Origin of the sequence: Kitasatospora sp. NPDC058218 (assembly GCF_042882445.1) — a bacterium.
Classification (GTDB): Bacteria; Actinomycetota; Actinomycetes; order Streptomycetales; family Streptomycetaceae; genus Kitasatospora.
Genome location: NZ_JBHVWC010000080.1, coordinates 1 through 43,154 on the forward strand (window position 1 = coordinate 1; position 43,154 = coordinate 43,154).

33 protein-coding genes and 1 pseudogene are annotated in these 43,154 nt (G+C 73.1%); 19 read left to right on the top strand and 15 right to left on the bottom strand.

Translation table 11 applies throughout. The features are described from left to right. Positions 1 to 171: 171 nt before the first annotated feature. Together pepN and ACFVYI_RS36720 are read right to left on the bottom strand one after the other, a co-directional pair. Positions 172 to 2,763, bottom strand: a complete 2,592-nt coding sequence (gene pepN, locus ACFVYI_RS36715) for an aminopeptidase N (RefSeq protein ID WP_387893681.1) — start codon at positions 2,761 to 2,763, stop codon at positions 172 to 174. Positions 2,764 to 2,918: 155 nt separating this feature from the next. Next, positions 2,919 to 4,757, bottom strand: coding sequence for a PQQ-binding-like beta-propeller repeat protein (locus ACFVYI_RS36720; protein ID WP_387893683.1), 1,839 nt, complete (start codon positions 4,755 to 4,757; stop codon positions 2,919 to 2,921). A 311-nt stretch (positions 4,758 to 5,068) separates the two neighbouring features. Between ACFVYI_RS36720 and ACFVYI_RS36725 the strand changes: the two genes are divergently transcribed. From ACFVYI_RS36725 to ACFVYI_RS36735, 3 genes are all read left to right on the top strand, one after another. Further along, complete coding sequence (locus ACFVYI_RS36725; protein WP_387893685.1) at positions 5,069 to 6,271, top strand: ROK family protein; 1,203 nt, start codon at positions 5,069 to 5,071, stop codon at positions 6,269 to 6,271. Positions 6,272 to 6,552: 281 nt separating this feature from the next. Next, positions 6,553 to 8,457 (top strand): 1-deoxy-D-xylulose-5-phosphate synthase, encoded by a 1,905-nt coding sequence (gene dxs / locus ACFVYI_RS36730; RefSeq protein ID WP_387893687.1) that lies wholly within the window; start codon positions 6,553 to 6,555, stop codon positions 8,455 to 8,457. Between the two features lie 155 nt (positions 8,458 to 8,612). Then, positions 8,613 to 10,127, top strand: a complete 1,515-nt coding sequence (locus ACFVYI_RS36735; RefSeq protein ID WP_387893689.1) for an ArnT family glycosyltransferase — start codon at positions 8,613 to 8,615, stop codon at positions 10,125 to 10,127. Between the two features lie 125 nt (positions 10,128 to 10,252). On the opposite strand, the gene ACFVYI_RS36740 is transcribed toward ACFVYI_RS36735, so the two are convergent. From ACFVYI_RS36740 to ACFVYI_RS36760, 5 genes are all read right to left on the bottom strand, one after another. Continuing rightward, the gene (locus tag ACFVYI_RS36740) at positions 10,253 to 12,382 is read right to left on the bottom strand and encodes a 3-hydroxyacyl-CoA dehydrogenase NAD-binding domain-containing protein (protein ID WP_387893691.1); all 2,130 of its coding nucleotides are present in this window, start codon (positions 12,380 to 12,382) and stop codon (positions 10,253 to 10,255) included. A gap of 2 nt (positions 12,383 to 12,384) precedes the next feature. Continuing rightward, positions 12,385 to 13,629: a thiolase family protein gene (locus tag ACFVYI_RS36745; RefSeq protein ID WP_387893693.1), complete on the bottom strand. Its 1,245-nt coding sequence runs from the start codon at positions 13,627 to 13,629 to the stop codon at positions 12,385 to 12,387. A 314-nt stretch (positions 13,630 to 13,943) separates the two neighbouring features. Further along, complete coding sequence (locus ACFVYI_RS36750; protein WP_387893695.1) at positions 13,944 to 15,191, bottom strand: HRDC domain-containing protein; 1,248 nt, start codon at positions 15,189 to 15,191, stop codon at positions 13,944 to 13,946. Between the two features lie 187 nt (positions 15,192 to 15,378). Continuing rightward, positions 15,379 to 16,104 carry a LuxR C-terminal-related transcriptional regulator gene (locus ACFVYI_RS36755; protein WP_387893697.1) on the bottom strand — a complete coding sequence of 242 codons (726 nt, stop codon included), beginning with the start codon at positions 16,102 to 16,104 and terminating at the stop codon, positions 15,379 to 15,381. A gap of 320 nt (positions 16,105 to 16,424) precedes the next feature. Further along, complete coding sequence (locus tag ACFVYI_RS36760) at positions 16,425 to 17,087, bottom strand: DUF3000 domain-containing protein (protein WP_387893699.1); 663 nt, start codon at positions 17,085 to 17,087, stop codon at positions 16,425 to 16,427. Between the two features lie 145 nt (positions 17,088 to 17,232). On the opposite strand from ACFVYI_RS36760, the gene hemE reads away from it, so the two are divergent. Then, the gene (gene hemE, locus ACFVYI_RS36765; RefSeq protein ID WP_387893701.1) at positions 17,233 to 18,348 is read left to right on the top strand and encodes a uroporphyrinogen decarboxylase; all 1,116 of its coding nucleotides are present in this window, start codon (positions 17,233 to 17,235) and stop codon (positions 18,346 to 18,348) included. Positions 18,349 to 18,411: 63 nt separating this feature from the next. Here hemE and ACFVYI_RS36770 read toward each other — a convergent pair whose 3' ends face one another. Continuing rightward, positions 18,412 to 19,461: a DUF4349 domain-containing protein gene (locus tag ACFVYI_RS36770; protein ID WP_387893703.1), complete on the bottom strand. Its 1,050-nt coding sequence runs from the start codon at positions 19,459 to 19,461 to the stop codon at positions 18,412 to 18,414. Positions 19,462 to 19,755: 294 nt separating this feature from the next. On the opposite strand from ACFVYI_RS36770, the gene ACFVYI_RS36775 reads away from it, so the two are divergent. From ACFVYI_RS36775 to hemQ, 3 genes are read left to right on the top strand one after another with little or no spacing between them, the layout of a single operon-like run. Then, entirely contained in the window at positions 19,756 to 20,343 is a 588-nt protein-coding gene (locus ACFVYI_RS36775) for a Uma2 family endonuclease (RefSeq protein WP_387893705.1), read from the top strand. Between the two features lie 34 nt (positions 20,344 to 20,377). Beyond that, complete coding sequence (gene hemG, locus ACFVYI_RS36780; RefSeq protein ID WP_387893707.1) at positions 20,378 to 21,811, top strand: protoporphyrinogen oxidase; 1,434 nt, start codon at positions 20,378 to 20,380, stop codon at positions 21,809 to 21,811. Continuing rightward, positions 21,808 to 22,533 (top strand): hydrogen peroxide-dependent heme synthase, encoded by a 726-nt coding sequence (hemQ, locus tag ACFVYI_RS36785; RefSeq protein WP_387893709.1) that lies wholly within the window; start codon positions 21,808 to 21,810, stop codon positions 22,531 to 22,533. Before hemG ends, hemQ begins: the two co-directional genes overlap by 4 nt. 177 nt (positions 22,534 to 22,710) lie before the next feature. Here hemQ and ACFVYI_RS36790 read toward each other — a convergent pair whose 3' ends face one another. The 3 genes and pseudogenes from ACFVYI_RS36790 to ACFVYI_RS36800 form a co-directional block, all read right to left on the bottom strand. Further along, positions 22,711 to 23,493, bottom strand: a complete 783-nt coding sequence (locus tag ACFVYI_RS36790; RefSeq protein ID WP_387893711.1) for a TIGR04222 domain-containing membrane protein — start codon at positions 23,491 to 23,493, stop codon at positions 22,711 to 22,713. A gap of 87 nt (positions 23,494 to 23,580) precedes the next feature. After that, entirely contained in the window at positions 23,581 to 24,630 is a 1,050-nt protein-coding gene (locus tag ACFVYI_RS36795; protein ID WP_387893713.1) for a TIGR04222 domain-containing membrane protein, read from the bottom strand. A 37-nt stretch (positions 24,631 to 24,667) separates the two neighbouring features. Beyond that, positions 24,668 to 25,989 (bottom strand): annotated as a pseudogene (locus tag ACFVYI_RS36800) (DUF692 domain-containing protein). A gap of 422 nt (positions 25,990 to 26,411) precedes the next feature. Here ACFVYI_RS36800 and ACFVYI_RS36805 point away from each other — a divergent pair. The 8 genes from ACFVYI_RS36805 (at position 26,412) to ACFVYI_RS36840 (ending at position 34,283) form a co-directional block, all read left to right on the top strand. Then, on the top strand, positions 26,412 to 27,335 hold the full coding sequence (locus ACFVYI_RS36805; protein WP_387893715.1) for a GNAT family N-acetyltransferase: 924 nt from the start codon (positions 26,412 to 26,414) through the stop codon (positions 27,333 to 27,335). A gap of 165 nt (positions 27,336 to 27,500) precedes the next feature. Continuing rightward, on the top strand, positions 27,501 to 28,247 hold the full coding sequence (locus tag ACFVYI_RS36810; protein ID WP_387893717.1) for a hypothetical protein: 747 nt from the start codon (positions 27,501 to 27,503) through the stop codon (positions 28,245 to 28,247). A gap of 188 nt (positions 28,248 to 28,435) precedes the next feature. Further along, positions 28,436 to 29,461 carry an MBL fold metallo-hydrolase gene (locus ACFVYI_RS36815; protein ID WP_387893719.1) on the top strand — a complete coding sequence of 342 codons (1,026 nt, stop codon included), beginning with the start codon at positions 28,436 to 28,438 and terminating at the stop codon, positions 29,459 to 29,461. Positions 29,462 to 29,665: 204 nt separating this feature from the next. Beyond that, a complete protein-coding gene (locus ACFVYI_RS36820; RefSeq protein WP_387893721.1) occupies positions 29,666 to 31,621 on the top strand; it encodes an ATP-binding protein in 1,956 nt (651 codons plus the stop codon). Further along, a complete protein-coding gene (locus ACFVYI_RS36825; protein WP_387893723.1) occupies positions 31,618 to 32,046 on the top strand; it encodes a roadblock/LC7 domain-containing protein in 429 nt (142 codons plus the stop codon). The genes ACFVYI_RS36820 and ACFVYI_RS36825 overlap by 4 nt, the downstream gene beginning before the upstream one ends. Then, entirely contained in the window at positions 32,043 to 32,396 is a 354-nt protein-coding gene (locus tag ACFVYI_RS36830; protein WP_360633739.1) for a DUF742 domain-containing protein, read from the top strand. The genes ACFVYI_RS36825 and ACFVYI_RS36830 overlap by 4 nt, the downstream gene beginning before the upstream one ends. Beyond that, positions 32,374 to 33,012 carry an ATP/GTP-binding protein gene (locus ACFVYI_RS36835; protein WP_387893725.1) on the top strand — a complete coding sequence of 213 codons (639 nt, stop codon included), beginning with the start codon at positions 32,374 to 32,376 and terminating at the stop codon, positions 33,010 to 33,012. The genes ACFVYI_RS36830 and ACFVYI_RS36835 overlap by 23 nt, the downstream gene beginning before the upstream one ends. 98 nt (positions 33,013 to 33,110) lie before the next feature. Continuing rightward, complete coding sequence (locus tag ACFVYI_RS36840) at positions 33,111 to 34,283, top strand: cytochrome P450 (RefSeq protein ID WP_387893743.1); 1,173 nt, start codon at positions 33,111 to 33,113, stop codon at positions 34,281 to 34,283. 49 nt (positions 34,284 to 34,332) lie between these two features. On the opposite strand, the gene msrB is transcribed toward ACFVYI_RS36840, so the two are convergent. The 4 genes from msrB to ACFVYI_RS36860 form a co-directional block, all read right to left on the bottom strand. Then, the gene (gene msrB, locus ACFVYI_RS36845) at positions 34,333 to 34,743 is read right to left on the bottom strand and encodes a peptide-methionine (R)-S-oxide reductase MsrB (RefSeq protein WP_387893727.1); all 411 of its coding nucleotides are present in this window, start codon (positions 34,741 to 34,743) and stop codon (positions 34,333 to 34,335) included. Next, entirely contained in the window at positions 34,740 to 36,176 is a 1,437-nt protein-coding gene (murC, locus tag ACFVYI_RS36850; protein ID WP_387893729.1) for a UDP-N-acetylmuramate--L-alanine ligase, read from the bottom strand. Before murC ends, msrB begins: the two co-directional genes overlap by 4 nt. A gap of 125 nt (positions 36,177 to 36,301) precedes the next feature. Continuing rightward, complete coding sequence (locus tag ACFVYI_RS36855; RefSeq protein WP_387893731.1) at positions 36,302 to 36,763, bottom strand: indole-3-glycerol phosphate synthase; 462 nt, start codon at positions 36,761 to 36,763, stop codon at positions 36,302 to 36,304. A 144-nt stretch (positions 36,764 to 36,907) separates the two neighbouring features. Further along, the gene (locus ACFVYI_RS36860) at positions 36,908 to 37,693 is read right to left on the bottom strand and encodes a pyrimidine reductase family protein (RefSeq protein WP_387893733.1); all 786 of its coding nucleotides are present in this window, start codon (positions 37,691 to 37,693) and stop codon (positions 36,908 to 36,910) included. Between the two features lie 87 nt (positions 37,694 to 37,780). Between ACFVYI_RS36860 and zapE the strand changes: the two genes are divergently transcribed. The 4 genes from zapE to ACFVYI_RS36880 all read left to right on the top strand — a co-directional run bounded on the left by zapE (position 37,781) and on the right by ACFVYI_RS36880 (position 43,133). After that, on the top strand, positions 37,781 to 38,893 hold the full coding sequence (zapE, locus tag ACFVYI_RS36865) for a cell division protein ZapE (RefSeq protein WP_387893735.1): 1,113 nt from the start codon (positions 37,781 to 37,783) through the stop codon (positions 38,891 to 38,893). 41 nt (positions 38,894 to 38,934) lie between these two features. Beyond that, entirely contained in the window at positions 38,935 to 41,028 is a 2,094-nt protein-coding gene (uvrB, locus tag ACFVYI_RS36870) for an excinuclease ABC subunit UvrB (protein WP_387893737.1), read from the top strand. Between the two features lie 259 nt (positions 41,029 to 41,287). Then, the gene (locus ACFVYI_RS36875) at positions 41,288 to 41,869 is read left to right on the top strand and encodes a TerD family protein (RefSeq protein ID WP_387893739.1); all 582 of its coding nucleotides are present in this window, start codon (positions 41,288 to 41,290) and stop codon (positions 41,867 to 41,869) included. A gap of 283 nt (positions 41,870 to 42,152) precedes the next feature. Further along, complete coding sequence (locus ACFVYI_RS36880) at positions 42,153 to 43,133, top strand: TerC family protein (RefSeq protein WP_387893741.1); 981 nt, start codon at positions 42,153 to 42,155, stop codon at positions 43,131 to 43,133. Positions 43,134 to 43,154 lie beyond the last annotated feature (21 nt).

Below are 43,154 nucleotides of genomic sequence, written 5' to 3' on the forward strand. Positions count from 1 at the left end.
GGCGGGGCGGGGCGCCCGTCGGCCACCATGCACACTATTACGAACCCGGGGCCATCCCCCCCGCCCCACAACCCCGCCTGGGGGGGCGCCGGACGTTGCCCGGCCCCCCCTCAGGCGTTCCCGGAGGAACGACCGTCGGGGCCCGGGGGTCGCCCCGGGGGCCCCACCGGCTCAGTGCCCCAGCGCCCGGGCGCCCGCCGCCCGGTCGGCGGCCTGCGCCTTGATCGCGCGCTCGACCCCGGCCCGCTGCTCGACGACCCGCCGGCGCAGCGCCGGCGCCGGCTCGGCCGTGCTCAGCCAGGCGTCGGTGGCGTCCAGCGTGGCCTGCTCGACCTGCAGCGACGGGTACAGACCGACGATGATCAGCATCGCGATCTCGTGGCTGCGGGTCTCCCAGATGCCCTTGAGCGCCGCGAAGTACTTCGCGCCGTACGGCGCCAGCAGCTCGCGCTGGTCGGCCTGCTGGAAGCCGGCGATCACCGCGTCCTGGACGTAGTTGGTGAGCTTGTCCGACTCCATCACCGAGGCCCAGGCCTTGGCCTTGCCCTCGGCGGTCGGCAGGGCGGCGCGGCAGCTGGCCGCGTGCTCCTGGCCGGCCGCGGTGTTGTCGCGGACCAGCTCGGCCGCGATGGCGGCCTCGTCGGCGCGGCCGGTGGCGGCCAGGCGGCCGAGCAGCGTCCAGCGCAGCTCGGTGTCGACGGCCAGGCCCTTGATCTCGGCGGAGCCGTCCAGCAGGCCGGCCAGCAGGTCCAGCTGCCCCTCGCTGCGGGCGACGGCGGCCAGCGCGCGGGCCCAGGCCAGCTGGTGGTCGCTGCCGGGCTGGGCGGCGCGCAGCTGCTCCTCGGAGGCCTCGGCCCAGCGGGCGAGACCCTGCTCGCTCCAGGCCGGGTCGGTGTAGGCGTCGAGGGCGAGCTTGACCTGGCGGTGCACCGACTGGACGACGCCGATGTCGGACTCCCGGCCGAGGCCGGAGACGGCCAGCGCCAGGTAGTCGCGGGCGGCGAGCTCGCCGTCGCGGGTCATGTCCCAGGCGGAGGCCCAGCACAGCGCGCGCGGCAGCGAGTCGGTGAAGCCGCCCAGGTGCTCGGTGACGACGGCCAGCGAGTCCTCGTCCAGGCGGACCTTGGCGTAGGAGAGGTCGTCGTCGTTGAGCAGGATGACGGCCGGGCGGCGCCGGCCGACCAGCTCGGGGACCTCGGTGCGCGGGCCGTCGACGTCCAGCTCGATCCGGTCGGTGCGCACCAGGGCGCCGTCGGTCAGCTCGTAGAGGCCGATGGCGATCCGGTGCGGGCGCAGGACGGCCTCGCCCTTGGCGCCGGCCGGCAGCGCGGGGGCCTCCTGCAGCACGGCGAAGGACTCGATCCCGCCGTCGCCGTCGAGGGTGAGCTCCGGGCGCAGCACGTTGATGCCGGCGGTCTCCAGCCAGGCCTTGGACCAGGCCTTGAGGTCGCGACCGCTGGCCTCCTCCAGTGCGCCGAGCAGGTCGGCCAGGCGGGTGTTGCCCCAGGCGTGCCGCTTGAAGTAGGCCTGCACGCCCTGGAAGAAGGCGTCCTGGCCGACGTACGCCACCAGCTGCTTGAGCACCGAGGCGCCCTTGGCGTAGGTGATGCCGTCGAAGTTGACCTGGACGTCCTCCAGGTCGTTGATGTCGGCCATGATCGGGTGGGTGGACGGCAGCTGGTCCTGCCGGTACGCCCAGGTCTTCATCTGGTTGGCGAAGGTGGTCCAGGAGTGCGGCCACTTCGACCCGGGCGCCTCGGCCTGGCAGACGGCCTCGGCGAAGGTGGCGAACGACTCGTTCAGCCAGAGGTCGTTCCACCACTCCATGGTGACGAGGTCGCCGAACCACATGTGGGCGAGCTCGTGCAGGATGGTCGCGGCCCGGGCCTCGTACGCGGCGTCGGTCACCTTGGAGCGGAACACGTACTGGTCGCGCAGGGTGACGGCACCCGCGTTCTCCATCGCGCCGGCGTTGAACTCCGGGACGAACAGCTGGTCGTACTTGGCGAACGGGTAGGGGTAGTCGAACTTCTCCTGGAAGTAGTCGAAGCCCTGCTTGGTGACGTCGAAGATCGCCTCGGCGTCCAGGAACTCGCGCAGCGACGGGCGGCAGTACACGCCCAGCGGCACCTTCTGGTCGCCGTTCTCGTAGCTGTCGAAGACGCCGACGTACGGGCCGGCGACGAGCGCCGTGATGTACGAGGAGATCCGGCCGGTGGGCTCGAACGTCCAGACCTGGCTGTCGCCGTCGCCGACCGGGGTCGGGGTGGGCGAGTTGGAGACCACGACCCAGCCCGTGGGGGCGGTCACCGTGAAGGCGAAGGTGGCCTTGAGGTCGGGCTGCTCGAAGGTGGCGAAGACGCGGCGGGCGTCCGGCACCTCGAACTGGGTGTACAGGTAGGTCTCGCCGTCGACCGGGTCGACGAACCGGTGCAGGCCCTCGCCGGTGTTGGTGTAGGCGCAGTCGGCGACGATCCGCAGCTCGTTCTCGGCGGCCAGGTTCGGCAGCGCGATCCGGCTGTCGGCGAAGTTGGCGTTGTCGAGCCGCTCGCCGTTGAGGGTGATCTCCTCGACGCTCGGCGCCACGAGGTCGATGAAGGTGGCCGCGCCGGGGGTGTTGGCGCTGAACCGGACCACGGTGGTGGACCGGAAGGTGCCTCCCTCCCGGGCCGAGCTCAGGTCGAGCTCGATGTCGTACGCGTCCACGTGCAGGAGGTCGGCCCGGGTACGGGCCTCCTCGCGGGTCAGGTTGGTGCCGGGCACTCGCAGGACTCCTTCGTCAGGCTGATGCTTCGCATCCTCCCATGCCCAACGTGCGGAGCCCGGGGAAATGTTCGAGGGCGGGGCGGAACAGGCCAACCGGCTTGTTCCGCCCCGCCCTCGACGGGGTCGGACGTCAGGGCGCTACGCCCGGGGCGTCACTTCTTCCCGTACTTGACGACGGGGGCCTCCGAGCTCGCGCTGCGGGAGAAGCCGTACAGCGAGCCGTCCGACTGCAGCACGTACTCGGTGGTGCTGGAGCCGAGGAAGTCGGCGCCCTTCTGGCTGGTGATGCTGCCGAGTTCGGTGCCGGCGCCGTCGGTCGGGGACAGCGTGACCACCTTGGCGTCCTTGCCGTACCCCATGTCCAGCACGGCCCGGACCTTGCCGTCCTTGTCGGTGCCGGAGACCAGCCGGATGCCGTCGTTGGTGCCGCCGGTGGACGACCAGAGCCGCTTGCCGGTCGTCAGGTCGTAGGCGTTGACCGCCGGCTTGGACGGGGTGGTCTGGACGTACAGCGTGGTGCCGCTGACGACGTTCTGGGTGAACGCGTCGGACTGGCCGGACAGGCGCAGGCTGTCCGCCCCGGGCTCCTTGACCGACATCGGGGTCATCGGCTTGTTGCTCTTGTCGAACGGCAGGATGTAGTCGCCGTTCGGACCGCTGGTCACCAGCAGCACCAGCGGCTGGTCCGACACGACCTTGTCGACGCGCTCGATGCTGCCGGTCAGCGGGATCGGCGCGGCGCTGGTGGCCTTGCCGGAGTCCGTGTCGACCAGCACCAGCTGCGACTTGGGGTTGGCGTTGGAGCCGTAGCAGCGGTCGCTCACGGCGATCTGGGCGCCGGCGGCCTTGCCGTAGACGTTGCAGTCCTTGTCACGGGGCTGGAACTGCCAGACCGGCGAGCCGTCGGCGATGTTCACCGCGCCGACCATGTTGCCGCCGATGCCGACGACCTTCTCGGTCACGGTGAGGGTGGGCGAGGACATCCGCTCGGTGCTCACCTTGGAGGTCCAGAGCAGCTTGCCGGTGCTGAGGTCGACCGCGCCGACGGTGGAGCAGTCGCTGTCACCGGTGTTGAGCGCGACGGCGGCGATGTGCTTCGAGTTCGCCCCGTAGGAGACGGCGCAGAACTCCTTGGCGCCGGACGGCGGCGTGATCGTCCACAGCTCCTTGCCGTCGGCCGAGTTGAGGGCGCGGATGCCGTAGCTGTCGGCGCGGACGACGGCCTTCTCGGCGCCCCAGATGCCGAGCAGCTGCGAGCCGCTGGCCGCGTTGGCGGGCTTGGCGGCGGTCCAGGCGAGGTTGTAGGCACCCGCCTTGCCGCCGTTGTTGCCGCCGGTGGTGCCGCCCGAGGCCGCCGAGGCACTGGGGTCGGTGGTCGAGCCCCCGGTGGTGCCGCCGGCGCTGGTGGCGCCGCCGTCGGCGGTCGGGTTGTCGGGGTCCTTGCTCTCGGTGAACAGCACGACGAGGCCGGCGATGATGGCGACCGCCAGCACACCGCCGATGATGCCGCCCCAGACCATCACCGGGTTGCGCTGCTTGGGCGGGGCCGGAACCGGCGCGCCGGGGAAGGCGTACCCGGGGGCCTGCTGCTGCGGGTAGCCGTAGCCGGCTCCGCCGTCGGCCTGCGGCGGCGCGGTGTAGCCGTACTGCTGACCGGCGTTGGGGGCCGCGAACGGGGGCTGGGTGGGGTCGTACGGTCCGACCGGCGCCGCGCCGGGCGGGGGCGGCGGGGCACCCTGGGCGGGGAAGGCGGCGGCGGTCGGCGCGTAGGCGTACTCGCTGCCCGGGGCGGGCGGCTGCCCGGGTGCGGCGCCCGGCGCGGCCGGTCCGGCCTGGCCGGGGACGGGAGCCCCGTCCAGCTGTGTCATCTGGTTCGCCACGGCGGCCGGGTCGACGCCGCCGGGCGTGCGCCCGAGCGAGACGCCCCGATTGTCCTGCGGACCGGTGCCGGGCGTGTCGCCCGCCCCCGGCGTAGGGTGATCCCCTGCCATCTGATGCCCCGTCATGTCTGGAAGCGCCCCCCGGCCGGGTCACGTCCGTGGCCGGTGGGACGGGTGAGAATGGGCACCATCGTACGGGTGGCCCGTTTTCGGCCGGTCGCAGGAGCCCTGGAGCCAGCGCGTCGCGCCTCTGAGCTGGGGCCCGTCCGCGCCTCCCGGCTCCCGTCCGCGCACCGCACCGCCCGGCCTCCCCACCCCCGCCTCGCACGTAGCCGCGCCACCCGCCGACGACAGGCCCTAGGCTTCAGGAGTTGAAGGGATCGCCCGGCGGAGGGGTTCCCTCGCCCTTGGAAGGGTGGATCATGGCGACGGACACACCGGGCTCGCAGTCCTCACTGCACCGGGCCAACCTGGAGCGGGTGCTGCGGGCGGTACGGATGGCCGGCTCGCTGACCCAGGCCGAGATCGCCCGCGGCACCGGCCTCTCGGCGGCGACCGTGTCCAACATCGTCCGGGAGCTCAAGGAGAGCGGCACCGTCACGGTCGCCGACACCTCCTCCGGCGGTCGCCGCGCCCGCAGCGTCTCGCTCAGCGGCGACGCCGGCATCGTGGTGGGGATCGATTTCGGCCACACCCACCTCCGGGTCGCCGTCGGGAACCTCGCGCACCGGGTGCTCGCCGAGGAGAGCGCGCCGATCGACGTCGACGTCTCCGCCGCCCAGGGCTTCGACCGTGCCGAGGCGCTGGTCGACCGGCTGCTCCAGCAGGCCGGTTTCCGCCCGGACAAGGTGATCGGCGTCGGTCTCGGCGTCCCCGGCCCGATCGACGTGGAGACCGGCGCGCTGGGCTCGACCGCGATCCTGCCCGGCTGGACGGGCATCGCCCCCGGCCGGGAGCTGGCCGAGCGGCTCGGCATGCCGGTGCACGTCGACAACGACGCCAACCTGGGCGCGCTCGGCGAACTGGTCTGGGGCGCCGGACGCGGCCTGAGCGACCTCGCCTACATCAAGGTGGCCAGCGGCGTCGGCGCGGGCCTGGTGGTGAACGGGCAGATCTACCGGGGCCCGGGCGGTACCGCCGGTGAGATCGGGCACATCACGCTGGACGAGGCCGGCCCGGTCTGCCGCTGCGGCAACCGCGGCTGCCTGGAGACCTTCGTCGGCTCCCGCTACCTGCTCGGCCTGCTGAGCACCACGCTCGGCCCGGACCTCACGCTGCCGGGGGTGGTCGAGCTGGCGCACCAGGGCGACCTCGGCTGCCGCCGGGTGATCGCCGACGCCGGCCGGCAGATCGGCACCGGCGTCGCGACCCTCTGCAACCTGCTCAACCCGCGCCGGGTGATCCTCGGCGGCGACCTCGCCGACGCCGGTGAGCTGGTGCTCGGCCCGATCCGCGACTCGGTGGCCCGCTACGCCATCCCCAGCGCGGCCCGCCAGCTGTCCGTCGTCCCCGGCACCCTGGGCGGCCGCGCCGAGGTGCTGGGCGCGCTCGCCCTGGTGATGAGCGAGATGGGGGACTCCGGTCCGGTCGGGCGATCCGTACAGGCGTCCGTCGCCCGACCGTGAGTGTCGGTGGCCCGGCCGCGCCCCGACCGTCCGTGCCCGGTATCGACCGGGTGTGCCGTACTTCGACCGTCCGTGCCCGCCGTCGGACCCTCTGTGCCCGCCGCCGGTGATGAGAGGCGGTGACGGGCCGATGGCACCGGGCACCCCGCTCGGTGTCCGGTAGGCGGACATTAGACTCGACCGGTCGGCACCGACCGAGACCGATCGGAGCGCGTCGGCACACCGGGCAGCGAGGCCCGTCGGACCGCCCGCGGTCCGCGACTTTGAACGAGGAGGAACGGGTGGCCCTGCTGACCCGAATTCGGGGACCGCGCGATCTCGACCGGCTCACGCCCGGACAGCTGGCCGCGCTGGCCCAGGAGATCCGGACCTTCCTGGTGACCGAGGTCTCCAAGACGGGTGGCCACCTCGGGCCCAACCTCGGCGTCGTGGAGCTGACCGTCGCGCTGCACCGGGTCTTCGACTCGCCGCGCGACCGCATCCTCTTCGACACCGGCCACCAGAGCTACGTGCACAAGCTGCTCACCGGCCGCCAGGACTTCTCCCGGCTGCGGATGAAGGACGGACTCTCCGGCTACCCCTCCCGCGCCGAGTCCGAGCACGACGTGATCGAGAACTCGCACGCCTCCACCGTGCTCTCGTACGCCGACGGCCTGGCCAAGGCCAACCAGCTGCTCGGGAAGCACGACCCGGTCGTCGCGGTGATCGGCGACGGTGCGCTCACCGGCGGCATGGCCTGGGAGGCGCTCAACAACATCGCCGACGCCAGGGACCGCCCGCTGGTCATCGTCGTCAACGACAACGAGCGCTCCTACTCCCCGACCATCGGCGGCATGGCGAACCACCTGGCGACGCTGCGCACCACCCAGGGCTACGAGCGGTTCCTCTCCTGGGGCAAGGACGCCCTGCAGCGCACCCCGGTGGTCGGCCAGCAGCTCTTCGAGACGCTGCACGGCGCCAAGAAGGGCCTGAAGGACTTCATCGCCCCGCAGGGCATGTTCGAGGACCTCGGCCTCAAGTACATCGGCCCGATCGACGGCCACGACCTCACCGCCCTGGAGTCCGCGCTCACCAAGGCGCGCGGCTTCGGCGGCCCGGTGATCGTGCACTGCCTCACCGAGAAGGGCCGCGGCTACCACGCCGCCGAGAACAACGACGAGGACCGCTTCCACGCGGTCGGCGTGATCCACCCGGAGACCGGCCTGCCGATCAAGAGCGCCGGCAAGGACTGGACGTCCGTCTTCGGCGAGGAGATGGTCGCGCTCGGCCACGAGCGCGAGGACATCGTCGGCATCACCGCCGCGATGCTCCACCCGGTGGGCCTGGCCCCCTTCGCCAAGGCCTTCCCGAACCGGATCTTCGACGTCGGCATCGCCGAGCAGCACGCGGTGACCAGCGCGGCCGGCATGGCCACCAACGGTCTGCACCCGGTGTTCGCGGTCTACGCGACCTTCCTCAACCGGGCCTTCGACCAGGTCCTGATGGACGTGGCGCTGCACAAGCTGGGCGTCACCTTCGTGCTGGACCGGGCCGGTGTCACCGGTACCGACGGCGCCTCGCACAACGGCATGTGGGACATGTCGATCCTGCAGGTCGTCCCCGGTCTGCGGCTCGCCGCCCCGCGCGACGCCGACCAGCTGCGCGCCCAGCTGCGCGAGGCGGTCGAGGTCGACGACGCCCCCACCGTGGTCCGCTACTCCAAGGGCACGGTCGGCCCGGCCGTCCCCGCGGTCGGCCGGATCGGCGGCATGGACGTGCTGCGCGCCCCGCAGGCCCCGGCCGACGAGCCCCGCGCCGACGTGCTGATCGTCTCGGTCGGCGCGATGGCCCCCACCAGCCTGGAGGTCGCCGACCTGCTGGCCGCCCAGGGCATCACCGCCACGGTGGTCGACCCGCGCTGGGTCAAGCCGGTGGACCGGGCCCTGCCGGGTCTGGCCGCCGAGCACCGCGCGGTCGTCACGATCGAGGACAACGGCCGGGTCGGCGGTGTGGGCGCCGCCGTGGCGCAGGCGCTGCGCGACGCCGAGGTGGACGTCCCGGTGCGCGACTTCGGCATCCCGCAGGAGTTCCTGGACCACGCCTCGCGGCCCGAGATCCTCGCCGAGATCGGCCTCACCGCCCCGGACATCGCCCGGAAGGTCACGGCACTGGTCTCCCGGCTGGACGTGGCGACCGTACGGGCCTGACCGTCCCGGCCGGGACGGCACCGTCCCCGTGGGCGGCCGCCCCGCGGCCGTTTGCCACAACTGGGCAACAGTTCGCCACAAGACAGGCTGATAATCGCACCAAAAAGGCGGGACCGGCGCTGCCCGCGCCGATCCCGCCCGGTAGGTTGTCATCCGTGCCGACCCCCACCCGCCCCCGCCTCGCCGGGCTCGCCGAGCGCCTGCCCGACCGCGTCCGCCAGGGTTACTGGACGAGGCTGGTGCCGGTGCTGGCCCTGGTCGCGCTCGCCACCCACATCCCCTCCTTCGTCCGGCCGGTCTGGAGCCCCGACGAGGGGTTCCTGGCCACCCAGGCCCGGATGCTGGCCGACGGCGGTGTGCTCTACGACACCGTGGTCGACCGCAAGCCGCCGCTGCTGCCCTGGCTCTACCAGGCCTGCTTCGCCGTCTTCGGGTCCGCCTCGCTCTGGCCGCTGCGGACCCTGGCGGTGGTCGCCCACCTGGTCACCGCGATCCTGCTGGCCTCGATCGCCCGCGGCCGCTGGGGCAACCGGGCGGGCGCCGGAGCGGGCCTGCTCTACCTGCTGGTCTCCATCGGGCTCTCCCCGGAGGACACCCAGGCGGCCACCTTCGAGGTCTTCATGCTGCCCGCCATGGTGGCCGCCTTCCGGTACGCCGAGCGGCGTCGCTGGCTGGCCGCCGGCATCGCGGTGGCGCTCTGCTCGCTGACCAAGCAGACCGGCGGCGCGGTGCTGCTGCCGGTGCTCTGGATGCTGTTCCAGGACGCCCGCCGGCGCGGGGTCCGCTGGCCGCCCGCCCTGTTCAAGATCGGGTTCGGTTTCACGCTGCCGATAGCGCTGGTCGCGGTGATCCTCACCAAGCCCAAGGGCTTCCTGTTCTGGGTGGTCACCGGCAGCGGTGACTACGCCTCGGTCGGCGGGGCCTGGCTGCAGATGGCCGGCCGAGCCCTCGGCAACTCGGCGATCCTGATCGGCGCCGGACTGGGCTTCCTGCTGCCGGTCGGCCGCCGGCTCTGGCTGAAGTACCGCCACCGCCCGCTGCCGGTCGCCGGGGAGGAGCACGGCTCCACCACCGACCTCTGGGTCTGGCTGGTCTCCTCGGTGGTCGCGGTCAGCGTCGGTTTCCACTTCTTCGGCCACTACTACCTGCAGCTGATGCCCCCGCTGGTGCTGCTGGGCACCGGCGCGGTGGCCACCTCGGCGATCCGCTGGAAGCCCGTCCTGGTGTACACCACGGCCGCCGCCACGGTGTTCTGGGGGCTCGCGCTGGCCTGGCCGGGGGAGCGGCTCAACCGGACCACCGAGGTGGCCACGGCCGTCGCCGCGCAGAGCAAGCCGCAGGACACCGTGCTGGTCTGGGGCATGCACCCGGAGCTGTACTGGCTGGCCGACCGCAAGCCGGCCACCCGCTACCTGACCGCGGGCTTCCTGACCAACTTCAGCGGGGGCAAGGACGGCAACGCCAACGTCGGCGAGCAGTTCAGCGTCAGCAACGCCTGGCAGACCTTCGACCAGGAGATCGCCAAGGGCCTGCCCGAGATCGTCGTGGACGACTCCGGCCTGGCGCCCTACCAGCCCGGCATGATCCCGAAGATCGAGAACCTGCTGGACACCCACTACGAGATGGTCGGCGTCTTCGCCGACACCGTGGTCTACCGCCTCAAGCGCTGACCGCGCCCGGCGCCCGGGCCGTCGCCCCGGCGCCCCCGGCACGCGGGAGCCCCGGCGCCCCCGGCAACGCAGGAGCCCCGGTGACCGTCGAGGTCACCGGGGCTCCTGCGTCCTACCGCTACGCCTTAGGCGGGCACGGAGGCCACGCCCGGGGCGAGGAAGCGCTTGCCGTTCACCCGCTCCGAGACGCCCTCACGGTCCAGGTACGGGGTGATCCCGCCCAGGTGGAAGGGCCAGCCGGCACCGGTGATCATGCAGAGGTCGATGTCCTGCGCCTCGGCGACGACACCCTCCTCCAGCATCAGGCCGATCTCCTGCGCGACGGCCTCCAGAGAGCGGTTCAGCACCTGCTCCTCGGTCAGCACGCTGTCGCCGAAGGTGAGCAGCTCCAGCACCTCGGGGTCGAGCACCTGCTTGCCGTCGACCCAGGTGTAGAAGCCGCGCTTGCCGGCCTTGACCACCTTGCCGAGGTTCTCGGAGACGGTGAACCGCTCCGGGAAGGCACCCTTCAGGGTCTCCGAGACGTGCAGCGCGATGGCCGGGCCGACCAGCTCCAGCAGCACGATCGGGGACATCGGCAGGCCGAGCGGCTCGACGCCCTTCTCGACCGTGGCGATCGGGGTGCCCTCGTCGATGATGTCCTGGATCTCGCCCATGAAGCGGGTCAGGATCCGGTTCACCACGAACGCCGGGGCGTCCTTGACCAGCACCGAGGTCTTCTTCAGCTTCTTCGAGACGCCGAAGGCGGTGGCCAGCGCGGCGTCGTCGGTCTGCTCGCCGCGGACGATCTCCAGCAGCGGCAGGATCGCGACCGGGTTGAAGAAGTGGAAGCCGACGACCCGCTCGGGGTGCTTCAGCTTCGAGGCCATCTCGGTGACCGAGAGGGAGGAGGTGTTGGTCGCCAGCACGCAGGTCGGCGAGACCACGTCCTCCAGGTCGGCGAAGACGGTCTGCTTGACGCCCATCTCCTCGAACACGGCCTCGATCACGAAGTCCGCGTCGCCGAAGCCGGCGGCCTTGTCGAGCGAGCCGGTGACCAGGCCCTTGAGCCGGTTGGCCTTGTCCTGGCCGATCCGGCCCTTGCCGAGCAGCTTGTCGATCTCGGCGTGGACGTAGCCGACGCCCTTGTCGATGCGCTCCTGGTCGATGTCGGTGAGGACCACCGGCACCTCCAGACGGCGGGCGAACAGCAGCGCCAGCTGCGAGGCCATCAGACCGGCGCCGACGACGCCGACCTTGGTGACCGGGCGGGCCAGCGACTTGTCCGGCGCACCGAACGGGCGCTTGGCGCGGCGCTGCACCAGGTTGAAGGCGTAGATGCCGCTGCGCAGCTCGCCGCTCATGATGAGGTCGGCCAGCGCCGCGTCCTCGGCGTCGAAGCCGGCCTGCAGGTCGGCGTCCTTGACCTGCTGGATGATGTCCAGCGCCTTGTAGGCGGCGGGAGCCGCGCCGTGCACCTTGGCGTCGGCGACCAGGCGGCCCCAGGCGACGGCGTCGTCCCAGGCCTTGCCGCGGTCGATCGCCTCGCGCTCGACGACGACGTCGCCGGTGAGCACCTTGGCGGCCCAGAGCAGCGACTGCTCCAGGAAGTCGGCCGGCTCGAAGATCGCGTCGGCGATCCCCAGCTCGAACACGTCCTTGCCCTTGAGCTGCTTGTTCTGGCTCATCGAGTTCTCGATGATGACCTTGATCGCCTTGGAGGGGCCGATCAGGTTCGGCAGGATGGTGCAGCCGCCCCAGCCCGGGACGAGGCCCAGGAAGACCTCCGGCAGCGAGAACGCCGGCACGCCCGCGCTGACGGTGCGGTAGGTGGCGTGCAGGCCGACCTCGACGCCGCCGCCCATCGCCGCGCCGTTGTAGAAGGCGAAGGACGGGACGGGCAGCGCGGCGATCCGCTTGAAGACCTCGTGGCCGCCCGTGCCGATGGCCAGCGCGTCCGCGTGCTCCTTGAGGATCTCGACGCCCTTGAGGTCGGCGCCGACCGCGAAGATGAACGGCTTGCCGGTGATCGCGGCACCGACGATGGTGCCCTCGGCGGCCTCGGCCTCGACCTGGTCCAGCGCGGTGGACAGCTTCAGCAGCGAGCCCGGGCCGAAGGTGGTCGGCTTGGTGTGGTCGAAGCCGTTGTCCAGGGTGATCAGGGCCAGCCGGCCGGCCTGCAGCGGCAGGTCCAGGTGGCGGACGTGCGCGGTCGTGACGACCTCGCCCGGGAACAGCTCGGCGCCCTGCTGCAGCAGCTCAGTCGTGGTGCTCATGGTCACTTACCACCCTCGAACTCAGTCTTCTGGGTCGCTCCGCTCCAGTGGGGGTTCTCCCAGATGATGGTGCCGCCCATGCCGAAGCCGATGCACATCGTGGTGAGGCCGTAGCGGACGTCCGGGCGCTGCTCGAAGCGGCGGGCCAGCTGGTTCATCAGGCGCACGCCCGAGGAGGCCAGCGGGTGGCCGTAGGCGATCGCGCCGCCGAACGGGTTGACCCGCTCGTCGTCGTCCGCGATGCCGTAGTGGTCCAGGAAGGCCAGCACCTGGACGGCGAAGGCCTCGTTGACCTCGAAGGCCTGGATGTCGTCGATGGTCAGACCGGCCTTGGCCAGCGCCTTCTCGGTGGCCGGGACCGGGCCGATGCCCATCACCTCGGGCTCGACGCCCGCGAAGGCGAACGAGACCAGGCGCATCTTGACCGGCAGGCCGAGCTCCTCGGCGACGTCCTCGGCGGCCAGCAGCGAGGCGGTGGCACCGTCGTTCAGACCGGCCGAGTTGCCCGCGGTGATGTTGCCGTGCGGGCGGAACGGGGTCTTCAGACCGGCCAGCGACTCCATCGTGGTGCCCGGGCGCATCGGCTCGTCCGTGGTCGCCAGGCCCCAGCCGGTCTCGCCGACCGCGGGGTTGGTGTTGCGGATCGAGATCGGCACCAGGTCCGGCTGGATGTCGCCGTTGGCGTACGCCTTGGCGGCCTTCTCCTGGGAGCGCACGGCGTAGGCGTCGCAGCGCTCCTTGGTGATGTGCGGGAACCGGTCGTGCAGGTTCTCCGCGGTCATCCCCATGAACAGGGCGGACTCGTCGACGAGCTTCTCGGACACGAAGCGCGGGTTCGGGTCGACGCCCTCGCCCATCGGGTGGCGGCCCATGTGCTCGACGCCGCCGGCCACGACCACGTCGTACGCGCCGAAGGCGATGCCGCCGGCGGTGGTGGTCACGGCGGTCAGCGCGCCCGCACACATGCGGTCGATGGCGTAACCGGGGACGGACTTCGGCAGGCCGGACAGCAGGGCCGCGGTGCGGCCGATCGTCAGACCCTGGTCGCCGATCTGCGTGGTGGCCGCGATGGCGACCTCGTCGATCCGCTCGACGGGCAGGTTCGGGTTACGGCGCACGAGCTCCCGGATGCACTTGACGACCAGGTCGTCGGCGCGCGTCTCGTGGTAGATGCCCTTCGGGCCGGCCTTGCCGAACGGGGTGCGGACGCCATCGACGAAGACGACGTCCCTCGCGGTACGAGGCACGGGGGCTCTCCTCCCAGGGACCAACAGGTTGAGGTGGGCAGGCTGCCGCCGTCCGTCGCACGAGGGCACGTGAGCGGCGCTGCTTCGCTGTCATGCTACCCGCCGGTAACCAACCTGCCCAGGCCCGGCGGCCGGTTCTCCCGGTGTGTCCCCCGACACGTCCCCGCGCCCGGAGCCGTGCGGAGTGCGCGACGGGTGTGCGACGGGTGCGTGACGGCCGCCCGGGGACGACGGAGGGGATGCCGTCGAGCGACGGCATCCCCTCCGTCCCGGCGGCGGTGCCCCGCTGCCGCGGTGTCCGGTCCGGCCCCGGGCTACTCCGGCTCGGCCTCCGCCGCCTTGACGAAGGCCGCCGCCACCACCGGCGCCACCAGGTCGACCTGCCACTGCCGGGCGCCCAGCCGGCGCAGCGCGGCGGCCACCCCGGCGGCGCTCGGGTCGGCCGGCGGCTCCCAGGACACCCGGCGGACGAGGTCCGGCGTGATCAGGTTCTCGGCCGGAAGGTTGCGTGCCTCGGCCAGCTCGCTGACCGCGGCCCGCGCCCCGGACAGCCGGGCGGCCGCGACCGGGTCCTTCTCGGCCCAGGCGCGCGGCGGCGGCGGGCCGTCGTGCGGTGCGGCGGCCGGCGGCAGCTGGTTCTCCGGGATCTCCCGGCCCCGCTGGACGGCCGCCAGCCACTGCTCCAGCTGGCGCCGGTGCACCCGCGGCCCGAAGCCCTGGACGCCCTGCAGGGCGGCGATGTTCAGCGGCACGGCCAGCGCGGCGTTGACGATCGCGGCGTCCGAGAGGATCCGGCCGGGCGACACGTCGCGCTCCTGGGCGAGCCGGTCCCGGGTCAGCCAGAGCTCGCGCACCACGGCCAGCTGGCGGCGCCGGCGGACCTTGTGCAGCTGCGAGGTGCGGCGCCACGGGTCGGTGCGCGGTGCGGGGCGGGGCGCCGCGGCGATCGCGGCGAACTCCTCCAGCGCCCAGTCGAGCTTGCCCTGGGCGTCCAGCTCCCGTTCGAGTGCGTCCCGCAGCTCGACCAGCACCTCGACGTCCAGAGCGGCGTAGCGCAGCCACGGCTCGGGCAGCGGGCGGGTGGACCAGTCGACGGCCGAGTGCTCCTTGGCCAGGCTCAGCCCGAGCACGCTCTCGGTCATCGGTCCGAGTCCGACCCGGGCGAAGCCGGCGATCCGGCCGGCCAGCTCGGTGTCGAAGAGCCGTTGCGGCTTCATCCCGACCTCGGACAGGCAGGGCAGGTCCTGGGTGGCCGCGTGCACCACCCATTCGGTGTCCGCGAGGGCTGCGCCGAGTCCGCTGAGGTCGGGGCAGGCGATCGGGTCGATCAGCGCGGTGCCGGCTCCCGCGCGGCGCAGCTGGATGAGGTACGCCCGCTGGCCGTAGCGGTAGCCGGAGGCCCGCTCGGCATCGACGGCGACCGGTCCGCTGCCCGCGGCGAAGGCGGCGACGGTGGCGGCCAGCGCCTGCTCGTCCGCCACGACTGGCGGGATCCCCTCCTTCGGTTCGAGGAGCGGGACCGGGGCTGCTTCTTCTTGGGTGGCTGCTACGGCGTCGGTCACTCACCAAGGGTACGACGGTCCTCGGGGCCGGGAGTGTTGTCGGACTGGTCAGACCGGGTTCGTGACTATGCCACCGGGCGGCCTCCACCGTCCCCGCCCCTGCGGTTCGGAGACGACCGGGGACGCCAATGCGGCGGTCCTGGAGGAAACGTTCCTCCAGGACCGCCGCAGCGGTCCTGCCGATCGCTCAGTGGATGATGCCGGTGCGCAGCGCGACCGCGACCATCCCGGCCCGGTCGCCGGTGCCCAGCTTGCGGGCGATCCGGGCGAGGTGGCTCTTCACGGTGAGCGCGGACAGGCCCATCGCCACACCGATGGCCTTGTTGGACTGGCCCTCGGCGACCAGCCGCAGCACCTCGACCTCACGGCCGGAGAGCTCGCGGTAGGCGGCCTGCTGGGTGCCCGGGGCGCCCGGTGCTCCTGGCGCCCCGGGAGTGCCCGGAGCACCGGCCGCACCGGGCACGCCCGGCATGCCGGGACGGCGCATCCGGCCGGCCAGGCCGCCCGCGCCGAGCGGCAGGCCGGGGCGTCCCGGCATGGCCACGTTGGTGCGGGTACCGGTGACCACGTAGCCCTTGACGCCGCCGGCCAGCGCGCTGCGGACCGCGCCGATGTCGTCGGCGGCGGAGAGCGCCAGGCCGTTGGGCCAGCCCGCGGCACGGGTCTCGGCCAGGATGGTCAGCCCGGAGCCGTCCGGGAGATGGACGTCGGCGACGCAGATGTCGCGCGGGGTGGAGACCCGGGGGCGGGCCTCGGCGATCGAGGACACCTCGATCACGTCCCGGACGCCGAGCGCCCAGAGGTGGCGGGTGACGGTGTTTCGGACACGGGGATCGGCGATGACCACCATGGCGGTGGGCTTGGTCGGCCGATAGGCGACCACGTTTGCGGGGTGCTCAAGAAGGACCGACACCAGGCCTCCTGCGGGGAGTGGCGGACGGAACCCCGATGGGGGCGGTCGGAGTGTTCCGCGTTTGGAAAGGGTCACAGTCTGCTTCGGCAGCTACCGTGCCCGGCTTTAGCGAAAGATCACGATCTAGTGAGTAACAATACGGACAAATCGCGCAGATGACTGATGCGACATGCCTGGAATTCGTACAAAATCGATCAGAACCGGCACGGAGTAGTCACGTTAGGCCGGACATTGACGCAGAGCGGGTCCGAAGTCACACTCCGTCAGCCCTGGGGGTGGCGCTGTGCCCGGTGCCGCCGCGGCGGTCCGCGGACCACCCGTCAGTGCGAGCGCGGGCGTCGGCGGGCGGGCATCGGGACCACCCCACCGAGTGATGGCACGTCGGCGGTCGGCTGCGGCGCGGGAGCGGCCGGCGGCAGGCCCGCGCTGATGCAGAGCAGGTCCCCCCAGGCGGCCAGGTGCCGCTCGAAGCGGCCGTCGGCCGGCGTCCAGGAGGCCCGGATCTCGATCTCGGTGGACGACTCGCGGTCCGCCAGGGCACCGAAGTACTGCGAGGCGCACCTGGTCACCGTGCCGGACGGCTCCGCGTACCCGGCGCCGTGCGCCTGCAGCGCGTCCAGCAGCCAGGCCCAGCCGACCTCGGAGAGCATCGGGTCGCCGGCCATCTCGGGCTCCAGCTCGGCCCGGGTCATGGTCACCACGCGGAAGTCCCCGTTCCAGGCCTCCTGCCCGGCCGGGTCGTACAGCAGCACCAGCCGGCCGTCGGCCAGCTCCTCGCCGTCCACCTCCACCGAGGCGGTCAGGGCGAACGCGTGGGGGGCGAGCCGGCGCGGCGCCGGGGCGGGGGAGAGTTCGAGCTCGGGGCGCAGCCGCGCCCCCGTCAGGGCCTCGACCGCGGCCCGGAACTCGCTCGGCGCCGCCTCCCGACCCGTTCCGCCACCTGTTCCGCCACCCTGTGCGGGGTGCCCGCCGACCGCTGCCATGCCCCGAAGACTAGGTCGAAGACCGGGGTAATCGCCGCAACTTCTGCCCGCGCGGCGTGCCGGGACGGCAAACCGGTCAGATCTTGGAGGAACCCACGAGGCCGGGCGGGGAGTCGGGTCCGGAGCGCGTGCGAAGATTTGAACCGTGAGCGAGACAACGGCAGACACCACGGCAGCCACTCAGGCAGGCACCCCCACCGGTCAGCAGCCCTCCGTGCGACGCGGCGCCGCGCACGACTCCGCGTTCCTGCGCGCCTGCCGGCACGAGCCGGTGCCGCACACCCCCGTGTGGTTCATGCGCCAGGCCGGCCGCTCGCTGCCCGAGTACCTGAAGGTCCGCGAGGGCATCCCCATGCTGGAGTCCTGCATGCGGCCCGAGCTGGTCAAGGAGATCACCCTGCAGCCGGTGCGCCGGCACAAGGTGGACGCGGCGATCTTCTTCAGCGACATCGTGGTGCCGCTCAAGGCCGTCGGCATCGACGTCGACATCAAGCCCGGCATCGGCCCGGTGATCGCCGACCCGATCCGCACCGCCGAGGACCTCAAGCGGCTGCGCCCGCTGGAGCCGGACGACGTCTCCTACATCACCGAGGCGGTCGGCCTGCTCGTCGACGAGCTCGGCCCCACCCCGCTGATCGGCTTCGCCGGCGCCCCCTACACCCTCGCCAGCTACCTGATCGAGGGCGGGCCCTCCAAGAACCACGAGAACACCAAGGCCATGATGTACGGGCAGCCCGAGCTGTGGGCCGCCCTGCTCGACCGGCTGGCCGACATCACCGCCGCGTTCCTGAAGGTGCAGATCGAGGCCGGCGCCTCCGCCGTCCAGCTCTTCGACTCCTGGGTGGGCGCGCTCGCCCCCGACGACTACCGCCGCTCGGTGATGCCGGCCAGCACCAAGGTCTTCGACGCCGTGGCCGGCTACGGCGTGCCGCGGATCCACTTCGGCGTCGGCACCGGTGAGCTGCTCGGCCTGATGGGCCAGGCCGGCGCGGACATCGTCGGCGTGGACTGGCGGGTGCCGCTGGACGTCGCCGCCGAGCGGGTCGGCCCCGGCAAGGGCCTCCAGGGCAACCTCGACCCGGCCGTCCTCTTCGCGCCCACCGAGGCGGTCGAGGCCAAGGCCCGCGAGGTGCTGAACGCCGCCCAGGCGCTCGGCACCAGCGGCCACATCTTCAACCTCGGCCACGGCGTGCTGCCCAGCATGGACCCGGACGCGCTCAGCCGGCTGGTGGCGTTCGTCCACGAGGCCAGCGCGCGCTGACCGGCCGCGGCGACGGTTTCGACCTGGCGGGCCCCGTTCGGCGGGGGCCCGCCACCGTCGTCCTCAGGGCTCCTGCCGCTCCGGCGCCCCCCGGTCCTCGCCCTCGTCCTCCCCTCCCGGCCGCCGGTGCGGCAGGTGCGTGGGCTTCGGCGGCAGCGCGGGCCGCCGGCGCCGACGGACCAGCAGGAGAACCAGGGCCGCCGGTACGAGCACCAGCAGGAACGGCGTCGCCGCCGCGACCGCGACCGCGATGCCGCGCACGATCGCGACCAGGACGTCCCAGCCGCCGCCCAGCGCCGAGCCGACCGAGGCCCAGAAGCCGTCGTCCTTCTGCGCGTCCGGCTCGTCCGGCGCCGCGGTGTCCGCCTTCTGCCGCACGTCCAGCGTGATGGTGGAGAGCGAGGTCTTCGCCGACAACTCCTTCAGCTGCTTCTGCAGCGACTCCAGGTCCGCCTCGCGGCGGCTCAACTCGCCCTCCAGGCTCGTGATCTCGGCCAGCGTCTTCGCCTGGGCCATCAGCGCCCGGACCCGGTCCACGCTCGCCTGCTGGGTCTGCATCCGGCTGGAGACGTCCGCGACCTGCTGGGTGAGGTCGTCCGCCTGACTCCTGCGGGACAGCACCTCGCCGAGCCCCGCCAACTGGTCCAGGGTCTGCTGGAACGCCGCCGACGGCACCTTCACTGTGAGCTGCCCGCTCTGCGGACCGGGCGCGGGGCGGTCCTCCGGGCGCCGGCCGGTGCCCCCGTCGGCGGGTTGCCCACCGCTGCCGCTCACCGTCTCGCTCGCCACGTAGCCGCCCGCGCCGACCGCCAGCTCGCGGGCCCTCGCCAGGGCGGTGTCCGCCTTCGCCACCCGCACCGACAACTGCGCGCTGTACGCGATCTGCCGGGCGTCCACCGCCGGCACCAGGTACGGCTGCCCGCCGCCCGACTCCGGCGCGGCCTTCGGAGCGGCCGAGGCCGCCGCCCCCGGAGCCGCCGGCGCGACCGCGTCACCTCGCGCCGCTGCCGCCGCGTCGCCGGCCCTGCCGTCGGACGCACTGCACCCGCCGGCCAGTACCGCCACCACGGCCACCGCCGCCAGCGCCCCCGCTCTGTGCCGTCCTCGTTCCATGATCGAGCCCTCCCCATGTCCACGGTCGCGGCGCCGCTTCCTTCCGGCACTCGCACCATTCGACGGGCCCGGGCCCGGATCGGACCCGCCCCGGAGGTCGCAGCTCGATCACGGCTCGGCCGCGGAGCGGACAAGGCGTCAGCTCACCTCGGTACCGACACGGCACGCCGGCCGGACGCGGGCTCACCGGATCGGTCGGTCCCCGGGACTCCCGGGTACCGCGTGGTCCCTCTTCCGGTCAGTTCTCCGGGCGAGCAGATGCCCGAGGACCACCGCGGACGCTACCTTGGGCCCATGAGTGAGTTGCCGGACTGGATGTACGCGCCCCGCGAGGAGGGGTGGTTCGCCGAGGACCTCGACCACCTGCCGCAGGCGCCGCGCCACACCGAACTGATCGACGGAGCACTGGTCTTCATGATGTCCCCGCAGCGCTCCTGGCACAGCCGGGTCGTCACGGCCCTGACCGGTGCGCTGGAGGCGCTGGTGCCGGACGGGGTTCTCGCCGAACGTGAGATGACGATCAAGCTCGACCGGCGCAACCGGCCGGAGCCGGATCTCCTGGCCGCCACTGCGGACTTCGACCCGGACCGTACCTGGTACGCCCCCGACGAGGTCTCGCTCGTGGTGGAGGTCGTCTCGCCGGAGTCCGCGCACCGGGATCGCGTCGTCAAGGTCCGCAAGTACGCCGAGGCCGGGATCCCGCACTACTGGGTGGTCGAGGAGGAGGACGGCCTGCCGGTGGTGCACGTCTTCGAACTCGAAGCCATTACCTCCTCCTACGCTCCTGCCGGGATCTTCCGGGGCCGGCTGCACCGGCCGGTCCCGTTCCCCGCCGACATCGACCTCGACGCCCTCGTTCCTGTCCGGAAGCGGGCGGATTGAGGCATTGGTGTAAGGACCTGCGAGACTGCGGGGCATGTCGCAAGCACAGGTCGTCGTGATCGGCGGCGGTATCGCGGGGCTGGCCGCGGCCGCCTTTCTCAGCGGGGCGGCCGGCGGGGCCGCGCGGGCCCGGGTGACGCTGCTGGAGGCGTCCGACCGGCTCGGCGGGAAGCTGCACGGGGGAGAGGTCGGCGGGGTCCGGGTGGACCTCGGGGCCGAGTCGATGCTGGCGCGGCGGCCGGAGGCCGTCGAGCTGGCGCGGGCGGTCGGGCTGGGCGGCGCGCTGGAGCCGCCGACCACCGCCAGGGCCGCGATCTGGACCAGGGGCGCGTTGCGGCCGCTGCCCGGCGGCCAGGTGATGGGAGTCCCCGGTGACCTGGTGGCGCTCGCCGCCTCCGAGGTGCTCAGCGCCGAGGGCCTGGAGCGGGCCCGGCACGAGGGGGCCACCGAGGTCGTGGACGATGTCGCGATCGGGCGGTACGTCGCGGACCGGCTGGGCCGCGAGGTGGTGGACCGGCTGGTCGAACCGCTGCTCGGCGGCGTCTACGCCGGGCACGCCGACGAGATCTCGCTGCGCGCGGCCGTGCCGCAGCTGCTGGAGATCGCGCGGGGCGGGGGCTCGCTGGTCGACGGCGTGCACGAGCTGGCCACCCGGCCGCGGACCGTCGGCACTCCCGTCTTCCAGGGTCTGCGCGGTGGCATCGGCACGCTGCCCGAGGCCGTCGCCGCGGCCTGCGCCGAGGCCGGCGTCGACCTGCGCACCCGCACCGCGGTGGCCGGGCTGCACCGGACCCCCGGGGGGTGGCGGGTGGTGACCGCCGGGGGCGGGGCGCTGGACGCGGACGCCGTCGTGCTCGCGGTGCCCGCGCCCGCCGCGGCCCGGCTGCTGCGCCCGGACGCGCCGGGGGCGGCCGTCGAGCTGGACGCCGTCGAGTACGCGGGGATGGCGCTGGTCACCCTGGCCTTCCGGCGGTCCGACCTGCCGCAACCGCCTTCCGGCAGCGGCTTCCTGGTGCCGCCGGTGGACGGCCGCCGGATCAAGGCGTCCACCTTCTCCTCCAACAAGTGGGGCTGGCTGGAGCGCTCGGCGCCCGACACCTTCCTGCTGCGCACCTCGCTCGGCCGGCTGCGCGAGGAGCAGCCGCTGGAGCTGTCGGACGAGGAGCTGGTGGCGCAGTCGCTGGCCGACCTCGGCGAGGCGATCGGCCTGACCGCCCGCCCGTACGACACCGCCGTCACCCGCTGGCGGTCCGGCCTGCCGCAGTACCCCGTCGGCCACCTCGACCGGGTGGACCGGATTCGGGCGGCCGTCGGCCGGGCGGGCGCGCTGGCCGTCTGCGGGGCCGCCTACGACGGAGTGGGCATCCCGGCCTGCATCGCGAGCGCGCGGACGGCCGTCGCCGCGCTCGACGGAGTGTTGACCCCGACGACCGGGGAGAACGTCACGGAGAGGACAATGGGCGCATGACTGAGACCGTTGAGCAGCAGCCGGAGCAGCAGCCCGAGAAGAAGAAGGCGCGCGACCTGAACCAGGTCATCCGCTACACCATGTGGTCGGTGTTCAAGCTCAAGGGCGAGCTGCCCGAGGACCGCACCGCCCTGGCCGCCGAGGTGGACGAGCTGTTCGAGCAGCTCGCCGCGAAGGACGTCACGGTGCGCGGCACCTACGACGTTTCCGGTCTGCGGGCGGACGCCGACATCCTGGTCTGGTGGCACGCGGCGGACTCGGACGACCTCCAGGAGGCGTACAACCGCTTCCGCCGCACCGGCCTGGGCCGCGTGCTGGAGCCGGTCTGGTCCAACATGGCGCTGCACCGCCCGGCGGAGTTCAACAAGTCGCACATCCCGGCCTTCCTGGCCGACGAGCGCGCGCGCGACTACGTCTGCGTCTACCCCTTCGTCCGCTCCTACGAGTGGTACCTGCTGCCGGACGCCGAGCGGCGCGCGATGCTCGCCGAGCACGGCCAGATGGCGCGCGGCTACCCCGACGTCCGGGCCAACACGGTGGCCTCGTTCGCGCTCGGCGACTACGAGTGGCTGCTCGCCTTCGAGGCGGACGAGCTGCACCGGATCGTCGACCTGATGCGCGACCTGCGCCCGTCCCGGGCCCGGCTGCACGTCCGCGAGGAGGTCCCGTTCTTCACCGGGCGCCGCAAGCCGGTCAGTGAGCTGCTGGCCGGCCTGGTCTGACGCGCCCGCCGAGGGGCCGGCCCTCCCCGCCCGGGGGAGCCGGCCCCTCGGCGTTGCCCAGACGTCCGGCGCGCTCTCCTCGGTGTGCGGGGAGACCGGCCCGTACGCCCGGCCGGCCGCCTCGACCGGCTCGGGGCAGGCTCTCCGGCGGCAGGCCGCCCGCCGGGGGCCGGCCGGTCAGCTCCGGTGCGGGCGCAGGGCCGCGCGGAGGCGGGCGTCCGGGAGCGCGGCGGGGCCGATCATGGCGACGGCGGTGAGCAACTCGCGCTCGTCGTCGTCGGTGAGGCCGTGCTGGCGCGGCGGGCGGACCTCGCGCAGCACCTCCTGGCCGACCGGGGAGGCCCAGCGGGTGTAGGGGTAGACGTCGACCCGGGCCATCAGCAGCGTGCCCGAGGTCAGCACCAGCGGCAGCGAGAACCAGGCGAGCGGCGCCAGCGCGTCACCGCCGGAGAACCCGCCCACGGCCAGCGCGGCGGCCAGCAGCACCAGCGAGAACAGCAGCGCCTGCCGGACCTGCCGGATCACCAGGACGGTCTGCCGCTGCACCAGCACGGGGGTGGCCAGGCCGGCCAGCGCGAGGCGGCCGCCGATCTCCAGCACGGTGGGGTGGACGGACATCGCCCGGCGCAGGTCGTCCGTCCGGCACTGGCCCCCGGGCCCGACGGCGGCGACCACCGCCCGCTCCAGGCGGCTGCGGCCCCTGGGGTCGACGACGGTGGTCCAGCCGGTGTGGGCGAGGTGCAGCCGGCCCCGGGACGCCATCAGGACCAGGGCCAGTTCGACCACCCGGTCCGGGCCGCCCGCCAGGTAGGCCGTCTCGTACAGGCCGATCCCGACCGCCTCGGGCGGCCGGAGCCCCTCCTGCCCGGCGAGCGCGTCGGCCGTCGCGGTCATCCGCACCAGCCGGATGCAGGAGAGCACCGCGGTGACGCAGGCCGGGATCAGGAAGAGCAACCACATGGGCCTGTTGTAGACCTGCCGCGGCTCCGGGCGGAACGAATTCCCGGTCCGCGAGACCGAACTGTGACTCGGGGAGGACGGCGGGCCTCAGGATCCGCAGCTGCTGCCGCCACCGCAGCTGGAGGACGAGGAGCCGCAGCTGCTGGAGCTGGACCCGCAGCTCGACGAGGAGGAGGAGCCACAGCTCGACGAGGAGGATCCGCAGCTGTTGGAGCCGCAGCTCGACCCCGAGGAGCCCGAGTCGGAGCCCGAGCCGCTGCCGCACCAGGTGACGCTGCCGGCGCAGGAGGAGCCGCTGGAAGAGGAGGAGTAGGAGGAGGAGCCGCCCGCCGCCACGGACTTGGCCGTCACCAGGTCGGCCGCGGCGGCGGCGAGCAGCGCCTCCTGCAGCTCCGCGTCGTCCAGCCCGGAGGCGGCCAGCCCGCTGAGCGCGATCGCGCCGATCAGGGCGCCGCCGGCCGCCCGCGGCGCCAGACCGGCGCTGGGCTTCCACGGCTTGCCGATGGTCATCAGGGCGAGCTGACGCCGGCCGGCCGGGGTGATCCGGCCCTTCAGCGGCCAGGTCACCAGCAGCGACACCAGACCGAAGAGCAGCGCCACGGGCGGGAGCCAGAGCGACGGACGCTCGCCGTCGCCGTTGTCGACCAGGTGGGCGACGACGGTGGTCGCCACCATGAGCAGCAGGGCCAGCCAGAGCAGCCGCCGGGCGGTCCTGGCCTGGCGCATCCGGACGGGACTGCGCAGCAGCCCGCGGTCGGCGAGCCGGTCGCCGAGCTCCTGGACGGCGGGCGCGCGCATCACCGCGCGGCGCAGGGCGGTGAGGTCCCGCTGCCTGGTCGGCCCGACGGCGTCGATGATCGCCAGGTCGACGGCGTCGTAGGGCTGGTCGGTGGTCAGCGTGACCAGTCCGGCCCGGTTGACGACGGCCCGGCCGTCCTGGTGCATCCGGACGAGGGCCGTGTCGAAGACCCGGCCGGGACCGCCGGCGAGGAACGCGGTGTCCAGCAGCGGCAGGCCGCGGCCCGGCAGGCCCTTGACCTGCGGTACCCGCTTGACCAGCTGCTTGGTGTGCGAGGCGTACGACGCGGCCGTGAACAGCAGCATCGCCGGGACGACGAAGTAGACGTTGTGCCACATGGGCGGTTCCCCCGGAATGGTGTGGGTGGTTCTGGTTTCAGTGCCGCGGACCGGGGCGCAGGGCCCGGCGCAGGCGGGTGAGCGGGCCGGGCGGGCGCTCGGGGGCGGGGCCGTGGAGCCACTGCTCCAGGGCCCGCCGCTGCTCGGCGCCGAGCCGCCCGGTGCCTGGCTGCCCACCGTCGGGGCGCGCGCCGTCGGGGCGAGCGCTGTCGGGGCGAGCGCTGTCGGGGCGTCGGCCCGGGTCGGCGGTGAGTGCCCACGCGGCGAAGGCGCGGGCGTCGGCGCGGTAGCCGCCGGTCTGCGGGTGGGTGCCCGCGTAGGTGAGGAACAGCGGTCCGAACTGCCGGCCGAGCAGCCGGGGCAGCTCCGGAGCCACCTTGGCGGTGGTGTCCCGGCGCTTGGCGGCCAGCCCGGCCGACTGGGCGCGGACCTGGGCCGGGTCGAAGCCGGGCGGGACGGGCCCGCCGGCCACCAGGGCGGCCAGCAGCTCCTCCTGGCGCCGGGCCAGCGCGGCGCGGGCGGCGGTGAGGTCGCCGACCTCGTCCGTCGGGGCGGTCATCCGGCCCTTCCCCCCTCCAACACGCGGCGGACGGCGTCCAGTTCGGCGGCCAGCTCGGCGGGCGGCGGGAAGTTGGCGTCCCGCTCCAGCAGGACGCCGGGCGGTGTGACCCGGGCGCAGAGCTCGGCCAGCACCTCCAGCACCGGCTCGGTGACGGGGTGGGCGTGGGTGTCGTGCCAGACGCCGTCGATCATGGTGCCGCCGGCCACGTGGACGTAGGCCAGCGCCTCCAGCGGCAGGCGGTCCAGCTCGGCGGCCGGGTCCAGGCCGAGGTTGACCCGGTTGGTGTGCAGGTTGGCGACGTCGATCAGCAGGCGGACGCCGGTGCGCTCGACCAGCTCGGCGAGGAACTGCCCCTCGGTCAGCTCGTCGTCCGGCCAGGCCAGCTGGGCGGCGATGTTCTCCAGGGCCAGCGGCACCGGGAGCCGGTCCTGCGCGATCCGGACGTTCTCGGCGATCACCTTGAGGGCGTCGCGCGAGCGGGGCACCGGCAGCAGGTGCCCGGCCTCCAGGCCGCCGGCCCGGACGAACGCCAGGTGCTCCGTCACCAGCGGGGAGCCGAGCGCCCCGGCCGCCTCGGCGAGCCGGTCGAGCCGGGCCGGGTCGGGCCGGTCGGCGCCGCCGAGGCCGAGCGAGACGCCGTGCGGGACGACGGTGACGCCGCGGTCCCGCAGGAGCCGCAGCGACTCGGGGAGGTGGTCGGCGCAGAAGTTCTCCGCGACCACCTCGACCCAGTCCAGGCCGGGTTGCCGTTCGACGACGGTGTCGATCTCGCTGCGCCAGCCGAGGCCGACGCCCAGCGTGCCGGGCGGGGTGCTTCCGGTGCCGGCCGCGCCCGTGGCGTCCGTGGTGCCCGTGGTGCCCGTGGTGCCCGTCGTGTCCGCGGTACGCGTCGTGCCCGTGGTGTGTTCGGTGGCCCGGGCCGGAGCGGCGGGCGTCCTGCGCCGGATGGCAGGAGGAGTCATCGGTTCGCCCCCTTCGGAGGGCTGGGTGGGGAGCCGTCGGCCGACGCGGGCGCCGTCGCCAGGGTCGGGCCGGGCTGTGCTGCTGAGGATGTCCCCGGCTGGGGCGGCTGCCAAGCCCCATCCGGTCTTCTCAGAGCATTATTTGAGCTTGTCGACCCGGTGATGAGGGACTTTGGTCCCGTCCGCGCCCCTGACCTGCCGGTGGGGCGGAAATTCGGAGGCGAACCGGCCGCCCGGGCGGCTACGGTGACCCGGCCATGACGACACTGATCATCCGTGATTTCCGCCCCGCCGACGCCGAGGCCGCCGCGGCCGCCCACCGGGCCGGCCGTGACCATCTGGTCCTCACCGCCGAGGTCTTCGCCTGGCTGAACACCCGCCAGGCCGGGGGCGAGCAGTTCCGCACCTTCGTCGCCGAGCTGGACGGCCGGGTGGTCGGCTCGGTCCGCTGCGGGGTGGTCGTCGGCACGACCACCCGGGGCGTCGGGTACGCCAACGGCAGCGTGCTGCCGGAGTTCCGGCGGCGCGGGGTGTTCACCGCCCTCCTGGCGGCGGCCGAGCGGCACCTGGCCGAGCACGGCGTCGCCGAGGTGCACAGCTGGGTGGACGAGGAGCCGCCGTCGCGCGCCTTCGCCGTCGCCCGCGGCTTCACCGAGGGGCGGCTGGCCCACTTCGCCGGCCGGGACCTCACCCTGCCGCTGCCGGGCGTTCCGGCGCTGCCGCCCGGCGTCGAGCTGCGCCCGGCCTCCGACTGGGAGGACGACCCGTACCCGATCTTCGTGATCGAGGCGGACGCGATCCGGGACGAGCCGGGCGAGGTCGAGATGGACGCCGCCGACTTCGAGGAGTTCCTCACCGGGGACTGGGCCCGACCGGACCTCGACCGCGAGCTGACCGTGGTGGCGGTGGTGGACGGCGAGCCGGCCGCGTTCAGCGCGGTGCAGACGGACGGCGCCGAGCGCTACTGGTCGGCGTTCACCGCCTGCCGGCGGGCCTTCCGCGGCCGGGGGCTGAGCAAGCTGGCGAAGGCGGAGTCGCTGCGCCGGGCCCGGGCGGCCGGCTACCGGTGGGCCTACACCAGCAACGACGCGACCAACGCGCCGATGCTCGCGATCAACGCCTGGCTCGGGTACGAGCGGTGTGCGAGCGAGCGGAAGTTCACCAAGCGGTTGGACAGCTGACGAACGGGGAAGGAGCGGCCGATTTGCTTCACTCGAAAGGGTGAATCAGGCGCGCTTTCCCCGCGAAGCGCCGGGTGGGCTGCAGTGTCGAGAGTTCCTGGTGTTCTACGGGGCATCACCTCACGGCAGACAGTTCGTGCCCGAGTCTTCCGTGCGGGGGATGGTATGGAGATCCTGCTTCAGGTCCTGGTCGGGTTCGTTCCGGCCGTGATCGGCTTCCTTGCGGCCCGCTCCCTCGCCCGTACCCGGCTGTTCCTGCGGTACGGCTTCCTCCGCGTGCTGCTCGCCCCGTACAGCCGGGTCCAGATCGTCACCCCCAGCATCGAGGCGGCGGAGTTCGCCTTCGCCAAGGACGGCCGTCCGTTGACCAGTCGGGGGCCGAAGAACGTCCTCTTCATGCCGATGGCCGAGGCCCGGGCGATAGCCCAGCTCACCGATCTGCTGCGGAAGGTCAACCGCAAGGCGACGATCGAGCTGGTCGCGGCCGGGGCGCAGGACCCGAGGATGCCGACCTTCTCGATCGGCGGACCGAGCGTCAATCCGTACTCGGCGACCGTGCTCGGCGCGGGATTCCCGGACTTCTGCATCGAGTACCCGGCGGCCGCCCGGGCCCGCTGGGGCGGTATGACCTTCGAGGCGCAGTACAACGCGGCCGACGAACTGATCCGGGACCACGGCTTCGTCTTCGTGACCCGCACCACGCGGCACGCGCCGTGCATCGTGCTCTGCGGGGTCTTCGCCTTCGGCTCGGCGATGGCCGTCGAGGCGCTGGCGGCGGCCACCCGCAAGTCGCCGCTGGCGGCGATGTTCCGCGCCGGGGAGAAAGGATTCGCCGCCGTCGAGGGCAGGGTGATCGGCCTCGACACGGTCGATGTGACCGTCGAGGTCTGTCGGTTGCTGCCGGTGGTGTGAGCGGGCGCGCGCCGCGGGGTTCGGTGCCGCGCCGCCCTGCTCGGGCGTCCCGTCCTGCCCATTGAGACGATGTGGTCCAGACCGCACTGGTGCGAATCGGGACAGGTCGGGAGCGTCTGGGGCAGGAAGTGGCTTGAATCGCAAGGCTTTTGCTTCACTGTCATCACATCATCGGCATAATCGCGCCCATGACGATCAGCCGCGCGAACGTGAGCGCGATTGCCGAAGACCTGTACGTGTGGCTTCCGCCGAAGCGGGGCTGGGGCCTGGCCAACTGCGGGCTGCTGGCTTCGCCGCGGACCGCACTCTGGATCGACACGCCCTACGACCCCTCCCTCGCCTCGGAGTTCCTCGCCGAGAGCAGGCGGCGCCTGGCCGACGGGGTGGACATCGACCGGGTGATCGTCACCCACGCCAACGGTGACCACCTCTGGGGCGCCGGGGTGCTCCCGGACGCGGAGGTGATCGCCACCCGGGAGGCGCTGGACCACCTCCACTACGAGCCGACCCCGAAGCAGCAGCACGCGCTGGTCGCGGGCAGCGACCCGGCCTCGCCGCTCGGTGGCTACCTCCGGGAGCACTTCGGCCCGTTCGACTGGTCGCAGACCGATCCCGTCCACCCGCACACCGTCTTCAGCGGCGAGCTGGAGCTGCGGGTGGGGGAGTACCCCGTGCAGATCACCGGCCTGCCGTCCGCGCACACCGGCGGCGACCTGATGGTCCACCTGCCGCGCCAGCGCGTGGTGTTCACCGGCGACGTGATCTTCGGCTCGACGCCCGAGCAGCCCGGCGACCACCCCTCGCACTGGGCCGGCCCCCTGGAGAACATCATCGGAGCCTGCGAGCAGGCGCTGGCCACCGGCGCCGAGATCTTCGTCCCCGGCCACGGCCCGGTGCTCGACCGGTCCGGCGTCGAGGCCCACATCGGCTACCTCGGGTACGTCCGTGACCGGGCGCACGCGCTGCAGCGCGCCGGTATCCCGGCGCTGGACGCCGCCCGGCGGATCATCGCCGAACAGCGCCACCCCGAACTCGGCCTGCCCGAGCGGCTGGTGCTCACCGTCGCGGCCGAGTACCGGCACCTGGACGGCAGCGCGGTGCCGAACGTCCTGGAGGCGATGGGTCAGGTCGCCCTGGTGGCGCGGGAGCTGGCCCAGGACGCCGTCCGCACGCCGCGGCCCCGCCCCGGGCGGTTCCCCTCCTCGCCGGCCTGACCGTCCGCCCCGGCCGTCCGCTTCGCCCGACCACCGGGCGGACGGCCGCAGCCGCGCCCGCCCCGGCGCCGTCGGTGCACCCGGCGCGGCCGGCCCGGCCCGACTCCGGCGGCTCCGGCCCGCCCGGCACCCGGCCCGTCCGGCACCGGCCCGCCACCTCCGGCGACTCCGTACCCCTTCGATCGAGGACTTCCGAGGACTTCGATGACCCAGATCGCGCTGCTCGCCCTCGCGGTGACCACGGTCGCCGCACTCGCGGCGGTCGCCGTCCTGACCCGCGGACGGGCCCGGGCACTCACCCGGGCCACCGCCGCCGAGGCGGCCGCCGCCCACGGCGAGGAGCGCGCCCGCGCCGCCGAGGGCCGGCTGGCCCGGGGCGAGCAGCAGCTGCGTGAGGCCCAGACCGCCGCCCGCCGGGCGGACGAGGAGGCCCAGCGGGTCGAGACCAGGGCCCTCGCCGCCGAGGGCCGGGTCCGCGAGGCGGAGCAGCGCACCGCCGCCGCGGACCACCGCGCCGCCGAGGCGGAGCTGCACGCCCGGGCGGCCGAGGACCGCACCGCCGAGGCCGACCGGCGGCTCGCGGCCGCCGAGGAACGGGCCGCCGCCCTGCTGGCCGAGGTCGGCCACCTGGCCGGGGAGCGGGTGGCGGCCGCCGCGCTGCGGCTCAGCCACCCCAACGCGCCCGTCGCCGGGCCGCTGGACGCGCGGGCCGTGGGGCCGGAGGCGGTGCGGGCCCTGCAGACAGTCCTGGACGCCTCGGCCGCAGCCGTCACCGACGAGCGCGAGCGGGTCGACGCCGCCGCCCGGTCCGCGATGCGCGGTGCCACCTCCAAGATCCAGACCCTGCTCTACCAGATCCAGAGCCTGGTCCAGCAGCTCCAGCACGACAACGACGACCCGCGGCTGCTGGAGGTCGACTTCCGCAACGAGGTCGCGCTGCGCCGGATCCAGACCATCGCGGTGCTCTGCGAGGCCTGGCCCGGTCTGGCCCGGACCGATTCGCCGCTGGCCGAGGTGGTGGTCGGCGCGCTCTCCCGGGTGCCCGGCTACGCCCGGATCAAGGTGGCCAACCACCTGCGCGAGAACCGGCTGGCGGTGGTCGCCCGGGCCGCCGAGCCGCTCGCCATCTCGGTGGCCGAACTGCTCGCCAACGCCACCTCGTACTCGCACCCGGAGACCGACGTCCCGGTCACCGTCCAGCAGGGCGGCCGCGGCGCGCTGGTGATCATCGACGACAGCGGCATCGGCATGGAGGAGGACCAGCTGCGCCGGGCCCGCCGGCTGCTGGCCGGTCCGGCGCAGGTGCTGCTCACCGAGCTGGGCAACCCGCCGAAGACCGGCTTCGCGGTGGTCGGCAAGCTCGCCCGGCAGTACGGGTTCTCCTGCCACATCGAGCCCTCGCCGTACGGCGGCATGCGGACCATCGTGCGGATCCCGGCCGCCCTGCTGACCGTCGTGGACGAGGAGCAGCCGCTCTCCGTGCTGACCCCGTTGCCGCTGCGGGCCGGGGCCGGTCCGGCTCCCGCGCCCACCGTCCAGGCGGTGCCGGCGCCACGCGAAGGATCTGATGATCCGAACAGGCATGACGTGCCGGAGCGGCACGATCTGCCGGACGGGCACGAGCTGCCGAACCGGCACACCGTGCCGACCATGCACGTCGTGCCGCCGGTGCGGGCCGTCTCCTCCGACGACAGCGGCCTGCCCAGCCGGCGCAGGCGTCAGCCGCTCGCCCAGCAGACGCCGGTGACCCGGGAGTCCGGCGAGGCGGCCGCGCGGGCCGCCGGGCCGTCCGACGGCACGCCGGCGCAGGCCTCGGGGGGCGTGGCGCGGTCCTCGCCCGCCGGCCGGCCCGCCCGGACGCCCGAGCAGGCCGCCGCCCGCTGGGATGCGCTGCAGCAGGGCACCGGCTCCGGCCGCGCCGCGGTCGCGAAGGAGGCCGGGACGGACGCCCCGGACGACGGGTCAGCCGGCGCGGTCGGCCCGGAAGGCAGCACGAGCGCCGGCACCGCCACGAGCGCCGGCACCGCCACCAGTGCCACCACGAGCACCACCGGTGCCGGGGCCACCGGAGCGGAGGCCGCCGACCACACCGGCTCCGCCGACCGCACGGGCCAGACCGGCCACCGTCCCGCCCAGACCTCCGAAGGAGTCGAGCAGTGAGCACGCCCAGCCCTACCGCCACCGACGAGATCTCGTGGGTGCTGACCCCGCTGCTGGAGCTGCCGGGCGTCCTGCACGCGGTGATCGCGACCGGTGACGGCCTCGTCGAGGGCGCCTCGGACGGTCTCGGCCGAGCCTCGGCGGAGCGGGTCGCCGCGATGACCGCCACCGTGCACGCCGCCGCCCGTGCGTTCACCACCGCCTTCACCGACGCCGAGCAGCCCCGGCTGGCCCAGACCGTGGTCGAGTCGGAGCTGGGCTTCGCCATCGTCGTCCCGGCCGGTGAGAACACCTCGCTGGCGGTATTCACCACACCGGAGGCCCAGCTCGGCAACGTGGCGTACCAGATGCAGGTGCAGGTCGCCGCTCTGGGCCGCGCACTGGCGAGCCCGGCCAGGCAGCAGGACACCACCGCCCGGTCATGACCGCCGTACCCCGCAGGCGGATGGTCCCCGCCTACCTGGCCACCGGCGGCCGGACCAGACCCGGTACGGCGGGCTTCGACCGGCTCACCGTCCTGTACGCGGCCGGCGCGGAACCGCCGCAGGACGTGGAGGACGAGCACCGGCGGCTCTGGGAGCTGCTGCGGCCCGGCGCACTGACCGTGGTGGAGGCCGCCGCCCACCTGCGCCTGCCGGTCAGCGCCACCGTCTTCCTCGCGGCCGACCTGGTCGAGACGGGCTGCTTACGGGCCCGCGCCCCGATCCCCCCTGCACAGCAGACCGACCGCTCCGTCGTCGAGAGGCTCCTCGTTGGACTCCGCACGCTCCGGTAGCCCGACCGGCCGGACCGACCGGGTGGGCTACCTGCCCGACCGGGACCAGACGCTGATGAAGCTGGTGGTCGCCGGTCCGTTCGGCGTCGGCAAGACCACGCTGATCCGCACCCTGTCGGAGATCCCCACGCTGCACACCGAGGAGGCGATGACCGAGACCGGCGCGCCCGTCGACGACGCGCAGGGCCTCCCGGGCAAGACCACCACCACGGTCGCGGTCGACTTCGGCCGCCTCACGCTGCCCGGGCAGGTGGTGCTCTACATGTTCGGCACCCCGGGGCAGCGCCGGTTCTTCCCGCTCTGGCAGGACATCGCCCGCGGCGCCGTCGGCGCCCTGGTGCTGGCCGACACCCGCCGGCTCGCCGACTCCTTCGAGATCATGGACATGGTCGAGGAGCAGGGCCTGCCCTACGCGGTCGCCGTCAACTGCTTCCCCGGCGCGCCGGCGCACCCGATCGAGGTGCTCCGGGCCCACCTGGACCTGCACTCCGCCACCCCGCTGGTGCTCTGCGACGCCCGTGAGCGCGGCTCCAGCCTCGACGCACTGATCGCGCTGGCCGAGCACGTCCTGCACGGTCTGCCCGCCGCACCCGACGCCGCCCCGGAGCACCCGTGACCAGCACCGACGCAGCCGTGACCAGCACCGACGAAGGGGCCGAGGCCGACGACCGGGCCGACAGCGCGAGCACCGACACCGCGCCCGGCGCCCGGCCGATCCCGATCTACGGTCCGGCCTTCGCCGCCGACCCGCAGCGCGTCTACGACCGGCTGCGCCGCTACGGCGCCGTCGCCCCGGTGGAGATCGCACCCGGGGTGGAGGCCCTGCTGGTCACCGACTACCAGGCCGCGCTGGACCTGCTGCGCGACACCGACACCTTCTCCAAGGACTCCCGGGCCTGGCAGCGGACCGTCTCGCCGACCTCCCCGCTGCTGCCGGTGCTCGGCTACCGCCCCACCGCCTTCTTCAGCGACGGCGAGGTCCACGCCCGCTACCGCCAGGTGATCACCGACGGTCTGGCCCTGCTCGAACCGCACCTGCTCCAGCGCCGGGTCGCCGAGGTCGCCCAGCAGCTGATCGACGCCTTCGTGGCCACCGGTTCGGCCGATCTGATCGCCCAGTACGCCCGGCAGCTGCCGGTGTTCGTGTTCAACACCTGGTTCGGTGTGCCCGAGGAGCACAGCGCCAGGCTGGTGGCCGGCATCGCCGGCATGATGGAGTCCACCGAGAAGGCCGTCGCGGCCTACGGGGACCTCGTCTCGGTGGTCACCGGCATGGTCGCCGAGCGGCGCGAGCGCCCCCGGCACGACCTGACCTCGTGGTTCCTCACCCACCCGGTCGGGCTGGACAACGACGAGGTGGTCCGGCAGATCACCCTCACCATGATCGCCGGGCACCAGCCGACCACCAACCTGATCGGCAACGCGCTGCTGCGGCTGCTCACCGACGCCCGGTACGCGGGCTCACTGTTCGGCGGCGCCATGACGGCCTACCAGGCGATCGACGAGGTGCTCTGGCACGAGCCGCCGATGGCCAACCTCTCCGCCCACTACCCGCGCTACGACATCACCTTCCACGGCCGGGAGATCCCCGCGGGCTCGCTGGTCCTGGTGTCCTACGCGGCCGCCAACTCGCAGGCCGCGCCGGCCACCGACGGCGCCGACCTGCGCAGCGGCGAGTCCGCCCACCTCGCCTGGGCGGCCGGCCCGCACGCCTGCCCGGCCCGCGACCCCGCACTGCTGATCGCGATCACCGCGATCGAACAGCTCACCAGCCGGCTGAGCGACCTCGAACTGGGCACCCCCGCCGAGGACCTGCTCTGGCGCCCGGGCCCCTTCCACCGCGCCCTGGTCCACCTCCCGGTCCACTTCCACCCGGTCGGCGGATAGCCCGCGGGCCCGGGAGCCGAACCGGCTCCCGGGCCCGCGAACGGTGTCGTCAGCTCTCGTCGGCCGGGCGGAGCGTCAGCGAGACGCTGTTGATGCAGTACCGCTGGTCGGTCGGCGTGCCGTAGCCCTCGCCCTCGAAGACGTGGCCCAGGTGCCCGCCGCAGCGGGCGCAGCGGACCTCCACCCGGCGCATGCCGAGCGTGGTGTCCTCGATGTACTGCACCCGGTCCTGGGCGAGCGGGGCGTAGTAGGACGGCCAGCCGCAGTGGCTGTCGAACTTGGTCTCCGAGCTGAACAGCTCCGCCCCGCAGGCGCGGCAGCCGTAGACGCCGACCGTCTTGGTGTCGGTGTACTCACCCGTGAACGGGCGCTCGGTGCCGGCCTCGCGGAGCACGTGGTACTCGTCGGGGCTCAGCTCGGCACGCCACTCGGCGTCGCTCTTCTCGATCTCGTAGCTCATCGCAGACTCCCGGTCGGCAGGTCTCGGACGTCGGTGCCAACGCTCGCGAGGTGCCGAAGGATTTCCGGCCCGAGGTTGGTGACGTCGCCGGCGCCCATGGTGAGCAGCAGGTCGCCGGGGCGGGCCAGGCCGGCCAGCAGGGCGGGGGCGGCGTCGAAGGCGTGCTCGGCGGTGACGTCGGCGCCGGCCCGCTCGGCCGCGTCGATGATCAGCTCGCTGGTGACGCCGGGGATCGGGTCCTCGCGGGCCGGGTAGATGTCGAGCACCACGGAGGCGTCGGCGAGGGCGAGCGCCCGGCCCATCTCCTCGGCGAGCTGCTGGGTACGGCTGAACAGGTGGGGCTGGAAGACCACGAGCACCCGCCCGGCCCCGTCCAGGCCCTCCCGGATCGCCTCCAGGTCGGCGGTCATCTCGGTCGGGTGGTGGGCGTAGGAGTCGATCACCTGGACGCCGGCCGCCTCGCCCTTCAGCTGGAGCCGGCGCCGCACGCCGGTGTAGGCGCCGAGCGCCTTGGCGAGGTCGGCGGCCGGCACGCCCAGCGCGACGCCGGCGGCCAGCGCCGCGACCGCGTTGTGGGCGTAGTGCCGGCCGGGCACCGAGACGGTGAAGGCCAGCTCGGCGCCGTCCAGCACCACGGTGACCTCGCTGGTCATGCCGTGCGCGACCACCGACAGGACGCGGACGTCGGCGTCCTCGGCGGCGCCGACGGTGACGACGTTCAGGCCCTCGCGGCCGGCGACCCGGGAGGTCAGCTCGCGGGCGCCGTCGTGGTCGGCGGAGACCACCAGGGTGCCGCCGGGGGTGATCCGGCCGACGAAGGTCTCGAAGGACTCGTAGATCTCGTCGATCGAGGCGTAGTTCGCGTGGTGGTCGAGCTCGACGTTGAGCACGATCGCCACCTCGGGCGCGTACTTGTGGAAGCTGCGGTCGCTCTCGTCGGCCTCGGCGACGAAGATCTCGCCGGTGCCGTGGTGGGCGTTGGAGCCGGGCGCGTCGAGGTCGCCGCCGATCGCGTACGAGGGGTCGAGGCCCAGCTCGCCGAGGGCGACGGCGAGCATGCTGGTGGTGGTGGTCTTGCCGTGGGTGCCGGCCACGGCCAGCGCCCGGCGGCCGCCCATCAGCGCGGCCAGCGCGTCGGAGCGGTGGACCACCGGGACGCCCCGCTCGCGGGCGGCGGCCAGCTCCGGGTTGTCCGCGCGGATGGCGCTGGAGACGACCACGCTGCTGACGCCGTCCGGCACGTGCTCGGCGGCGTGGCCGATGTGCACGCTGGCACCGAGCGCGCGCAGCGCCACGACGGTCTCGGACTCCTTGGAGTCGCTGCCGGAGACGCTGGCGCCGCGCACCGCGAGGATCTTCGCCAGGCCGGACATCCCGGCGCCGCCGATACCGATGAAGTGCGGGGCGTGCAGGTCGTGAGCGGCGTCGTTCAAGGCAAGGCTCCGTACGGGCGGGGGCAGACAAGGGGGACAGCGGGTACAGCGGACAGCGGGTACAACGGGCGAATCGTCCTCGCGGACGGGCCGCAAGGACGATTCTGCACCACCGGCGGGTCCGTTCAGGAGTCGCTGGCGAACAGTCGCAGGACCGGCACCCCCACCTTGTGCCGGGCCTGGGAGGCCCAGTCGCGGTGGAAGAACTCCTCCACGAAGTGCGGCGAGGTGAGCACCACGACCTCGTCGGCCCGGTGCTCCTCGACCACCGCGCGCAGCCGGTCCAGCGGCTTCTCCTCGACCAGCTCGCCGACCGCCTCGGCGCCGGCCCGGCGCAGGTGGCGCAGGCTGTGTTCGAGCGATTCGCTGGCCACCGTCGGCCCGCTCTCGGACTCGTCGTGCTCGCGCACCACCTTGTCGAGGTGGCCGAGGGCGACGTCGTCCAGCGCCCGCAGCAGCTCGTCCTGCTTGCCGCGCGGTTGCATCAGGACGACGAAGGACACCTTCTCGTCGCTGTGGAGCGTGGTGACCAGCTCCACATCGGCGTCGGAGAGCGCCTTTTCGATCATCAGTACCGTCTTGAACACGTGAGTCCCTTCCAGTGACCGGCCCCCGGGCCCCGGCATCGCATCCCATACTGCCCGGCGGGAAGCTTTCCGCACGCTGCCCCGTCGGGCCCGCGGGCCACGCGGGCGGCGGTCCCGAAGGAGAGCGGGATCACCGTCCGGCGGTCACGGGGCCGATGGCGCGGCCTGCGGGTGAAGACGCAGGTAGCGGGTGAAGAGGAATCCTTTCTGCTCGATCAATGAGACCAGTCGCATCCGCTGCACGTCAGGCATTTCCGCATCGTGGATGATGCGCGGCGCGTCGCCGGCCGTGATCAGCGGAGCCACCGACAGGCACAGCTCGTCCAGCAGGTCCGCGGCGGCCAGCTGCCCCAGCAGCCGCGGGCCGCCCTCGCTCAGCAACCTCGTCCAGCCCCGTTCGGTCAGCGCCGCGACCGCCGCCGGCAGGTCCACCGAGCCCTTCCCGGCCACCACCACGTCGGCCACCTCGGCCACCGCGCGGCGGCGTGGCTCCGGCGCGTCCTCGGTGGTGATCACCACCGTCCGCACCAGCGGCTCGGTGAACAGCGGCGCCGCCAGGTCCAGGTCCAGCGAGCGGCTGACGATCGCGATCACCGGCGCCGGGGCCTGCCCGGCGGCCCGGCGCGCCGCGGCGAAGTCGGCCCGGGCCCGGCCCGGCCGGTACCCCTCGGCGCGGACCGTCTCGGCACCCACCAGCACCACGTCCGACAGCGCCCGCAGCACCCCGAAGATCCGCTTGTCGGCGTCCCCGGAGAGCCCGTCGGACAGGCCCGCCAGCTTCGCCCCGCCGTCCAGTCCGGCCACCATGTTGGCCCGCAGCCAGGGGCGGCCGTGATTCACCTGGTCGGGGTACGCGTAGACGGCGGCGAGCGACTCCAGCGACGCCGGATCGGCGAACGGCCGGGACAGCGGACTGATCAACTGTTGCATGCCGTCCAGTCTCGTCGTCGGCGCGGCGACAATCCACCGGCAGCCCTCCGCCCGACCGGCGTGGCGGCAGGCGTACCCTCTAGTACCGTGCCCGCAGCCCCTCTCCCCGACGCGCCGACCGAGCCGATAGCGACCGCAGACGTGGCCACCGCTCCGATCGCGCTCACCGAACGGCGCCCCGTCGTCCCCGCCGAGCGCCTGGTCGCCGAGATGGTGCCGCCACCGCGCTTCTCCGTCGTCAGCTTCGGAACGTACCTTCCGGACCCGAACCAGCCCAGCCAGTACGAGGCGGTCCAGGTCCTGGAGCAGTTCGCGGGCACGCTGAACGGCGGTGCCGGCGCCGCCCCCAAGCGGAGCTGGTTCCGCCGCAGCGCCCCCGTGCCCACCGGCCCGGCCGGGGTCTACCTGGACGGCGGCTACGGCGTCGGCAAGACCCACCTGCTGGCCTCGCTCTGGCACGCCGCTCCCGGCCCCAAGGCGTTCGGCACCTTCGTCGAGCTGACCAACCTGGTCGGCGCGCTCGGCTTCCAGCAGGCCGTCCGGACCCTCTCCGGTCACCGCCTGCTCTGCATCGACGAGTTCGAGCTGGACGACCCGGGCGACACCGTGCTGGTCTCCACCCTGCTCGGCCGCCTGGTCGACAACGGCGTCAAGCTCTGCGCGACCTCCAACACCCTGCCGGAGAAGCTCGGCGAGGGCCGGTTCGCCGCCGCCGACTTCCTGCGCGAGATCCAGGGCCTCTCCGCGCACTTCCGCCCGATGCGGATCGACGGCCAGGACTACCGCCACCGCGGCCTGCCGGACGCCCCGCCGCCGTACGACGAGGAGACCGTGGCCGCCGTCGCGGCCCGCACCCCGGGCGCCTCGCTGGACGACTTCCCCGCGCTGCTCGACCACCTCTCCGCCGTCCACCCGAGCCGCTACGGCGCGCTGCTGGACGACGTGCAGGCGGTCTGCCTGCGCGGTGTGCGGCAGGTCGACGACCAGTCCACCGCGCTGCGCCTGGTCGTCCTCGCCGACCGGATGTACGACCGCGAGCTGCCGATCACCGCCTCCGGTATCCCCTTCGACCAGGTCTTCCCCGAGGAGATGCTGCGCGGCGGCTACCGCAAGAAGTACCTGCGGGCGGTCTCCCGCCTGGTCGCCCTGGCCCGGGACAGCGCCCGCACGGCCACCCGGGACGGCGGCCGCGAGAGCTGAGAGCGGCTCCCGTTGTCAGTGGTGGGTCGTACGGTGGACACGTGCGACCCATCACGAGTATTGAGCGGTCAGTGGCGCCCTTCGAGGTCGTCAGTCCTTTCCAGCCCAACGGCGACCAGCCCGCGGCCATCGCCGAGCTGGAGCGCCGGATCCGCGGCGGGGAGAAGGACGTCGTCCTGCTCGGCGCCACCGGCACCGGCAAGTCGGCCACCACGGCCTGGATGATCGAGAAGCTGCAGCGCCCCACCCTGGTGATGGCGCCGAACAAGACCCTGGCCGCCCAGCTGGCCAACGAGTTCCGCGAGCTGCTGCCGAACAACGCGGTCGAGTACTTCGTCTCGTACTACGACTACTACCAGCCCGAGGCGTACGTCCCGCAGACGGACACCTACATCGAGAAGGACTCCTCGATCAACGAGGAGGTCGAGCGACTGCGCCACTCCGCGACCAACTCGCTGCTCACCCGCCGGGACGTGATCGTGGTCGCGTCGGTCTCCTGCATCTACGGCCTCGGCACCCCGCAGGAGTACGTCGACCGGATGGTCCGGCTCAGGGTGGGCGAGGAGATCGACCGTGACGTGCTGCTGCGCCGCTTCGTCGACATCCAGTACACCCGCAACGACCTCGCCTTCACCCGCGGCACCTTCCGGGTCCGCGGCGACACCATCGAGATCTTCCCGGTCTACGAGGAACTCGCCCTGCGGATCGAGATGTTCGGCGACGAGATCGAGGCGCTGTACACCCTGCACCCGCTGACCGGCGAGATCATCAGCCAGGACGACTCCGTCCACGTCTTCCCCGCCTCGCACTACGTGGCCGGCCCGGAGCGGATGGAGCGGGCGGTCAACGGCATCGAGAAGGAGCTGGAGGAGACGCTCGCCCGGATGGAGAAGCAGGGCAAGCTGCTGGAGGCCCAGCGGCTGCGGATGCGCACCACCTACGACATCGAGATGCTCCGCCAGATCGGCACCTGCTCGGGCGTGGAGAACTACTCGATGCACTTCGACGGCCGCGAGCCCGGTTCCCCGCCGAACACCCTGCTCGACTACTTCCCGGAGGACTTCCTCCTGGTCATCGACGAGTCGCACGTCACGGTCCCGCAGATCGGCGCGATGTACGAGGGCGACGCCTCCCGCAAGCGCACCCTGGTCGAGCACGGGTTCCGGCTGCCCTCCGCGATGGACAACCGCCCGCTGAAGTGGGAGGAGTTCCTGGAGCGGATCGACCAGACCGTCTACCTCTCGGCCACCCCCGGCCCGTACGAGCTGTCCCGCGGCGACGGCCAGGTCGAGCAGATCATCCGCCCCACCGGCCTGATCGACCCCGAGGTGATCGTCAAGCCGACCGAGGGGCAGATCGACGACCTGGTGCACGAGGTCCGCACGCGGGTGGAGCGGGACGAGCGCGTCCTGGTCACCACCCTCACCAAGAAGATGGCCGAGGACCTCACCGACTACATGCTCGGCCTGGACATCCGGGTCCGGTACCTGCACAGCGACGTCGACACGCTGCGCCGGGTCGAGCTGCTGCGCGAGCTGCGGGCCGGCCGGTACGACGTGCTGGTCGGCATCAACCTGCTCCGCGAGGGCCTGGACCTGCCCGAGGTCTCCCTGGTGGCGATCCTGGACGCGGACAAGGAGGGCTTCCTGCGCTCCGGCACCTCATTGATCCAGACCATCGGCCGGGCCGCCCGGAACGTCTCCGGCCAGGTCCACATGTACGCGGACCGGATCACCCCCTCGATGGAGAGGGCGATCGAGGAGACCAACCGCCGCCGGGTCGTGCAGCAGGCCTACAACAAGAAGCACGGGATCGACCCGCAGCCGCTCCGCAAGAAGATCGGCGACATCCTGGACACCCTCGCCCGCGAGGACGTGGACACCGACGAGCTGCTCTCCTCCGGCTACCGGGGCGGGGCGGGCAAGGGCAAGGCCCCGGTGCCGGCCCTGGGCGCGGACCGCAAGCCGGCCAAGAGCCTGCCGGCGGCCGAGCTCGCCGAGCTGATCCAGTCGATGACGGACCGGATGCACGCGGCCGCGGCGGACCTCCAGTTCGAGGTCGCGGCCCGGCTGCGGGACGAGGTCAAGGAGCTGAAGAAGGAGCTCCGGCAGATGCGCGAGGCGGGGATGGCGTAGCACCGGGCCACCGGCCCCGGTGGCGCGTGCGGCGGGCTTGGCCGGTTCTGGCACCGGTCAAGCCCGGCGGTGTCTCAGCCTTGCCACAAACGGGTAGACGCTGACCGGTGCGCCCGGCCGCAGGCCCTAGGCTGGCCTGCGGTGCCGCCCGGGACGGGCGGTCGCACCAGGGGGCCTCAGCCGGGGGACGGCAAGGGGGTGTTCCACCGTGAAGCCGGCGCGGAGACCGACCGCGTGGCTGGGCAGAGAGGACAACGCCGTGTCGGTGAACCTTGCCAAGGGGCAGCAGGTCAGCCTGCAGAAGGGTTCGGGCGAGTCGCTGACGGTCGTCCGGATGGGGCTCGGCTGGAAGGCGGCGCCGAAGCGGGGCCTCTTCGGCAGCCGGACCCGGCAGATCGACCTGGACGCCTCGGCGTTGCTGTACGCCGAGCAGACCCCGTCCGACGTGGTCTTCTTCCAGCACCTGGAGAGCAACGACGGCTCGGTCCGGCACACCGGGGACAACCTGGTGGGCGGTACCGGAGCGGGCGAGGACGACGAGTCGATCCTGGTCGACCTGGCCCATGTGCCGGCGCACATCACCCAGGTGGTGTTCACGGTCAGCTCGTACACCGGGCAGACCTTCGCCGAGGTGCAGAACGCCTACTGCCGGCTGGTGGACGACTCGACCGGGCTGGAGCTGGCGCGGTACGAGCTGGCCGGCGGGGGTCCGCACACCGGGCAGATCATGGCGAAGGTGTTCCGCGAGCCGTCCGGCGGCTGGGGGATGCTGGCGATCGGCGCTCCGGCCCGGGGCCGGACCTTCCAGGACCTGCTGCCCGCCATCGAGCCCTTCCTCTAGCCCGCGGCCGCGGGTGGGCGGGACCCGTTCCCGTCGTGGTCGGCGGCCCCCGGGCGGCGGCCGCGCGAGGCGGTTCTTTACCTTCTTTACCTTCTCTTGGTTCTTCTGTTAGCCTTGTGGGAGCGGAGGGGAGTATTCCCTCGCAGTTGTCCCGTCATCACGGGCGCCCCCGAAGCGGCGTCCCGGGGCGCTGGTCCGCGGGCGCCTCGCAGTGCGCCCGACGGGCGGAAGAGACCTCCGGCAGTGACGATGACTGTCTCGCCTACCTGCCGGAGGAGCAGTAGTGAACGTTTCCGTAAGCATGTGGATCGGCACGATCGGTGTGCTGTTGGCCCTGATCGTGGCCGACTTCTTCATCGGCGGCCGCAAGCCGCACGAGGTGTCGGTCAAGGAAGCCGGTATCTGGACCACGGTCTGGATCGTGCTGGCCGCCCTCTTCGGCGGATTCCTCTGGTGGCACTCCGGCTCGCAGCCGGCCGGTGAGTTCTTCGCCGGGTACATCACCGAGAAGTCGCTCAGCGTCGACAACCTGTTCGTGTTCATCCTGATCATGGGCAAGTTCGCGGTGCCGAGGATCTACCAGCAGCGCGTGCTGATGTTCGGTGTGATCATCGCGCTGGTGCTGCGGGCGGTCTTCATCGCCGGCGGCGCGGCCCTGGTGGCGCAGTTCTCCTGGGTGTTCTTCATCTTCGGCGCCTTCCTGGTCTGGACGGCCTGGAAGCTGATCAAGGAGGCCCGGGCCGACGAGGAGGACGAGGAGTTCGAGGAGAACCGCCTGCTCAAGTCGATCGAGCAGCGCTTCCCGTCCACCGACAAGTACCACGGCACCAAGCTCTTCATCCGGGAGAACGGCCGTCGGCTGATGACGCCGATGCTGATCGTGATGCTGGCGATCGGCACCACGGACGTCCTGTTCGCCCTGGACTCGATCCCCGCGATCTTCGGCCTCACCCAGGACCCGTACATCGTCTTCACCGCCAACGCCTTCGCCCTGATGGGTCTGCGCCAGCTGTACTTCCTGATCGGCGGGCTGCTGAAGAAGCTGGTCCACCTCTCGTACGGGCTGTCGGTGATCCTCGGCTTCATCGGCGTGAAGCTGGTGCTGCACGCGCTGCACGAGCAGGGTGTGCACGTCCCCGAGATCGGCATCCCGTTCTCGCTGGGCTTCATCGTGGTGGTGCTGGCCGTCACCACGGTGACCAGCCTGATCGCCGCGAAGAAGCAGGAGCGGGCCGACGAGTCGCCCGAGAAGATCGACGCCTGAGCCCCCGGGCGGCCCGGACTC

Excerpts from the sequence above, each read along its gene's own strand:
- ACFVYI_RS36720 (WP_387893683.1), bottom strand. The coding sequence starts at position 4,757 with ATGGCAGGGGATCACCCTACGCCGGGGGCGGGCGACACGCCCGGCACC.
- ACFVYI_RS36725 (WP_387893685.1), top strand. The coding sequence starts at position 5,069 with ATGGCGACGGACACACCGGGCTCGCAGTCCTCACTGCACCGGGCCAAC.
- ACFVYI_RS36740 (WP_387893691.1), bottom strand. The coding sequence starts at position 12,382 with ATGAGCACCACGACTGAGCTGCTGCAGCAGGGCGCCGAGCTGTTCCCG.
- ACFVYI_RS36760 (WP_387893699.1), bottom strand. The coding sequence starts at position 17,087 with ATGGCAGCGGTCGGCGGGCACCCCGCACAGGGTGGCGGAACAGGTGGC.
- ACFVYI_RS36770 (WP_387893703.1), bottom strand. The coding sequence starts at position 19,461 with ATGGAACGAGGACGGCACAGAGCGGGGGCGCTGGCGGCGGTGGCCGTG.
- ACFVYI_RS36775 (WP_387893705.1), top strand. The coding sequence starts at position 19,756 with ATGAGTGAGTTGCCGGACTGGATGTACGCGCCCCGCGAGGAGGGGTGG.
- hemG (WP_387893707.1), top strand. The coding sequence starts at position 20,378 with ATGTCGCAAGCACAGGTCGTCGTGATCGGCGGCGGTATCGCGGGGCTG.
- hemQ (WP_387893709.1), top strand. The coding sequence starts at position 21,808 with ATGACTGAGACCGTTGAGCAGCAGCCGGAGCAGCAGCCCGAGAAGAAG.
- ACFVYI_RS36790 (WP_387893711.1), bottom strand. The coding sequence starts at position 23,493 with ATGTGGTTGCTCTTCCTGATCCCGGCCTGCGTCACCGCGGTGCTCTCC.
- ACFVYI_RS36795 (WP_387893713.1), bottom strand. The coding sequence starts at position 24,630 with ATGTGGCACAACGTCTACTTCGTCGTCCCGGCGATGCTGCTGTTCACG.
- ACFVYI_RS36805 (WP_387893715.1), top strand. The coding sequence starts at position 26,412 with ATGACGACACTGATCATCCGTGATTTCCGCCCCGCCGACGCCGAGGCC.
- ACFVYI_RS36810 (WP_387893717.1), top strand. The coding sequence starts at position 27,501 with ATGGAGATCCTGCTTCAGGTCCTGGTCGGGTTCGTTCCGGCCGTGATC.
- ACFVYI_RS36815 (WP_387893719.1), top strand. The coding sequence starts at position 28,436 with ATGACGATCAGCCGCGCGAACGTGAGCGCGATTGCCGAAGACCTGTAC.
- ACFVYI_RS36820 (WP_387893721.1), top strand. The coding sequence starts at position 29,666 with ATGACCCAGATCGCGCTGCTCGCCCTCGCGGTGACCACGGTCGCCGCA.
- ACFVYI_RS36830 (WP_360633739.1), top strand. The coding sequence starts at position 32,043 with ATGACCGCCGTACCCCGCAGGCGGATGGTCCCCGCCTACCTGGCCACC.
- msrB (WP_387893727.1), bottom strand. The coding sequence starts at position 34,743 with ATGAGCTACGAGATCGAGAAGAGCGACGCCGAGTGGCGTGCCGAGCTG.
- ACFVYI_RS36860 (WP_387893733.1), bottom strand. The coding sequence starts at position 37,693 with ATGCAACAGTTGATCAGTCCGCTGTCCCGGCCGTTCGCCGATCCGGCG.